Origin of the sequence: Luteococcus sp. Sow4_B9, from assembly GCF_052116585.1 — a bacterium.
Classification (GTDB): Bacteria; Actinomycetota; Actinomycetes; order Propionibacteriales; family Propionibacteriaceae; genus Luteococcus.
Map to the genome: position 1 here is coordinate 56,072 of NZ_JBQKKT010000010.1, position 47,262 is coordinate 103,333.

Below are 47,262 nucleotides of genomic sequence, written 5' to 3' on the forward strand. Positions count from 1 at the left end.
GGCCAGCAGCAGACGAATGGCCGTGACGACGATGAGGACGATGCTGATGGCATACCCGGCAACCAGGAGCCACGGGCTGCCCCAGTTCTCCCGCTGCCACCACCACACCGCGGTCCAGATCGCGGCTCCGATGACGGTCCACAGGATCGACGAGCGCAGTCTGGATCCCAATTGGGCCACCGCATGGGCCATGGGCACGGGATTGAAGCCCACCACATAGCCCGGATCGAAGGGCCTCGACGGGTCAGCGGCCTGCTCACCGCCAAAGGCACCACCCCCGACCCCCTCGGGAACGCGACCTTCGGAACGTTGCCCCGGGGGAAGGGGACCAGGAGCAGGAGGCGGGTTCTGGCTCATGGGCCCATGTTATGACCCACCGGCACCGCCGCGCGGTCAGCGACTGTCGTCGCGTTGAACTCAGCGACTCTCGTCGCGTTGAACTCAGCGACTCTCGTCGCGGGGACGGATGGTGGAGTGGATCCGGTACCGATCGGCCCGGTACCAGCTCATCGAGTACTCCACGACCCCCTGCTCGGCAAAGGTCAATCGCTCCTGCACCAACAGCGGCGCGCGCCGGGCGATCCCCAAGACCCGCGCCCGGTCGGCATCCGCTGCTTCCGCGCTGACGGTCTGCTCCCCCTTGGTGGCGGTCACGCCGTAGTGCTCCACCATCAGGTCGTAGACCGCCTCCAACGGGTGGTCCAGCAGGCCCGGGAAGAGTTCACACGGATACCAGCCGATCTCGTGCGCCATCGGCGTACCGTCGGCCAGCCGCAGCCGCTCCAATCGGATGACGGGGGCACCGGGCAGCACCTCGAGCGCCTCCGCCACGGTGGTGTCCGCCGATTCCTGCTGCGCCGAGAGCACCCTGGTGTGCGGCTCCAGGCCACGCAGACGCATCTCGCGGCTGAAGCTCATCAGGTGCAGACGGGTGTCGATGCGGGGTCCGGTCACGTAGGTACCCTTGCCCTGGGTGCGCTCCAGCAGACCAGCCTCTACCAGGTCTGCGATGGCCTGCCGCACCGTGACCCGACTCACCCCCAGCTGGGCGACGAGTTGCCGCTCCGAGTCGAGGACGTCGCCGGCGTGCAGCTCGTCGCGGATGCGACGTTCCAGGATCTCGCGCACCTGGGCCCGCTTGGTCGTGATCGCCGCGCCACTGGCGTCCATCAGGTCCCCTCTCAAATGCCACATGACAAGGTGGTCTGATTACCATACCAGTCGCCATGGTGGCATGAAGCAAGGGGGGCGCCAGATGTGGCCGATCCCACCCCACGGCCATCGCAAGGCCGCCTCGACCCAGCAGGCGGCGCAGGAAGTCAGGGCAACTGACCGTGCGCGTGCTGCAGGGCCCAGTGATACATGGTGATGGCCGCGGCCGCACCGGCATTGATCGAACGCGTAGAACCGTACTGGGTGATCGCCACCAGCTGAGAGCAGGCGGCCACCATCTCGTCGGTGAGTCCGGGCCCCTCAGAGCCGAAGACCAGACAGCAGCGCTGCGGCAGGCGGGCGGTCTCCAGCGGCACCGAGCCCGGCAGGTTGTCCACGCCAACGGGCACCACCTCGTGCGCGTCGAGCCAGGCCACCAGGGAGTCGACGTCGGGATGGTGGTGCACGTGCAGGTAACGGTCGGTCACCATGGCGCCGCGACGATTCCACCGGCGACGCCCCACGATGTGCACCGCCTCCACATTGAAGGCATTCGCGGTGCGCACCATGGAGCCGATGTTGAAGTCGTGCTCCCAGTTCTGGATCGCGACGTGCAGCGGATGACGGCGGGAGTCGAGATCGGCGACGACGGCCTCCAACCGCCAGTAGCGGAACTCGTCGGCCACGTTGCGACGATCCCCTCTGGCCAGCAGCTCGGGATCGAACCGGTCATCGTCCGGCCATGGCTGCGGGTGTGGGCCGACGCCGACCGTCGGGGCCGTGGGGTCGTCCACCGGCTCGTCGTCCGGGCTGCTCGTCGAGGTCACGACGCCCTACGCTACCGCTCCGCTGGCCGGGGCCCGGGAACGGACTGCTCCCCACCGGCCGGGTCGTTGTCAGACTCGGCCGGTGGGGAGCGGTGAGGTGCTGGCCAACCCCTCGGAGGGTCGACGGGAAGGTCAGGTCAGGCCTGCTGGCCGTCGCGCGGCTGGGTCTGGAAGTCCTGCGACTGGGGGGTCTGGGCCTGCCGCCACTCACCCTGCGGCGCCTGCTGGGCCTGAGGGTTGGGCAGCTCGTTGGTGGCGCTGCCCGAGACCTCGTTCACACCCGGACGATGGGGCTGGGGCGCGTCCCCGCGGTAGCTGATCTCACCGAAGTTCACGTCGGGAGCCTGGCGGACGGCCTGGTCATTCACCTCGAAATAGGTGGCCTTCTCGAAGTTGAACATGTTCGCGACGATATTGCTCGGCACCGACTCCACCTTGGTGTTGTAGGCGCGCACGTTTGCGTTGTAGAAGCGTCGACCAGCGGCGATGCGGTCCTCGGTCTCTGCCAGCTGGCGCTGCAGCTCCAGAAAGTTCTGGTTGCTGCGCAGTTCGGGGTAGGCCTCCACGCTCACCATCATGTTGCGCACGGCACCGGAGAGCTGCTGCTCAACCTGGGCGCGCTGCGGATCGGCCTCGGTGCCGGCCCCCTGCGAGAGCTGCATCGCCTGGCCACGCAGGCGCGTGACCTCCTCGATGGTGTTGCGCTCATGACCGGCGTAGGCCCGCACGGTCTCGACGAGATTGGGCAGCAGCTCATAGCGACGGTTGAGCTCCACGTCCACCTGGCGCCAGGACTCCTGGATCACATTGCGCTGGCGCACGAAGCCGTTGTAGGGGCCGATGAACAGCACCCCGGCCAGCACGAGCACGCCGAGGACGGCGATCAGAATGGTCCAGATCATGGGGCTACTCCAGAGGGTTCGGGAACCGGCGGTTCCAGGACTTCAGGAACTTCCAGTGGTCGAGCAGACCACTGGTGCACAGCGTAGTGCGTGGGACGGTTCGACCCGCTGATGTCGGTAGCCGGTACGCCGAGCGCGTAGGCGGATCACTGCCGCCGCGACGGTCGGCGGCCCACCACCCAGCCCGGGCCTGCGACCACTACTGTTCATGCCATGACCGATCGCGAAGAGCTCATCGAACACGTCAAGCAGCTGGCCGTCGTGCACGGCCGGGTGACACTGGCCAGCGGCAAGGAGGCCGACTACTACGTGGACATGCGTCGCGTGACGCTGGACGGAGCTGCCGCCCCCGTCGTCGGGCGGGTGATGCGTGACCTTGTGGCAGATTGGCAGTTCGACGCCGTGGGTGGCCTGACCCTGGGCGCCGACCCGATCGCTGTGGCGATGCTGCACACCGCCGCCCACGACGGTGGCCGTCTGGACGCCTTCGTGGTGCGCAAGAGCGAGAAGGCCCACGGCATGCAGCGCCGCATCGAGGGAACCGAGGTCCAGGGTCGCAAGGTGCTGGTCGTCGAGGACACTTCCACCACCGGCGGCTCGGCCCTGACCGCCGTCGAGGCTCTCCGCGAAGCCGGTGCCGAGGTGGTGGGCGTCGCCTGCATCGTCGATCGCAATACCGGTGCCAAGGAGGCCATCGAGGCCGCCGGCCTGGAGTACCGCTACGCGCTGGGCCTGGCAGACCTCGGGCTCTGATCCGACGACCTCTTCAACAACGAAGGCGCCGTCCCCGGGTGGGTGACGGCGCCTTTCGGTTCCCCTCGGCAAGCTCGGGGAACGGCGCTACTTCTTGTCCGTCTTGACCAGATGCGCGAAGGCGACGGACCGGTCAGGTGAGTGGAAGAGGTCCTGGCAGGTGGTGAGCGTCAGGATCTCCTTGGTGGGGGTCTCCGTCGGCTTGCCGGGAACGGGATCCAGCACCCAGCCACCGTCCACGTCGGCCACGGTGATCTCCGAGGGCGCATTGTCCAGCTGGTAGGTGAAGATCGCGTCGCGGGTCTCGACCTCCACGACCGAACCCTTCTCCAGCTCGAGGAGCCTGCGGAAGGGCTCTCCGTGGGTGACGCGGTGTCCAGCCACCGCAAAGTTGCCCACCTCGCCCGGCTGGGCGGTGTCCTCGTACCAGCCGATGCCCTTGGCGAGCGTCCCATCATCGGTGCCCACCCGGATCGGCCACTCGTAGTCCGCGCCGAAGGCCGGGATGCGCATCAGGGCGATGGCCTCACCGGGGATCGTGCTGGGCTCCTCGGCCGACGAGCCCTTGCCCGTCGAGCTGTTGGCGCGCCAGTCCTGCTTGAGCTCGGTGGCCGCCTGGTCGGCGGCCTTGCGGGAGGTGAAATTGGTGCCGTAGAACTGCCATCCGGCCCACCCCAGGATGCCCAGCCCCACCAGCAGCAGGACCAGTCCAATCACGCTGACCGGGGACGGGCCCCTGCGGCCCCGCCCCCGGCTGGCGTTCGTGGTGGTGCTCACTTCAGGGTGCCGGCCTTCACATTGAGCACGCAGCGATCAGCCTTGTCCACGACCTTGGCCTTCACGGTCAGGTCCACCTTCTTGCCGGGCGCGGCAGCCTTGGAGGTCACCAGGCCGGAGCCCAGCGGAGTGCCGGAATCGTTCTTGAGCCAGATCACCATCACAGCGTAGTCGCGCGCCTTCTTGGTGGAATTCGTCAGCGCAATCTTGGCGGTCTGCTCACCCTTCTCCGTGGGGCAGTCGACGATCTTCACGTCGGCCACTGCGCCCACCGGATCCCCCTTGAAGGTGGGTTCCTTGGGCAGTGGCGGCGCGGTGACGGTGGGCACGGCAGCCGCCGACTTGTCGGTGGCACCGTCGGCCTTCTCGTCGTCCTTGGTGCAGCCGGCGAAGCTCCCGACCGCCAGGAGGGCACAGGTGAGGATCGAGAGGGCCTTCTTGGGGGAAATGGCGGGGTTGGGGGAAGTGGTCACGAGTTCTCCTTCTTCTTTCGTGCCACCAGCATGATGCCCGACAGAGTCGCGATCAAGCCGACAAGCAGGAGTCCCAGGGAAACCTGCGCACCCGTGCTCGCGATGCCCGGGCGATCCGGGCTCGGGGCGCTGCTGGAGGCGGGGGTGGGGGTCACGGAGGGCGCCGGGACGACGACCTCTGGGCTCTCGGCGGGCGCCGACGTGGGCACCGGCGTAGGCGTCACGACCACGGTGGGCTCATCCGTCGGCGTCGGGGTGGGCGTCGGCGTCGGGGTGGGCTCGGGATCCACGGGCATGGGCTCGACGGGCACGGTGACCGAGTCCGTCGGGTCCTCGGGCTGACCGGGGACACCCTTGACCACCGCGATGTTGACCACGCTCCCGGCCGCCACGTCGGCGTCGGTGATGACGTGCTCACCGGTGCAGGTGCGCACCTCGCCGACACCCAGCGGCTGGTCCTGCGCCGGGGTGCAGGTCATGCTGCCCAGCATCGGGTCCTCAACGCTGACATCGGTGAGGACCACGTCGCCGGTGTTGGTGACGACGATGGTGTAGCGGATCGTCTCGCCGACATTCCCGGCGCCATTGCCATTGGCGTCGTCCAGCACCGCGGTCTTGTCGATCGTCACCGACGGGTTGCCCTTCAGCGGCACCACGGCCGTGGCCGGCGGGATCTGCCCGACGGCCGGACTCGTCGCGGTGGCCGTGTTGACCAGCTGGCCGGAGTGCTCCGGATTGGTCACGTCCGACTCGGTGATCACGTGCTCACCGGTGCAGGTACGCACGTCGCCGGGCGCCAGCGGCTGGTCCTGCGCCGGGGTGCAGGTCATGGCGTCGCCGAGCATGGTGTCCGCGATCACCAGGTCCGTAAGGGTCTGGTCGCCGGTATTGGTGGCGGTGATGGTGTAGTGCACCGTCTCCCCCACACTGCCGAAGCCGTCGGCATTGGTGTCGTCCAGCTTCGCCGATTTCACCAGCGTCAGCGACGCATTCGGCCGGGTGGTCACGATGGCCGTGGCCGGCGGAACCTCGGGCACCTGCGGGCTGGTCACGGTGGCCACATTGGCCAGCGAGCCGGCCTTCGCCTCGGCCTCGGTGATCGTGTGGTTGCCGGTGCAGGTGCGCACCGCGCCGACGGCCAGCGGCACGTCGAGCGACGGGCTGCAGACGAGCTCCGGCAGCATCGGATCGGAGACCGTCACGTCGGTCAGGGCCACGTCGCCGGTATTGGTCATGGTCAGCGTGTAGTCGACCACCTCGCCGACCGATCCGGCACCGTCACCGTTCGCGTCGCGCAGGGCGGCGGTCTTGGTGAAGGTCATGTCCGGGTTGGCCTGCGTGGTGACCACGGCATCGTCGGTGACCGGGCCGGGCAGCTGTCCGCCGGTCAGGGTGACCGTGTTGCGCACCGCACCGGCCAGGGCTTCCGCCTGGGTGATCACGTGGCTACCCGTGCACACGGCCTGCTGGTTGACCCCCAGCCCGTCGAGCGACGGGGTGCAGGTGAGCTCCGGCAGCATCGGGTCGGACAGGCGCAGGGTGGTCAGAGGCACGTCGCCGGTGTTGGTGACGGTCACGGTGTAGTCGATGGTCTCGCCCACCGTGCCGACGCCGTCGCCATTGGCGTCGACCAGCGTGGCCGTCTTGTCGAGCATGGCGGCCGGGTTGCCGGTCACCCGCACCACGGAGGTGGCCGGCGGGATCTCGCCGGTGGTCGGGCTGCTGGCGGTGACAGTGTTGGCCACCAGGCCGGCCTTCGCGTCCTCGCTGGTGATGACGTGCGTGCCCGTGCAGACCCTGGCCTCGCCCGCCGGGAGCGGGACGGCCTGAGCCGGCGTGCAGCTCAGCGAGCCGATCATCGGGTCGGTCACGGTGGCGTCCTCGATGGCGACGTCACCGGTGTTCGTCAGGGTGATGGTCCACGTGATGGTCTCGCCCACGCTGCCCAGACCGTCGCCATTGGTGTCGGCGAGCTCGGCCTTCTTCGCCAGGGTGGCGTTCGGGTTGGTGCGGGTGGTGACCACGGAGCTGGCCGTGGGGTCGTCGGGCAGGCCCGGCGCGGTGACGGTGACCACATTGCTGACCGATCCGGCCGCGGCCTCCGCGGCGGTGATCACGTGGGTGCCGGTGCACTCGCGCACGGCGCCGGCCGCGAGCGGCTCGGTGAGGGCGGGGGTGCAGTCCAGCGTCGGGAACATCGGGTCGCTGACGGTCATGTCGGTCAGCGCCACGTCACCGGTGTTGGTGATCCGGATCAGGTAGCTGATGCTCTCGCCGACGGTGCCGACGCCGTCGCCATTGGTGTCCGCCAGGCTGGCGGTCTTGGTGACGGAGGCACCGGGCTGCGGCCTGGTGGGCACCGTGACCGTGTTGGACGGTGTGCTGGGCACCTGCGGACCGCTGAGGGTGGCGGTATTGGCCACGGACCCGGCCTGCGCGTCGGCCTCGGTGATGACATGGCTGCCGGTGCAGGTACGCACGGCGCCCACCACCAGCGGCTCGTCAGCCGACGGGGTGCAGACGAGCTGCGGCAGCATGGGATCGGAGACCTGCAGACCGACCAGGTCGACGTCGCCGGTATTGGTGACGGTGATCGTGTACCCGATCACCTCGCCCACGTTCCCGACGCCGTCGCCATTCGCGTCGGCCAGCGATGCGGCCTTGCTGATGGTGGCGGCGGGCTGCGGCCTGGTGGGCACCGTGACCGTGTTCGACGGGGTGGTGGGCACCTGCGGCCCGCTCAGCGTGGCGGTATTGGCCACGGATCCGGCAGCCGCGTCGGCCTGCGTGATGACGTGGGTGCCGGTGCAGGTGCGCACCGCGTCCACCGCCAGCGGCTGGTCGGCCGCCGGGGTACAGCTCAGCTCGGGCAGCATCGGGTCGTCGACGACGAGCTGCTGCAGCACCGCGTCCCCGGTGTTGGTGACGGTGATGGTGTAGCGGATGCTCTCCCCCACGGTGCCGAAGCCGTCGCCGTTGGTGTCGGACAGAGCGGCCGCCTTCGTGATGGTGGCGGAGGGCTGCGTCGAGGTCGGCACCAGGGCGGTGGCGGTCTGGGTCTGGAGCTGGGTGCCCGTCAGGGTGACGGTGTTCAGCACGGCACCGGCCGCCGTGTCGTCGGCCGTGATCAGGTGCGATCCGGTGCAGACCACGCTCTGCCCCACGGGCAGGGCCTCGGCCAGCGACGGGGTGCAGGCCAGCGACGGGAGCATCGGGTCGGACAGGGCCAGACCGGTCAGCGGGACGTCGCCGGTGTTGGCGACGGTGATCGAGTAGTCGATCGTCTCACCAATGCTGCCGACGCCGTCGTGGTTGGTGTCCACCAGCGAGGCGGCCTTGCTGAGGGCCGCGGTGCGGGTGGGCGTGACGGTGACGGTGGCCGTGTCCTCCACGGGACTGGGCAGCTGCGGGGAGCTGGCGGTGGCGGTGTTCGCCACCTCGCCGCGCAGCACGTCGTCGGTGGTGATGGTGTACGTGCCGGTGCAGACCCGGCTGGCACCCACCAGCAGCGGCTGGTCCGCGTCGCGGCAGGTGAAGTCCGCCAGGCCCGGCATCGGGTCGGTGACGGTGATCTGGTCGAGCGTCACGTCGCCGGTGTTGCGCACGATGACGGTGTAGCTGATCTGCTCACCCACATTGCCCAGCTGGTCGCCATTGGTGTCCACCAGCGCGGCCGACTTGTCCACGGTCATCGCCGGGTTGGTGGAGGCGTCCACCGTGCTGGTGGCGCTGGTGGGCGTGCCGTCCTCGTTCGTCGGGACCTGGGGTCCGGTGACCGTGGCCACATTGGTGACCTTGCCGTCGCGGGCCTCGGCCTGGGTGACCACGTGGGTGCCGGTGCAGGTGCGCACCGCGCCCGGGGCCAGCGGCTGGTCCTGCGCCGGGGTGCAGCTCAGGCGCGGGAGCATCGGGTCGCTGACCAGGACGTCGCGCAGGGTGACGTCGCCGGTGTTGGTGACGGTCAGCGTGTAGGTGATGCTCTCGCCGGTGGTGGCCTTGCCGTCGGCATTGCTGTCGGTCAGCACGGCGTCCTTGGTGAAGGTGACGTCCGGGCTCGGCGTCACCGGGGTGACGACGGTGCTGTCCGGCACCTCGACGGGCGAGCCGTCGGGATTGGTGACAGTCGGGGCGGCGGTGTTGCTGATGCTGCCGGCCTCGGCGTCGGCGGGCTGCACGACGTAGCTGGCGCGGCAGGTCTCGGTCTGGCCGGGGGCCAGCACGAAGGGCAGACTGCGCTCGGCATCGGCCGGGCCACAGACGATGCGGGACAGGCCCACCATGTCGTCGGTCAGCCGCGAGACCGTCGCGGACAGCGCGCCCTCGTTGGTGATGGTGAAGGTGTAGTCCACCGTCTCGCCGGCCTTCGGGGCGACCGCGGTGGTGGTCTTGGTGAAGGTGACCTTGCTGGCCGGGTCCACGGCGACCGTGACGCTGTCGTCGGTGGGCGGCAGCGGCGCGTCGCCGGGCGTGGCCGGGTCATCCGGGTTCGCCGTGGGCGTGGTGCCGCTCAGGGCGACGGTGTTGGTGATGTCACCGGCGTCGAGCTCGGCCTGGGTGACGACGTGACCGGCGGTGCAGATGGCCTGCTGACCGGGCTGCAGGAGCAGCCCGTCGAGGGCGATGCGGCCATTGGCATGGGTCGCGGCCACAGGGGCGCCGTCCACGGTGCAGGCGACGTCCACCAGACCCGGCATCGGGTCGGCCAGGGCCAGGCCACGGGCCACCACATTGCCACTGTTGGCGATGGTGACGGTGTAGTCGATCCGATCGCCGGCGGCGCGCACCACATTGTCCGTGGTGCCCGCGACGGTGGCGGTCTTGTCGACGGTCACCTTCGGGGACTGCGTGGTGAACAGGCGCCTGGTGTTGCGCATCGGGTCCAGCGGCTTGCCGCCCTGGGTGGCGGTCATCACGACGGAGTTGTCCACGATGCCGCGGTCCATGTCCGCCTGGGTGACGGTGTAGGCGGCGGTGCAGGTCATCTCCTCGCCGGGGGCCAGCGTGACCGGGGTGTTCAGCGCCGGGAGCAGGGCGGTGCCGCCGTCCTGCCGGGTGCAGGTGACATCGGTCAGGCCCTCGTGGTCGTCGGTGAGGACGACGTCGTTCAGCGTCTGGTTGCCCGGGTTGCTGGCGACGAAGGTGTAGGTGACCTTCTGGCCCACCTCGGTGATGGTGGTCACGTCGGCGGTCTTGGTGACGGCCATCCGCGCGTCGGCCGGGACGGTGACGATGGTCTCGTCATCGGTCTTCGGGGGCAGCGGCTTGCCCTGCGGGTCCTCGCCGGTGATGGTCGCCACATTGTTCAGCGATCCGGCGTCGAGGTCCGCCTGCGTGGTGGTGTACCAGGCACGGCAGATCACCGAGTCTCCCGGCGGCAGGTCCGCGGGCAGCTCCGGGTAGCAGGTCAGGCCGTCCTCGGCCGACGGCTGCCCGTCGGCGCCGATCTTCTTCAGCCCGGGCAGCGGATCACTGATCTGCACGACGTGCAGGGACACATTGCCCGTGTTGGTGCCGACGAAGGTGTACAGCACGTTCTCGCCCGCGCTGGTGACCAGCGTGTGGTCGGCGGTCTTGGTGATGCCGAAGTCCGGGTTCTGCTCCACGGCAACGGTGGTCGAGCCCTCACCGGGCTGGGCCGGGGTGCCGAAGGGATCGACGCCGGTGACCTTGGCGGTGTTCGGGATGGTGCCGCGGTCCAGGTCGATCTGCGCCGGGCTGAAGTCCGCGGTGCAGGTCATCGTCTCGCCGGGCGCGAGGGTGGTCTTCTGTCCACCGTCGGCGTCCAGGCACTGGATGGGCGTCATGCCCTGACCGGTCTTGGGATCCGCCACCAGCACGTCGTGCAGGGTGACATTGCCGGTGTTGGTGGCGACGAAGGTGTAGCGGATGACATCGGTCAGGGAGGAGACGGCATCCACGTCGGCGCTCTTGCTGAGCGAGAGCGACGGCCGGGACACGCCGGTGACCAGGCTGTCGGCGCTGGCCGTGACGTCATCCGCCGGCTCGGCGGGATCCCCGCCCGGGGTCTCGCTGGTGACGGTGGCCCTGTTCGGCAGCTTGCCGCGGTCCAGGTCGGCCTGCGTCACCTGGTAGGTGGCGGTGCAGGTCATCTTCTGGCCGGGCTCCAGCGACGAGCCGGATCCCGGGGTGCAGGACAGCGCCGAGAGGCCTTCCAGCGGATCACTGATGGTCACGGAGTCCAGCGTCGTGTTGCCCGTGTTCGCGGCGGTCATGGTGTAGGTGACCGTCTCGCCCAGCGTCGTGAAGGTGGCCTTGTCCGGCACCTTGGTGAGGTCCACCTGGGGGGAGCGGTTGGCCGCGACGGTGCTGGTGGCGTCCTTCGGGGTGATGGCCGCTCCGCTGGGGTCATTGCCCACGACGTGTGCCGTGTTGGTGACCCGGCCTCGGTTCACGTCGTCCTGGGTGGCGACGTACTCGACGTCACAGGTCAGCGTCTGGCCGGGCGCCAGGGTGGCCGGCATGTTCTTGTCACAGCCGGTGATGGTGGCCCCCGGGTCCGTGATCACGACGTCGGACGCCGTCACCTTGCCGGAGTTGGTGGCCGTGACGGTGAAGCGGACCGTCTCGCCGGCGGCGGTGACCGTCGAGGTCTGCGCCTGCTTGGCCAGGGACAGTTCGGCGGGGGCATCGGCGGTGATGGTCACGCTGTCGGTGACCTCGGGGGCGTGGTCGCCCAGGAAGCCGCGGGCCGTGGCGGTCACCGTGTTGGTGATGGAGCCACGGTCCATGTCCGCCTGGGTGACCTCGTAGCGGGCGGTGCAGTGGTTGGTCTCACCGGGCGCCCACGACGTCTTCTCGCACTCGATCTGCGACAGGCCCTTGAGCTGGTCACTGATCTGGGTGCCGTAGAGCGTCTTCCAGCCGTTGTTGTACAGGTCGAAGGAGTAGGTGACGGCCTGGCCGACGTGGTCGTACACGTCGATGCTGGCGGTCTTGTCCACCTGCACCCGGGGCCGCTCGTCGGTCTGGGTCAGCGCGGTGGCGGTCTCCACGGGGAAGGGCTCACCGGTGGTCTCCTTGGCAGACAGCGTGGCGGTGTTGGACAGCAGACCACGGTCCACGTCGGCCTGCTTGATGGTGTAGCTGGCCGTGCAGGTCACGCTCATGCCGGGCTGGAAGGCGAGGTCGTAGTTCATCGGCACCTCGATGCCGTAGCCGTCCAGCACGCACTTCAGGTCCGACAGGTCCGCCATGGTGTCCACGGCATTGATGAAGTGGGCGTCCATGTTGCCGGTGTTCTTCACCGTGAAGGTGTAGATCGCCTTGTCCGGCTGCTTGCCCTCCGCCGGGTTGCCGGCACGCCAGTGGCCCTCGACGGGGCTGCCGTCGTCGGCGTGGGTGCTGGAGCCGTCGAAGGCGACGACCTTGACCGACTTGTCGAAGGTCAGCTCCGGGTTGTACAGCGCCGGGACTGTGGTACCGGCCTCGGCCGTGACGGCCTCACCCTTGGGATTCGTCGCGGTGAAGCTCGCCAGGTTCGTCACCTGCCCGTTCTCCAGGTCCTGGTGGTCCACGACGTGCACCAGGGTGCAGGTCATCGTGGCACCGGGCGCGAGGGAGGAACCGGCGGCCGGGGTGCAGGTGAAGGACTCCGAGACCATCGGGTCCGTGATAGTGGCGTTCGCCAGCGTCGCGTTGCCCGTGTTGGTGGCCGTGATGGTGTAGGTGATCTTCTCCCCCACCTTCTGCACCAGCTTCGTGGACGTGGTCTTGGTGAGACTGACCGAGGGATCCTGGTTGGGCGTGACCGTCACCGACGAGGTGTTCGAGGTGACGGGCTCGCCCAGCGGCGTGGTGCCGGTGGCAGTCGCATTGTTCACCAGGGCGCCAGCGTCGAAGGTCTTCTGGTCGAAGACATAGCTGGCAGAACAGAGCAGCTGTTCGCCGGCGGGAAGGTCCACCGGAAGGGCAACGGGCTCCAGGTCCTCATTGGTGCAGGACAGGGCGCCCAGACCGGGGAGCTGGTCCTTGACCGTGACGAAGCGCACGTCCACATTGCCGTCGTTGAGAACGCTGAAGGTGTAATCCACCGGATCGCCGGCCTGCTGCACCGTGGTGGTGCTGGCGGTCTTGGTGAGCTTCAGCGAGGGCTCCTGGGCAGCGGCGACGGAGGCGGTGGCCGTCACGGTGCGGGAGGTGTAGTCGTTGCCGCCGTCCTGCGGCAGCAGCTGGTAGTCCAGGGTGGCCTCGTTGTCGATCCGACCGCGGTTCAGGTCCGCCTGGGTGACGGTGTAGGTGGCGCGGCACGTCATCGTCTGGCCCGGGTCGAGGGTCCCCTCGCCGTCGTTGTCGCAGGTCAGCTCCGACAGGCCGGGCATGGGGTCCGTGATGTGCGGGAAATACAGGCCGAGCGTGCCCGTGTTGACGGCGGTGAAGGTGTAGGTCACCGTCTGGCCCACCTGGCGCACCGAGGTGGTGGACGGCGTCTTGGTGAACTCCACCTTCTCCTCGCCCTGGATGGTGGGCACCTCGTCGGAGGCCCAGATCGGGTCCGTCTCCGGGTCGCCCAGGAAGGTGCCGTCGGGTGCCCGCCCGGTGACCTGGGCGAAGTTCAGGCTGGAGGCGTAGTCGATGTCGGTCTGGATGACGCGGGTGACGGCCACACAGGACAGCTTCGCGCCCGGCGCCAGGGTGGCATTGTTGCCGGGCGTGCAGTCCAGGCTGACCAGGTTGCCCTCCATGCCGGGCTCGGTGATCTCCACCTCGGTCAGGGTGGTGGTGCCGGTGTTGGTGGCGACGACGTCCCAGGTGACCAGCTCGCCGAGTTCCACCGGGTGGCCGGGGTCGCGGGCGGTCTTGACCAGGTCGAGGCTCGGTTCCTGGACGACGGGCACCTCGTCGGTGGCCACGCCCTGGGTGACGGGGTCGCCGCCAATGGGGTCGACGCCGGTGGTCTCCGCGCGGTTGGTGAGGTTGCCGCGGTCGATGTCGGCCTGGACCACGGTGTAGGTGGCGGTGCAGGTGGTCGACGCCCCGACCGCCAGGGTGGTGTTGGCGCAGGTGGCGGGCGTGGTGAGCATCGGGTCGTCGATGCCGACCTCGGCAACCTCCACATTGCCCACATTGGTGACGGTGAAGGTGAAGACCACCGTGTCGCCCGCGGCGCGCACGGAGGCGACGTCGTGGGTCTTGGTCAGCTCCAGCTTGGGCTGGTGGACGGGGATCACCCGGGCGCTGGAGGTGCTGGTCAGGGTGCCCGACGGGTTGGCGGCCGAGGGCCGGACCTGTGCGGTGAGCGTCGCGGTGTTGTCGATGGTCGCCTGGTTCATCTCGTCGGCGGTGACCGTCTTGTCCGCGTAGCAGTGCAGCTCGGCGCCGGGGGCCAGCGGGGCGGTCAGGTCACCGTCGCAGCGCATGTTGGTCAGGCCGGGCATGGTGTCGCTGAGCGCCAGCCCGGTGAGGGTCTCGGTGCCGTCGTTGACGATGTCCAGGGCATAGGTGACCACGTCACCCGCGGCGGCGACGCGCGTGGGGGAGGCGGTCTTGACCAGCCGCACCGACGGCGTGGTCACCGTCTGGATGACGACGGTGTTGGAGCTGACCGACGGGATGGGTCCGGCCGGCGAGCTGGCGCCCACGGTGCCGGTATTGGTGATGGAGCCACGGTCCAGGTCCGCCTGCGTGGCCAGCCGGGAGACTGTGCACTCCTTGCGCGCGCCGGGGGCCACCGGGTCGCCGCCGGTGGCGACGGTGCGGGTGCCGTCGGTGGCGACGAGCTCGCAGGTCCAGGCCCCCAGGCCGTCGATCGGGTCGTCGATCTGGACATTGGTGAGGGTGACATTGCCGGTATTGGTCATCACGAAGGAGTAGGTGATGGGCTCACCCAGCGTGCTGACCGTCTGCTTGTCCGCCGCCTTGGTGAGGGTCATGGCGGGCTGCTGGTCCGGGGTCACGACGGCGCTGGCCTGCGCGGGCTGGGTCCGCTCGCCCTCGGGGTCCAGCGCGGTGGCGGTGGCCGTGTTGGGGATGCGCAGGGCATCGAGCTGCATCTGGCCCACGGTCTTGGTGGCGGTGCAGGAGAAGGACGCACCGGGTGCGAGCGGCGTGTGGACCGTCGCGACGCCGGGCTCGGTCTGGGTCATGTCGGTGCCGGCGGGGCAGCTCAGCGCCGACAGGTCACGCACCGGGTCACGCAGCTCGAAGTCGTGCAGCGTGACATTGCCGGTGTTCTCCACCGTGAAGGTGTAGGTGATCACGTCGCCCACCGCGTCGACCGTGGTGACGTCGGGCGTCTTGGTCAGCTTGAGAGCGGGCTGGTGGTCCACGCCGACGCTCGCCGTGCCGGTGGAGTCGACGGTCGCCCCCGCAGCATCGGTGCCGCGCACCGTGACGGTGTTGTCGATCAGCAGGGGCGTCGGGTCGGCATCGGTGCCCTCAGGCAGGGCCCCGTCCAGATCCGCCTGCGTGGTCGTGTAGGTGGCCTGGCAGACCAGCGTCTTCGTCGGGGCGATGGTGTACGGCGGCAGCACCGCACCCGCGGCCGGGTCCTCACAGGTGATGGCGGTCATGGCTCCGGTGCCGCCATGGGTGAAGACGTCGGACAGGGTGACATCGTGCAGCGTCGAGTTGCCCATGTTGGTCACGGTGAAGGTGTAGTCCACCTGCTGGCCGGCCTTGGTTACAGTCTGCGGGTTCGGGCTCTTGGAGACGCCGATCCGCGTCGTGAGCACGGCCTTCGCGACGACCTCGTTGGAATCGGCCGTGACCGGGGTCTGGAAGGGGTCGGTGCCCTTGACACTGGCGGTGTTGGTGATGTTGCCGGAGTCGAGGTCAGCCTGGGTCACGGCGTACTGGGCGGTGCAGGACATGGTCTGGCCGCTGGCCAGCGTCGAGCCGGCCGACGGGGTGCAGGACATGTTCGCCACCGGCAGGCGGTCCGCGACGGTCACCCCACTGACGGAGACATTGCCGGTGTTGGTGACCAGGAAGCTGTAGGACATCAGTTCACCGACCGTGCCGTACTGGTCCTTGTCCTGGGACTTGGTGATCGTCAGGGCGGGCGCGGCGGCGATGGTGGTGGTCCAGGTGGCGTCATCGGAGATCGTGCCGGTGGGGCCGTCGGCGGTCACCGTCGCGGTGTTCACCACAGTGCCGGCGTCGACGTCGGCCTGGGTGGCCAGACGACTGGCCGTGCAGGTCTTCACGTCGCCGGGCAGCAGGCCGATCGGGCCATTGCCCGGGCTGGTCGAGCCGTCGGCCTGGTGCGTGATGGTGCAGTCCAGGCTGCCCAGGCCGTCGATGGGGTCACTGACGAAGACATTGGACAGGCTGACGTTGCCGGTGTTGGTGGCGACGAAGGTGTAGTCCATCGCCTCCCCGACGGCACTGACGCTGGCCGGTCCCGTCTTCTCCAGCTGCAGACCCGGGGTGCGGACGGCGGTGACCTCGCTGGTGGCCTGCCCCGTGGCGGTCAGGTCACCGTCCGGGTCGTTGGCCGTCACGTTGACCGTGTTGTCGATGCGTCCGTTGTCCAGCATCGCCTGGGTGACCGTGACCACGCCCGTGCAGGTGAAGCTCTCGCCGGGAGCGACATGCGTGGTGGCGGCCGGGCAGGAGAGCTCGTCGGCCGGGATCATCGGGTCGACCAGCTGGAAGTTGGTCAGGGCCACGTTGCCGATGTTGGTGGCGACGAAGGTGTAGGTGACCTTCTCCCCCAGCGTGCTCACGGTCTGCACGCTGGGCGTCTTGGTGATGCTGACGGCCGGGCTGTGGTCCACCTGGATGGCCACCTGGTCCACGTCCTGCACGGTGGTGCCTGCATTGTCGACGGCGGCGGCCGTGGCCTCGTTCGCGATGCCGACCTGGCTGCCCGGGTCCGCGGTGTCGATGTCGTCCTGGGTGACGGTGTAGCTGGCGGTGCACTTGACCACCGCACCCGGCGCCAGGGTGGTGGTGCCGCCGCAGTCGAGGGCGCTCATCCCCGGCTTCGGGTCCGTGACCGTCAGGTCCTTGAGGGTGGAGCTACCGGTGTTGGTGACGGTGAAGGTGTAGGTGATCACCTGACCGGCCCTGGTGACCGTGGTGGTGTCGGCGGTCTTCACCAGGTCCAGCTGGCTGACCAGGGTGGCCGTGCTGACCACTTCGTCGCTCGGGTCGCTGACCCGTTCACCGGTCGGGGGCTGGCCGCTGCCGGTGGCGATGTTCTTCACACCCAGCGCGTCGAGGTCGGCCTGGGTGACGGTGTGCTGCGCCTGGCAGGTCATACTGGCGCCCTGTGCCAGGGGGCTGCCCTGCGCCGGGGTACAGGTGACGTTCTCGGTGGCCACCGGGTCGGCCATCCGCACGTCGCCCAGGGTGACGTTGCCGGTGTTCTCCAGCACGATCGTGTAACCCAGCACCTCGCCGACGTGCGAGAAGCTGGTCTTGTCGACGACCTTGGTGGTCTGCAGGGACGGGCTCTGCGTCGTGGTGACGACGGCCGTCGCCTGGGCCGGAGGCAGCGCGCCGGCGGTCGAGTCGGCGGTGACCTCCGCGACGTTGACGATGGTGCCGGCGTCGAAGTCCGCCGCGGTGGCCGGGTAGGTGGCGGTGCAGCGCTTGGTCTCGCCCGGGGCCATGGCCGTCGGGCCGTATCCGTTGCGCTCGGTGCCGTCGACGGCGACGATCACGCACGTCGGGGCCGCGACGAACTGGGCCTCGTGCGGATCGGTGATGTTGACGTGGCTGAGGGTCAGGTTGCCGTCGTTGACCACCTCGAAGGTGTAGGTGACCAGGTCACCGATCTTCTCGACGGACGCCACGTCCGTGGTCTTGGTGAAGCTCAGGTGCGGCTTGGCCTCGGCTGTGGCGATCGCCGTGTCCTGCACGGCGGTCAGCGAGCCGTCGGGTGCTGCACCGGTCAGCGTCGCGGTGTTGGAGACGCTGCCGTGGTCAACCTCGTCCTGGGTGACGGTGTGGGTGTAGGTGCAGGTGGAGGTCCTTCCCGGGGCCAGCGACATCGTGCAGTCACCGCCGAGCATGGCGGCCTTGGCCTCGGGCGGCAGCAGGGCGTCGTCGAGCTGGCGGACCGTCAGGGTGACGTTGCCGGTGTTCCTGGTCACCAGCGTGTACGTGAGCACGTCACCTGCCTTGGCAAAGGTGCTGGGCGAGACCGTCTTGTCCAGGGTGGCCGACGAGTCGGGCACCACGGGGAGGGTGTGCTCGTCGGTGGCCGTGGCCTCGGTGCCCGCCGGGTCCTTGACGGTGGCGGTGGCCGTGTTGGCCAGCAACTTGCCCGGGTCGTCCATGTCGGTCTGGGTGACCGTGTAGCTGGCCGTGCAGGTGGCCGATGCGCCGGGCGCGATGCTTCCCGCGGGGCAGGCGACCGGAAGGGTCGCCTTGCCGGCACCAGCGGTGAAGGTGTCGACGACGGCAGGGCTGTCCACCGACACATTGCCGGTATTGGTGATGGTGAAGGTGTAGTCGATGACCTGGCCCGCCGCGGTGACCTCGGCCGTCTTCGCGGCCTTGTCCACGGTGATCTGGGGCCGCAGGGAGGCAGTCGAGACGACGGGGTCGGAGTCATCGGCCAGGAGCCCCGACGCGGAGTCAGCGGCGACGTGGGCGGTGTTGCTGACCTGCTTCGCGTCGAGGTCTGCCTGGGTCACGGTGTAGGTGGCCAGGCAGCTCATCTGGGCACCACCGGCCAGCGTGGTGGTGGCGGTCAGCGCCGGGGTGCAGTCCAGGTCCGACAGGCCCGCGAGGTCGTCGACGACCGTGATGTTGCTGGCGGTGACGTTGCCGGTGTTGGTGACCAGGATCTCGTAGTGCAGCGCGTCGCCGACCGCGGCATAGGTGGGCTTGTCGACGGTCTTGGTGACCTCGATGCCGCCCGTGCGCTCCGCCGTGACGGTGGCGGTGGACTCGCCGGACGGGCCCGCGGTGTTGTCGGCCAGGACCGTGCTGATCTTTGCGGTGTTCACGATGCTGCCGGCATCCAGGTCCGCCTGGGTGACCACGAGGCGGGCCGTGCAGGTGCGGGTGACGCCGGGTGCCAGGGTGGTGGCGCTGGGCGTGCAGCTGATCTCGGTGAGGCGGCTGCGCATCGGCTCGTCGACGGTGAGGCCGTAGAGCGTGACATTGCCGGTGTTGGTCTCGGTGAAGGTGTAGTCCACCACGTCGCCGACCTTCGTGACCGTCGTCGGGTTGGCCTGCTTGGTGAAGACCAGCCCCGGGGTCTGGGCGGTCTTGATGCTGGCGCTGGCGGTGTCGGTGGAGACGACGCCGGTCAGGTCGGTGCCGGTGACGGTGGCGGTGTTGTCCAGGGACTTCAGGTCCAGCTGGCCCTGGTCGACGGTCAGCGTCGCGCGGCAGGTGGTCTGCTCGCCGGGCTGCAGCACGGTGGCCTCGCAGGTGACGGCGGACAGGTTCTTCATCGGGTCCGTAACGGTGACGTCGTTCTGCGCGACGTTGCCGGTGTTGGTGACGGTGAAGGTGTAGTCCACCAGGTCGCCGACGGCGTCCACGGCACCGTCGCGCGCGACGGCCGTCTTGGTCAGGTCGATCGACGGCTGGTGCGGCGCCTCGACGCTGGCCGACGCCTTGTCGGTCAGGGCCACGGTGTTGCCGCCGTTGACGGTGTTGCCGGTGACGACGGCGGTGTTGGTGAAGCTGCCGGCGTCGACGTCGGCCTGGGTGACCGTGTACGTGGCGGTGCAGGTCATCTGCGACGGGCTCTCCGGGTCCGGGGTGCCGTCGCCATTGGCGTCGGGCGTGCCGACCAGCGACGTCGACGGGCAGGTGACCGCCGACAGGCCGGGCATCGGGTCGGCGATGGCAAGGTCGGTGATCGTCGACAGGCCCATGTTGGTGAGCAGGAAGGAGTAGGTGACCACGTCGCCGGCCTTGCCGACGGTGCGCGGGCTCGCCTGCTTTTCCAGGGCGATGCCGACGGCTCCGAAGTAGCGCACCGTGAGGACCGCGGAACTGGTGGCGTCGTGGCTCGTGCCCTGGTTGTCGACGCCGCGACCGGTGGCCTCGTTGACGATGCTGCCTGCCGTGATGTCGGCCTGCGTGACCGCATAGGCGCCCGAACAGGTCATGGTGGCACCGGGGGCAAGCGTCGAACCCATCGCCGGTGTGCACTCGAACGTGGCGGCCGGCAACTTCTTGTCGATGATCTGGACGTCGTTCAGGTCCACGTTGCCGGTGTTCCTGGCATTGATCGTGTACGTGATCACCTGGCCGACGCGGTTGTAGGTCTGCGCGCTGGCGCGCTTGGTCATCTCGAAGTCGGGCTTCGGGATCAAGTAGACCGTCTCCTGGGCCGAAGCCCGCGGCAGCGCGGTGCCGTCGGGCGTGGTGGCGTCGACGTAGGCGGTGTTCGGCCAGTCGATGCCCGTGGTGGAGGTGTCGGGGTCCGGCACCTCGAAGTCGGCCTGGAGGAAGGTGCGCTTGCCGTGGCAGACCTTCTGCTGGCCCGGCAGCAGGTCCACCGCTCCGGGGGCGTCCAGCGCGCGACTGCCGTCGGCGTTGAGCACGTAGCAGTCGTACAGGCGCTTGTCCGTGGACTCCTGGGAGATCTGCGGGTCATTCATGAAGACGTTCTTCAGCGTGACATTGCCGGTATTGGTGACCACCAGCTTGTACACGACGGCCTGGCCGATCCGGTCGACGGTGGTGTCGTCGGCGGTCTTGGTGAAGGTCCAGGACGGCTTCGCCTCGGAGGTGACGGTGTCACTGCCCTGCGCCGGGGGCACGGCTGCGCCGGTCTGGGTGGTGCCGGTGGCTGTGGCGGTGTTGGTGAAGCTGCCGGCGTCGACCTGTCCCTGGGTGGCGACCCAGTCCCTGGTGCAGGTCATCTCTGCGCCGGGCGCCAGGCTGGTTCGCGGGCAGCTGATGGCGGTCGGGGTGAACATCGGGTCTGACACGACGATCTCGTTGATCGTGGTGTTGCCGGTGTTGCGCACCACGAAGGTGTAGGTGACCGGGTCCCCCACGGCGGCGACGCTGTCCACCGAGGCGGTCTTGACGACCTCCAGGGAGGGGGCCTGGCTGAAGCGCAGGACCGCCGTGCCCTCGGCACCGACCTCGGTGCCCGCGACGTCGGTGGCGGTGGCCTTCGCGGTGTTGCGCAGGGTCCCGGCATCGGCCATGGCCTGGGTGGTGGTCAGCGTGGCGGTGCAGGTGGTCTTGTCGCCGGGGGCCAGCGTCGTCACCGGGCAGCTCACGGCCGACAGGCCGGGCAGCGGGTCGGCGACAGCCAGGTTCTTGACCGTGACATTGCCGGAATTGGTGATGGCGAAGGAGTAGGTGACCACGTCGCCCGCCTTGGCGACGGGATTCGGGGAGGCGGTCTTGGTCATCGTGATCGCCGGGTTCAGCGTCGCGGTGACGGTACGCGTGGCGGTCAGGTCGATGGCCGCTCCGGTGGGCGGCTGGCCGGTGGCGGACGCGCTGTTGATGAACTTCTGCGCGTCGAGGTCGGCCTGGGTGATGGTGTGGCTGGTGGTGCAGCGCATCGACTTGCCGGGGGCGATGGTGGCGCCCGCCGCCGGGGTGCAGGCCAGGGCGCCGATGCCGGCGCTCGGGTCCGTGATGGACACATTGGTCAGGTCCACATTGCCGGTGTTGGCGTAGACGAGGGTGTAGTTGACCACCTGGCCGACGCGGTTGTAGGTGCTCAGGTCACTGGTCTTGGTGAAGGTGGCGCTGGGTTTCTGGTCCGCGGTCACCATCTGCGAGGAGCTGAGCGGAGGCATGGCCGTCCCGTTCGGCTGCTTGGCGTTGACGGTGGCGGTGTTGGGGATCGTGCCCTGGTTGAGGTCGTTCTGGGTGACCGAGTAGACGGCGGTGCACTGCTTGTACTCGCCGGGGAAGAGGGTGACGGCACCGGTGCCGGCGCGCAGGTCGGTGCCGGCGCTGGAGTGGATGCGGCAGGACAGCGTGCTCAGACCGGTGGAGGTCATCGGGTCGGTGACCAGCACGCCGCCCAGCGTGACATTGCCGGTGTTGGTGACTCGGAAAGTGTAGGTGAGCTGCTCGCCGACGGTGGTGACGGTCGTCTTGTCGACGGTCTTGGCGAAGGTCCAGGCCGGGTTCTGCGGGGCGGTCAGGGTCAGCGTGTCGGTGCCGGTCGTCTTGACGCCCGTCGGAGAGGTGGCCGTGGCTGTGGCGGTGTTGGTCAGCTTGCCGGCGTCGACGTCGGCCTGCCGGACGGTGTAGCTCGCCGTGCAGTCGGTGGCCGCGCCGGGAGCCAGGGCAGTCACCGGGCAGCTGATCGGTCCCAGGCCCGGCAGCGGGTCGGTGACGACGATCTGGTTGAGCTGGACATTGCCCTCGTTGACCAGGTGGAAGGTGTAGTTGATGGTCTGGCCGACGGCGGGGACCTGGGCCTGGTCAGCGGTCTTGTCGACGGTCAGCTTCGGGCTCTGGGTGACCTGGACGGTGGTGCCGCCCGACGCCTCGACGGGTGTCCCGGCCGGGTCGGTGCCCTTGACCTGGACCGTGTTGGGGATGTTGCCCCGGTCCAGGTCCGCCTGGGTGACCTTGCGGGTGGCGGTGCACGTGGTGTCCTTGCCCGGCGCCAGTGCGTAGGCATCGCAGGTGATGGCGGACAGTCCGTCGATGGGGTCGACGATCTGGCCATTGGTGATGGTCACGTTGCCGGTGTTGCGCACCACGAAGGTGTAGGTGACGGTCTGGCCCAGGGTGGTGACGGTCGTCGGGTTGGCGGACTTCGCCACGGTCAGGCTGGGCTTGGGCAGGGCGACGAGTTCACGGCTGGCCGTCTCGGTGAGGGCCGCTCCCCCGGGTGGCGTGGCCCTGCCGGTGGCGGTGTTTCGGATCTTCAGCGCGTCCAGGTCCGCCTGGGTAACGGAGTAGGTGGCGGTGCAGCGCATGGCTTCGCGCGGCGCCAGGGAGGAGCCGGCGGCCGGGGTGCAGGACAGGGCCGACAGGCCGGGGTGCGGGTCGGTAATGGTGGCATTGGCGAGCGTCACGTTGCCGCTGTTGGTGAGGACCATCGTGTAGGTGACCTGCTGGCCCACGGCCGAGTAGTTCTGCGTGTCGGCGGTCTTGGACAGGGTGACGGCGGGATTCAGGGTCGCCGTCGACGTCTCGCTGTCGGACATCGGCGGCAGTGCCGTGCCGGCCGCGTCGTTGGCCGTCACCGTCGCCGTGTTGACGATGGTCCCGGCGTCGATGTCCGCCTGCTTGACCGAGTATGTGGCCGTGCACAGCTTGGTCTCCCCCGGTGCCAGGGCGATCGGGCCATTGCCGGTGCGCAGCGGGTTGTTCGCCGCATCGACCACCTGGCAATTGAAGGAGCTCAGGCCGCGGGCGGTCATCTCGTCGGTGACGGAGACACCGGTCAGGGTGACATTGCCGGTGTTGGTGGTGCGCACCGTGTAGGTCAGCAGGTCGCCGGGCGCGGCATAGGCCAGCTTGTCGACGGACTTGTCGACGGTGAAGGCCGGGCGCTGCGTCACGCCGATGGTGACGGTGTCGCTGGCCGGGGTGATTGCGACATTGGTGGGCGAGACGCCCTTGACGGTGGCGGTGTTGGACAGCGTCGGCCTGTCCAGGTCCGACTGGCGGGTGGTGTAGCCGGCGGTGCAGGTCATCGACTCCCCCACGGCCAGGGTGGTGGCGGGGCAGGAGATGGCGGACAGGCCCTGCATCGGGTCCGTGACGGTGATGGCATTCGCGGTCACGTTGCCGGTGTTGGTCACCACGAAGCTGTAGCCGATGGTCTGGCCGACGGCGTCGATCGTGGTGCGCGAGGCCTGCTTGTCGACGGACAGGGCCGGGCTCTGGCTGACATTGGTCGTCGACGACGAGGTGCGTGGGGTGATCGGGTTGCCCTGCGGGTCATTGGCGGTGAGCGTCGCGGTGTTCGGGATGTTGCCGCGGTCGATGTCCGCCTGGGTGACGGTGTAGCTGGCCGTGCAGGTGGTCTGGGAGCCCGGGGCGAGGGTGCTCGTGGGGCAGGTGACAGGGCTGAGTCCCACCATCTTGTCCGTCACCTGGACCGTGCCAAGGGTGACATTGCCGGTGTTGTTGACCAGGAAGGAGTAGGTGATGACGTCGCCGGCCTTGCTGACGGTGCTCGGCGAGGACGTCTTGACGAGGGTGGCGTTCGGACTGGGCACCGAGGTCATGGTGTTGGTGGCCGTGGTGGTGACGGTCTTGCCCTTGGGATCGACGCCGCTGATGGTGGCCGTGTTGGTCAGGGAGCCGGCGTCGAGGTCCGCCTGGGTGATCGCGTAGGTGGCGGTGCAACTGATGCGTCCACCCGGCACCAGCGTGCTGCCCTGGGCGGGGGTGCAGGTCAGGGCGGACAGGCCCTTCATCGGATCGCTGACCCGGACATTGGTCAGGTCGACATTGCCGGAGTTGGTGCCCTCGAAGGTGTAGGTGATGACGCGGCCCAGTGTGCGGTAGTCGGTCTGGCTCGCCATCTTGCTCAGCGACAGTGCCGGCGCCTGGGTGGCGGTCACCAGCGCGGAGGCCGATGCGGTCACGTCGTCGGCGGTGTCCGCGGTGTTGCCGCCGGGGCGTTCGGCCCGCACCTGGGCGGTGTCCGGGATGCTGCCGGCGTTCAGGTCGTTCTGGGTCACCGAGTAGGTGGCGGTGCAGGTCAGCGAAGCGCCGGGCGCCAGGTTCTGCTGGGCGGGGCAGGCGATGCCGGACAGGCCGGGGTGCGCGTCGAGCACCTTGCCGGAGCTCAGGGTGACGTTGCCGGTGTTGGTCACCAGGTAGCTGTAGGTGATGACCTGGCCGACGGTGGCGACGGTGGTGGTGCTGGGGGTCTTGGTGAGCGACATGCTGGCGGTCTGCGTCGAGGTGACGGTGGCCTGCGCGGTGACCGGTGTGATGGCGCTGCCCGCGGGAGTCTGGGCGTTCACGGTGGCGGTGTTGACCACCTTGCCGGCGTCCAGGTCCGCCTGCGTCGAGGCGCGGGTACCGGTGCAGGTCATCGTGGCGCCCGGCGCCAGGGTCGAACCGGCGGTGGGGGTGCAGCTCAGCGCGGTGCTGGCGATCAGGTTGTCCGTGATCCGCACATTGCCGGCGTCCACATTGCCGGTGTTGGTGGCGACGATGGTGTAGGTCACGGGCACGCCGACCGCCGAGACGGTGGTCGGGTTGGCCGTCTTGGCCAGGCTGAGCGTGGTGTTCTGCGTGATGTTGACCGTCGCCGACGAGGTCAACGGGTCCAGGGTGGTGCCCTTGGGGTCCTTGGCCGTCAGGGTGGCGGTGTTGACCAGCTTGCCCGCCGGGGTGTTCAGGTCCTGCTGCGTGGTGGTGCGGGTGGCGGTGCAGGTGGTGCTCGCGCCGGGCGCCAGGGTGGTGGCGGGGCAGGTGATGGCGGACAGCCCGGGCATCGGGTCCGTGACGGCGACGGAGTTCACCGTGACATTGCCGGTATTGGTGACCACGAAGGAGTAGGTGACTGCGTCGCCCACCTTGGAGACGCGCGTCGGGGTGGCCGTCTTGGTGAAGGTCATCGACGTGGCCTGCGTGGCGCTGACCACCGCGCTGGCGGTCCGAGGCGCCAGCGCGGTGCCGGCCGGCTCCGTGGCGCCGCCGGTGGCGGTGTTGAGGATGCTGCCGGCGTCCAGGTCTGCCTGGGTCGTGGTGTAGGTGCCGGAGCAGGTCATGGTGGCGCCGGGCGCGAGGCGGCTGCCCTGCGCCGGGGTGCAGGAGGTCCAGCTGGTGACCTTCGGGTCCGTGATGGTGGCGTTGCCCAGCGTCACGTTGCCGGTGTTGGTGAGCACGACGGTGTAGGTGATCGGCTTGTTGACGGCCGTCACGGTGCCCGGGCTGGCGCTCTTGGCCAGCGTGAAGGCCGGGGTCTGGGTGCCGGTGGCGGTGACGCTCGCGGTGCTGGTGACGGCCTGGCCGGTGGGGGTGGTGCCCTTGGCGGTGGCTGTGTTGGTCAGCGTCCTGGCGTCCATCTCGGCCTGGGTGATGGTGTGCGAGCCGGTGCAGGTGATCCTGGCGCCCGGGTCCAGGGTGACGGCGCCCGACGGGGTGCAGGTCAGCGGCGACCCGCCGGTGAACATCGGGTCCGTGACGGTGGTGTTGGTCAGGCTCACATTGCCGGTGTTGGTGGCGGTGATCGTGTAGCTGATCACGTCGCCGGCCTTGGTGAAGGTCGTGGTGCTGGCGGTCTTGGTGGTGCTCAGCGACGGCGTCGAGGCGGCCGTGACCACGGCGCTGGACGTGCGGACCAGGTCCGCGCCGGCGGGCGGGGTGAGGGTGACGGTCGCGGTGTTGTTGATGGTGCCGGCGTTCACGTCGGCCTGGGTGGCGGTGTAGCTGCCCGTGCAGGTGGTGCTCTGGTTCGGCTGGAGCGCCGCACCGGCCGCGATGGGGGCGCAGGTCAGCGGCAGCTTGGGGTCCGCGACGCGCAGGTTGGTCAGCGTGGTGTTGCCGGTGTTGGTGACCACGACGGAGTAGGTGACCTTGTCACCGGCCTTGGTGACCTGCAACGGGGTGACGCTCTTGACGGCGGTGAAGCCCGGGTTCTGGCTGGCCGTCACCTTGGCGGTGGTGGTGGAGGTGACCGTCCCGCCGTTCGGGGTCTTGCCGGTGGCGGTGGCCGTGTTGTTGATGGCACCCGCGTTGATGTCGGCCTGGGTGGTGGTGCGGGTGGCCGTGCAGGTGGTCTGGGCATTGGGGGCCAGGCTGCCGCCCAGCGCGGTGGGGGTGCAGGACAGCGCGGACAGACCGGCCATCGGGTCCGTGATGGCCAGCGAGGACAGCGTCACATTGCCCGTGTTCTTGGCGACGAAGGTGTAGGTGACCACCTGGCCGGCGGCCGTCGCCTGCGACGGGTCGGCGGACTTGGTCAGGCTCAGCGCCGGAGCGGCGGTGGCCGTGATGACCTTGGTGGCGGTGGTGTTCACCGCGGTGCCGTGGCTGTCGGTCGCGGTGGCGGTGGCGGTGTTGGTGATGGTGCCGCGGTCGACGTCGGCCTGGGTGCTGGTGTAGCTGCCGGTGCACGTCATCTTGGTGCCCGGGGCCAGCTGCGATCCCTGCGCCGGGGTGCAGGTGCCCATCACCAGGCCGGTCATCGGGTCCGTGATCCGGGCATTGTTCAGGGTGGTGTTGCCGGAATTGGTGGCCACCAGGGTGTAGGTGATGGCCTGGCCGGCGGCGGTGACGCTGTCGCGGCTGGCCGTCTTGGCCAGGGCGATGGCCGGGCCGGCGGCCGGGCTGATCACCCAGGAGGCCTGGCCGGTGATCGCGGTGCCGCTCGGCGGCTGGGCGTTGGCGGTCATGGTGTTGTTGATGGAACCGCCGTCGATGTCGGCCTGGTTCACGGTCAGCGTCGCGGTACAGGTGAGCACCTCGCCCGGCTTGAGGGTGGCGGGCATCGTCGGGGTGCAGGTGCGGTTGGCCAGACGTGTCATCGGGTCGGTCATCTGGACACCGGAGAGCGTGGTGTTGCCGGTGTTGGTGGTGCTGAAGGTGTAGGTGACCACCTGGCCGACGGTGGCGAAGGTGGTGGCGTCGGCCTTCTTGGAGACCGCGATGGTGGACTTCTGGGTGGCGGTGACGGTGGCCGTGTCCGTCGCACTCACCGCAGTGCCCTTGGGGCTGGTGGCGGTGACGGTGGCGGTGTTCGCGACGGAGCCCTTGTCGATGTCCGCCTGGGTGGTGGCGCGGGTGGCGGTGCAGGTGAGCACGGCCTTGGGGGCCAGGGTGGTGGGGATGGACACCACGGCGCCGGAGGCATTGCGGCAGGTGAGCACCGACAGGCCCGTCATGGGGTCCTTCGGGGTCACGCCGGACAGCGACGTGTTGCCGGTGTTGGTGATGGCGAAGGTGTAGGTGACCAGCTGCCCGACGGTGGTGACGGTGGCCGGGGAGGCGGTCTTGTCGATGCCGATGGCGGGCTGCTGCGCGGGGGTCAGGGTGACCGTGGCGGTACCGGTGGTGGTCGACCCGTCACCGGCCGTGCCGGAGGCCGTCGCGGTGTTCTTCAGGGTGCCGGCGTCGACATTCGCCTGGGTCACCGTGTAGCTGCGGTTGGGTGTGCAGGTGGTGGTCTCCCCCGCCGCCAGGCTCGTCGCGAAGCAGGTGATGGTGGACCCGCTCAACAGCGGGTCGGCCACCGAGATGCCGGTCAGCAGGCCGGAGCCCGTGTTGGTGACGGTGAAGGAGTAGTCCACGGTGTCCCCGGCATCCAGCACGCCGTTTCCATTGAGGTCATTGGTCTTGGCGGTCTTGTTCACCTGCAGGGACTTGTTGTCCACGTCCACCTGGCTGCTGGCGGTCACGGTCTGCCCCGACGGGGGTGTGGCGACGACGGTGGCGTGGTTGGTCAGCTTGCCGGCGCTGGCCGTGGTGAAGGGGGTGACGGTGCAGGTGACGGTCTTGGTGGCCCCGGGGGCGAGCGGGCCGACATTGGCCTGGTTGCACGCCGCGAATTCCGGGTCGGTCAGGGAGATGGTGTTCAGCGTCGAGCTGCCGGTATTGGTGACGGCGAAGCTGAAGGTGACCTGCTCCCCCACATTCACGATCGCCTTGTCGACGGTCTTGGTGAGCTTGACCGCCGAGGCCTCCACCGTGGGAGCATTCGGGTCGGTGGGGGTGATGCCGGCGGTCAGCGGGACGGTGATCGTCGACGAGCTGGTGGCCTTGGCCGTACCGGTGGCGGTGAAGCCATTGGTCGTCGTGGTGGTGATGGCCGAGGGCCCCAGGCACTCGTAGGTGTACTTGGTGCCCGCCTGGACCAGCGGGATGGTCTTGGTGCAGGCCGGGGCATTGGGGTCGTTGACCTGGATGTTGAAGATGTCGGCGCTGCCGGTGTTGTTGACGGTGAAGACCCAGGTGGGGACGGTGCCGCTGGGCACGTCGGGATACTTGGCGGCCTTGGTGACCTCCCACTTGCCGATCAGCACCTTGGAGTCATTGGACGAGCTCACCGGGATGCCGGTACCGGTCTGGCCGATGACCTTGGCATTGTTCGTGTACGGCTCCGTGGTGATGGACGCCACGCAGGTGTACTCCACCGAACCACCCGCGGGCATGACACCGGTGGTGACCTTGAAGGTGGAGTTGATCAGCGCGGTCATCTGCGCCTCGGTGCGAGCACAGCCGGCCACCAGCGCGTCGGTCACCGAGATCTTCTGCAGGGCAACGGAGCCGGAGTTGAAGACGGTGATGCGGAAGCTCGGCGCCGAACCCGGTGCGTAGGCCGCATCCTGTTCACCATTGGCGGCGGTCTTGGTGATCTTGATGTCGGCCACCGGCACCGAGACGATGGTGTTGCTGAGCAGGAAGGAGTCACCGACGGTCTTCACGTACAGGGTCAGCGTCGAGTCGCCCGCCACCAGGTTGGGAATGAGCGCAGTGGTGGTGTTCACGCTGGCGTTGTAGAAGGTGGAGGTGCTGGCGGGGGCATAGGCCACCGAGCCGTCGGCCTCTCCGACGAAGTAGTTGCCGGTGCGATTGGTCGTCGGGTTGACGATCTCGGCCTTGGTCGGGTTCGTGGTGTCGGTGTAGGAGACGGTGTCGCCCGTGATGCCGGCGTCGCCCTCGAAGGCCACCGTGCCCATCTTGGCGCCCGCCCCCTGCGGCTGCAGGTTGGTCATCTGCATCGTGGTCTCGGCATCGCCCTCGAACTTGCGCTCGTAGCCGTCGAAGACGTAGACCATGCGCCGCTGGGAGGCGTTGGGCTGGGTGCTGTCATAACTGCCGAAGTCGTAGACCAGCTCCAGGGCCCAGCCGCCGTAGCAGCCATAGCCCTGGGGGGTCCACACATTGCCCACCGTGACGGTCTTGGAGGTTCCGTCACCCACCACGCCGGCGAACTGGGCCAGCACGTCCGCCTCGGCGGAGTAGTAGTAGGACTGGCCGCTGATCAACGCGGTGTTGCCCACGTCGGTGGTGTAGTTCGTCGGCGCATAGGCCGAGGTCTTGCCGTTCAGGCTGACCTGGATGGACTGGGTGCTCGGGCTCGAGGTGGCGGGCGAGGGCGGCAGAGTGGCGGGCCGGTCGCTGGCCGCGGTGCAGGTGGTGCCCCCCGTCCAGCCCCTGGCCCCGCCGGTGTTGCCGGACCAGATCACCTTCGCGGCCACGACGGAGGCCCCCTTGGGAATGGTGTAGGTCGCGCGGCTGGAGTTGAAGGTGGCCGAGGAGCCGTCCACGTCGACCATGGTCATTCGGTAGAAGTCGTTGACGACGTTCGGGTCCGTGTTGCCGCCGAAGAGGTAGTCCGGCGAGTAGCCGTAGTAGTAGTTGTAGGAGGTGGTGGTCATCACGCCGTTGCCGACGAGGACGAAGTCGCCGTGCACGTCATAGGTGCCGGTTCGGGTCATCGGGTCGACGGTGAGCGCCTCCGCCCTCGGATCTGGGGTGACCAGGCCGAGGGGCACCACCAGCACGAAGGCAAGCAGCAGCATCAGCCGGCGACGCGCGGGGCCGAATGACACAACTCACTCCATTGCTCCCCCGAGCCGATTCCGTATGCCACCCGACATGGGCAGCTCTCGGCAATCTTGACAGCTGGAGGGGTTCACCACAAGCGAACGAACAACATCCTTGAGGGTGGAGGCCAACAGCCCGCACGACAGTGGGCGCAATCCATCGCCTGTTTGCGGCGAGAAATGTCACTCGAAGAAGTGCCGCCCCGCGGGCGGCCCGGGCGAATCCTCCCCCACTCCATGGAAGGGCTGTGCCCCGCCCACCAGCCGGTCCAGGTGCGCCCCATGCACCAGGCGATAGGGGAAGACGGCGCCGGCGGCGGTTCGCTCCAGGCGGTCCAGGGGCAGGGACACCGGGCTGGCGGCAATCACCACGTTCCCGAAGCGTCGCCCCTTGAGAGTGGCGCTCTCGGCACCCAGCAGGCGGTACGGGAAGTAGGTCTGCAGCCCCGCAAGCACCCGCCGGGTCCAGCCGAAGGGGTGGGTGTCGGTCACGTTGAGCAGGAGCAGTCCGTCGGCGTGCAACACCCGCCGGCACTGGGCCAGGAAGTCCAGCCCGACCAGCTCGCCAGGCACCCGTGCCCCGGCGAAGGCGTCCACGATGATGACGTCGGCGAAGTCATCACGCATCGCACTGACCCCGGTGGCGCCGTCCAGCGGTCGCACCTTGATGCCGCTGTTGCGCGGCAGGGGCGCCTTCGTGCGAACCTCCTCGGTGAGCGCCGCGTCGGGCTCCAGCACGATCTGCGGACTGGTCGGCCGAGTGTGCGCCACATAGCGGGCGAGCGTCATGGCCGCCCCACCGACGTGGATCACCCGAAGCCGCTCACCGACGGCCGCGTGATTGTCCACCAGGTCAGCCAGGCGCTGCATGTAGTCGAACTCCAGCCGCGTGGGATCTGCGGGATCGACCCAGGACTGGTCTGCCCCGCCCACCCGGACCACCCAGGCCCCGGGGCTGTGCGGATCGGGCAGGACGCGCTCGCTCATCGGGCCAGCCTATGCCCCCGGCGACAGGCTCAGCTGACCGTGCAGGGATCCACCCGGCCGACACCCTCGTGGGTGACGCCGATCAGCTGGTCGTTCTCGTACCAGAAGCGCGAACCGTCCCGGTCCCGCGGCTCGGCCGACGGGTGGAGCTCCCGGATCTGGTCGTCGGTCACCTTGCAGTAGAAGCCAGGGGTCGGAGTGGGCGTCGCACTCGGCGTGGGCGTCGGAAGCTCCAGAACGCTCTCTTCCGCACCCGGAGACGAGGAACCCACGGTGGGCAGGACGCGAGACGGCGCGCTGGTGGCTGCCGGAGCCACAGGGTCAGCGGCATCCGCGGCGAGGAACTGGCTCGCGGCCACGCCGCCGCCCAGCAGGGCGACGGCGAGGCCGGAAGCGATCAGGGTGCGGCGACGCGGCGCACTTCCCAAAGTCTGCATGCAGTCATAGTAACTGCGATCAGACGATGTGCAGCCCCTCACCCGAGGGGTCGACGTCGAAGGTGACCTCGGCACCGTCGGTGATCTCGCCGGCCAGCAGCCGGCGGGCCATCTGGTCCTCGACGGTGGACTGGACCAGCCGACGCAGCGGACGGGCCCCGTAGACCGGGTCGAAACCAGTGCGGGCAAGCCATGCCTTGCCCTCGTCGGTGACCTTGATCATGATCCGACGCTCGGCGAGCCGGTTGTTGATCTTGGCCAGGTTGGTCTCGACGATGTGCGTCAGGTCCTCCTGGGTCAGCGGGTCGAACATCACGATCTCGTCCAACCGGTTCAGGAATTCCGGGCGGAAGGCGCCGCGGACCACGCCCATCACGGCCTCCCGCTTCGCCTCCTTCTCCAGGTTCTGGTCGGCCAGGAACTGGCTGCCCAGGTTGGAGGTGAGGATCAGGATGGTGTTGCGGAAGTCCACCGTGCGGCCCTGGCCGTCGGTCAGGCGACCGTCGTCCAGCACCTGCAGCAGGATGTTGAACAGGTCCGGATGGGCCTTCTCCACCTCGTCGAGCAGCACGACGCTGTAGGGGCGGCGCCGCACGGCCTCGGTGAGCTGGCCGCCCTCCTCGTAGCCGACGTAGCCGGGAGGGGCACCCACCAGGCGACTGACCGAGTGCTTCTCCGAGTACTCGCTCATGTCGATGCGGATCATCGCCGTCTCGTCGTCGAACAGGAAGTCCGCCAGGGACTTGGCCAACTCGGTCTTGCCGACACCCGTCGGGCCCAGGAAGAGGAAGCTGCCGGTGGGGCGGTTGGGATCGCTGATCCCGGCCCGGCTCCGGCGCACCGCGTCGGCCACGGCCTTGACGGCCTGCTTCTGGCCGATCAGCCGTTCACCGATGTGGTCCTCCATGTTGAGCAGCTTCTCGCTCTCCCCCTGCAGCATCTTGCCGACGGGGATGCCGGTCCAGGCGCTGACCACCTCTGCAATGTCGGAGCTGGCCACCTCCTCGGAGACCATCGACGTCTTCTGCTGCTCGGCCTCGGCCTGGCTGGCCAGCTCCAGTTCCTTCTCCAGGGCAGGGATCTGCCCGTACTGGATCTCGGCAGCCTTGGCCAGGTCACCCTCACGCTGGAAACGCTCGGCCTCGCCACGCAGCTTGTCGATCTCGGTCTTCAGATCGCCGACCCGGTTCAGCCCTGCCTTCTCCGATTCCCATCGCGCCTCCAGGGCACGCAGCTCCTCCTCGGCATCGGCCAGTTCCTGCTCCAGACGCTCCAGACGAGCCTTCGAGGCCGCATCGGATTCCTTCTCGACGGCGAACTGCTCCATCTTCATCCGGTCCACCTGCCGACGCAGCACGTCGATCTCCTCCGGACTGGAGTCGATCTCCATCCGCAGGCGGCTGGCGGCCTCGTCGATCAGGTCGATGGCCTTGTCCGGCAGCTGACGGTTGGTGATGTAGCGATTGGACAGGCTGGCTGCGGCCACCAGGGCACCGTCGGTGATCCGCACCTTGTGGTGGGCCTCGTAGCGTTCGCGCAGGCCGCGGAGGATCGCGATGGTGTCCTCCACCGTGGGCTCCCCGACGTAGACCTGCTGGAAGCGGCGCTCCAGGGCGGGATCCTTCTCGATGTGCTCGCGGTACTCGTCGAGCGTGGTGGCACCGATCATGCGCAGCTCGCCGCGGGCCAGCATGGGCTTGAGCATGTTGCCCGCGTCCATCGCGCCCTCACCACCGGCGCCGGCACCGACGACGGTGTGCAGCTCGTCGATGAAGGTCACGATCTGACCCTCGGCCTCCTTGATCTCCTTCAGGACGGCCTTGAGTCGCTCCTCGAACTCGCCGCGGTACTTGGCGCCCGCGACCATGCTCGACAGGTCCAGGCTGACCACCCGACGGCCCTTCAGGGAGTCGGGCACGTCGCCGGCGACGACGCGCTGGGCCAGACCTTCGACGACGGCGGTCTTGCCGACGCCGGGCTCGCCGATCAGGACCGGGTTGTTCTTGGTGCGTCGGGCCAGCACCTGGACGACCCGGCGGATCTCCTGGTCACGGCCAATCACCGGATCGAGCTTGCCGTCGCGGGCACTCTCGGTGAGGTCGACGGAGTACTTGGCCAGGGCAGACTCGCCGCCCTCGGCCTCCGGGCTGGTGACGCGACGGTCACCGCGGCTGGCTGCAAAGGCCTCCGCGATGGCCTCGGCGGAGGCGCCTTGACCGGTGAGGATCTGCTGCGCGTCGGAGGTCACCGACGCTAGCCCGAGCAGCAGATGCTCGGTGGAGACATAGGAGTCCCCCAGTTCGTCGGCGCGCAGTTCGGCCTCGGCCAGTACCCGGGCGATGGCACCCGAGAGCTGCGGCTGGGCCACGGAGCTGCCCTGGGTGCTGGGCAGCTTGCCGATGGCCTGCTGCGCGGCAGCATCCACCTGCTGGGGGTCGGCACCGATGGCCTGCAGCAGGGGGGCGACGGTGTTCTCCGGCACCATCAGCAGTGCATGTAGGAGGTGCACCGGCTCCACATTGGGGTTGCCCTTGGCAATTGCGTGTCGAATGGCAGCCGAGACCGCGTCCCGGCTCATGGTGGTGAGCTTCTCGGTGTTCATGCGTCCTTCTCCATGGGTTCGGGCGTGATCCGTCTCGGGTTGAGCGCCTTTGGCTCAAGTATGACCCGATCCTGCGATCAGTTCAATCAAAGTTGAGTACACCTGACTCAACCCCGAGAGAAGAGCATCTATTCCGGACGGAATGACGAACGCCCCGCCAGCCTCAGCTGACGGGGAGTTCCAGGACATCGCCAGAACGGACGCAGTACGCCCGGTCAGCTCGGCCGCGCGGTGAGCGTCACCTGCACCTTCTGCTCCTTGCCCTCCCGGGCCACGGTGAGCTCCACCTTCTCTCCAACCGGGCGTTCGCGGATCTGGGCGATCAGCGCCAGGGCGGAGTCGACGGGCTCCCCGTCGATGGCCAGCACACCGTCCCTGGCCCGCAGCTGCGCCGTGGCGGCCGCGCTGCCCGGCTCGACGCGCACGATGCCAGCGGCCCAGCGCCGTTCCTCGCCCACCTTCACGATGGCGTCAGTGACCCCGGCACCCAGATACGAGTGCTTGGCCGATCCGGTCTGGACGATCTGGTCCACCACGGAACGCATCTGCTTCACCGTGATGGCAAAGCTGATGCCGATGTTGCCCGAGCCCTGTCCCAGGGTGGCGATCGAAGAGTTGATGCCCACCAAGCGTCCCTCGCCGTCCACCAGCGCACCTCCCGAGTTGCCCGGATTCACCGGCGCACTGGTCTGGATCGCATTGGTGACCACCGGCTCCTGTCCGCCCAGCTGCCCCGACTGGTCACCTGCGGTCACCGGCCGGTTGAGGGCACTGACGATGCCGGTGGTGACCGTGCCGGCCAGCCCCAACGGATTGCCGATGGCCATCACCGGGTCCCCCACCACCAGGTCATCAGAGCTGCCCATCGTGATCGGCTGCAGACCCGACGGGGGCCTGGCCATGCGCAGGACCGCCAGATCACTGGCCGAGTCGGAGCCAACCACCGTGGCATCAACCACACGCTCGTCGGCCAGGGTGACCAGGATCTGGCCCCCGCGGGCAGCCGAAGCGATGACGTGGTGGTTGGTGACCACCAATCCCTGGGAGTCCAACACCACACCCGAGCCCGAGGAGGCTCCCCCGCCACCCTGTACGGAGATGGCCACCACGCTGGGCGAGACCTTGGCCGCGACGTCGGCCCAGTGCGGCTGGCCGGCCTGCCCCGACCTCGTCTGGCCGGCACCGGACTGGTCCTGCCCTTGCGCGGCGGCAGATCCGGACGGCGCGGCGGCAGATCCGCTCTGCAGACCGGCGGGCGAGTTCGGCTCGGGATCGCTCGGAGCGCTGCATCCCCCCAGCACCAGGGCCAGCGCGATCGCCCCTGCAGCCAGCCGAGGCGCACCAATCTCCATGCTCCGACCCATCATCGCCACCAGGTGTCTGCGATGGTCACCGGAGTGGTGCGCTTGTGACGGCTGCGCAGCCACTTCTGCTCGATCCGCCCTGCCACCTCGTCGGGAACCTCCCCGCCCTGCAGGTAGGTGTCGATGTCCTCATAGCTGATGCCCAGCTCGTCCTCGTCGCTGCGAAGGGGCTTGCCGTCCAACAGGTCGGCGGTGGGCACCTTGGCCCAGAGCTGCTCGGGAGCGCCCAGGTACTGCAGCAGCTGACGGTTCTGTCCCTTGTCCAGTGTGAACAGGGGCAGGATGTCGGCGCCACCGTCGCCGAACTTCGTGAAGAAACCCACCACCGATTCGGCGCCGTGGTCGGTTCCGATCACCAGCAGGTTGCGCTCACCGGCAATGGCGTACTGGGCCACCATGCGCATCCGGGCCTTGACATTGCCCTTGTTGAAATCACCTATCTGCAGGCCGGTGCCCGCCTCGAAGGCCTCCTCCATGCCATCGGTGGCGGCCTTGATGTTGATGGTCACCTCGGTGCTGGCATTCACCCAGCGCATCGCCTCGGCGGCGTCAGCCTCGTCGGCCTGCACACCATGGGGCAGACGGACGGCGACGAAATCGGCCTCGACGCCCTCGGAGCGCAGGCGGTCCACAGACAGCTGCGCCAGACGACCGGCCAATGTCGAGTCGAGACCACCCGAGATGCCCAGGACGAAGCCCTTGGTGTGCGTCGCCTTGACGTAGTCACAGAGGAACTGGACGCGTCGCTCCACTTCCTCGGCGGGATCGATCGTGGACTTGACGCCCATCTCCTGGATGATCACCTTCTGCAGTTCACGCATGCCCCAAGACTACGGTGGCCCCCTGACACATTCACGGCGCGTTCGCCGGGGGCGTCACCTGTACTGGGGACTGGCGCGCGCCGTCACAAAGCTGCAGGATTGCGGATCGTGCGTCCCATCGCCGGCCGGCGACGAGCACGATCGTCGCCAAGTTGGCAGACTGGACTGGCCACCCGTGAACCCGGGGCGGCAGGCCCCGCCCCCATGGCTGTCCGCCGTCCCCCGACGGCACATCAAGACCGCAGCACACCACCACGTCCTGGCAGGAGAGCCGATGAAGAACCCGCTGGAGCAGCTGCTCGGAGATCGTGAGTCCCGGGCGGCGGTGGATCCCGAGCTGCGCCGGGGGCTTCGCGGCCCGCTCTGGCCGGCCGCGGCCAGCGACTTGCTGGCACGCGTCGCCTCCCAGGACACCAGCGGGCGGGTCGAGCCCGGAGTGCGCCACCAGCTGGCCCGGATCGAGGGGCCGGGCGGCCCGCTGGAGATCCACCTGTACCGCCCCCAGCACCACACGGGTCGCGGGGCGCTGCTCTGGCTGCACGGCGGCGGACGGACTGGCGGATCGGCCAGCGGTGACCACCAGGTGTGCAGCGAGCTGGCCGCACGGTCAGGGTCCCTGGTGGCCAGTGTGGACTACCGGTTGGCGCCGCAGCACCCCTACCCCGCCGCCCTCGACGACGCCTGGGCGGCCCTCAACTGGCTCCACGAGCATGCCGAGGACCTCGACCTGGAGGGCGACCGGATCGCCGTCGGCGGCGCCAGCGCGGGCGGCGGACTGGCAGCCGAACTGGCCCAGCGCGCACGCGACGGACTGGTCCCCGTGGTCTTCCAGCTGCTGGTCTACCCGATGCTGGACGACCACACCACAACGAGTCGCCACCCCCACCGGGGCCGTTTCGGATGGACACCGGAGCAGAATGTGCAGGCCTGGGAGGCCTACCTGGGCCATCCCGTCGGGCAGGAGGAGACCCGGCCATGGGCCGTCGCCGCTCGCTGCCACGATGTGCGCGGACTGCCACCTGCCTGGATCGGCGTGGGTGACCTGGACCTCTTCCTCGACGAGGACCTGGCCTACGCCTCACGGCTGAAGGCCGCCGGGGTGACCTGCGACGTGTTGGTGGTGCCGGGCATGTACCACGGCGCCGACACGCTGCCGGGCAAGCGCGGGCCGCTGATGACGGAGTTCCGACGACGGATGGCGGAGGCCCTCCAGCGGCACGTGGGCTGAGGCTGCCCGCAAGGGGGGACAATGGCTGCGTTGCCCACCCTCGGAGTTCCATGTTCGACTTCCTCGCCAGCCATCCCCTCCTGACCCTGATGGTCGTGCTCTCGGCCGGTGCCCTGCTGGGGCAGATCCGGTTTGGCCCCCTGCGCTTTGGAGCCGCCGGGGCCCTCTTCATGGGGCTGGTCTTCGGCGCCCTCGACCCCCGGCTGGGGCTCGAGCTGGGTCTGGTGAAGAGCTTGGGAGTGGTGCTCTTCTGCTACACGGTGGGCCTGGCCGCGGGGTCCACCTTCTTGTCCGACCTGCGCCGCCAGTGGAGCCTGATGCTCACCGGTGTCGTCGGGCTGGTGGTGATGGCCCTCGCCGGAATCGGCTTGGGTCCGCTGCTGGGGCTCTCTCCCGCGCATGTCTCCGGCGCCTATGCCGGAGTGCTCACCTCCCCGGCCATCGATGCCGCCATCACCGCCACCGATGGCTCCGGAGACACCCTCGTCGGCTACGCCATGGCCTATCCGACGGGTGTGGTCGTCGGCATGCTCGTCGTCGCACTCGTCGTGGGACGCAGTTGGCCCGGCCCACGGGACAACCGATCCCTGGCGGAGGCCGGGATCGTGGCCCACACCGTGCACGTCAAGCGGGACGCGGATCTGGCCTCGGTCCCCGGCCACTCCCACCAGGCGGTCAAGTTCAGCTATCTGGAGCGCGACGGCGACATCCGGATCGCCCGGCCCGGTGGACGTCTGCTGGCCGATGACCGCGTCCTCGTGATCGGCATGCCGGACGACGTGGAGCGCGCCACGCACTATCTGGGGCACCGCAGCGAACTGGGAGACCTCACCCATCAACGGCGCGACGTGGACTTCCGACGCTTCCTGGTCAGCTCACCGCACGTGGTGGGACGCACCGTGGGCGAACTCAGTGTCCAGGCGCACCTGCACGGCGTCATCACGCGGGTGCGCCGCGGGGACCTGGACATGTTGGCCCGCGACGACTTGGTGTTGCAGCCCGGCGACCGGGTGCTGGCGGTGGTTCCCACCAACCAGATCGCCGAGGCCGTGGACTTCTTCGGCGACTCCGAACGACGGGTGAGCCAGGTGGACGCCCTGACCATGGGGCTGGGCATCAGCATCGGCCTGCTGGCCGGGGTGGTCTCGGTGCCGCTTCCCGGCGGGGTGACCTTCGCCCTCGGCGCCGCGGCCGGCCCCTTGGTGGTGGGCATGGCCCTGGGCGCCCTGCACCGCACCGGCCCCTTTCGCTGGGACCTCCCCGGGCCGGTCAATGCGACGCTGCGCCAACTGGGCCTGATGATCTTCCTGGCTGCCGTCGGGCTGGCCTCGGGCCCGGCCTTCCTGTCCCAGGCCTTCACCTGGACGGGACTGGCGCTGGTCCTGCTCTCGGGCACGAGCCTGGTGGTGGGCGCAGCCATCATGCTGGCCGGCGGTCGACTGCTGGGTCTGTCGGCCCAGCGCACGGCAGGGGCCTTCGCTGGTTTCGTCGGGCAGCCGGCAATCCTGGAGTTCGCGAACTCCCGCGTGAACGACGAGCGGATCGAGAGCGCCTACGGGGCGCTGTTCGCCCTGGGGACGATCGTCAAGATCCTCCTGGTCCAGGTGATCGCCCGCTGAGGGCTCGCAGGGAGCTCACTGGCCCGGCGCATAACCCTCGCCGCGACGGGAGACGTAGGCCGCCAGGTCTCCCGTCGCCAAGGCCTGGCCCAGCTCCTTCGTGCGAGTCTCGTCGACGATGTTCACCGAGGCCCCACCCACCGTGTCAAAGCGGGCGATGGGCACCATCAGGGAGTGCACCTTCCCCAGGTCGAGCATCCCTAGGGGCGTTGCCAGCGCAGCGACCTTCCCGGCGTCGAATCCGGTGATCTTGAGACCCTTGGCCACCTTGCCGATCATGGTGGCGAAGGCATCGGGCTTGCTCGCGGCCAGCGGCTGCAGCACCTTCAGGATGCCGACCACCAGGGCCCGGTGCCGCTCGGCTCGGTCAAGATCACCCAGCGGCAGGGTCTTGCGCTCACGGGCATAGATCAGCGCGTCGGTGTTCTCCAGTTCCAGCTGGCCGGTGTGGAAGTCCAGCACCCGGCCGGTGGAGTTCACCCGCGGCTTCGACGCGTGCCTGTTCTGCACCGTGATGCCGCCCAGCCACCGGGTCAGGGCAATGAAGCCGGTGAAGTTCGACTGGACACACGCATGGATCGGGATGCCCAGCAGGTTGGCGATCGTGCTCTGCAGCAGCGGTGTGCCACCCATGGCGAAGGCAGAGTTGATCTTGCCCTTGCCACCCTTGATCGGCACGTACGAGTCGCGGGCGATCGAGACGAGAGCCAGCCGTTGACGATCAGCCGAGAGCTGGGCCACCACGATCGCGTCGGCATTGCCCTGCAGGGAGTTCTTGTCGCGCGAATCGGTGCCGAACAGGATGACGTTGAAGGGTCCCTGGGGCAGCGGGTCCGCCGGCTCACTGGGCGACGCGCTACCCCCCGAGGCAGCCGATGGCGTGCCGGGAGCTGTTCCCGTCGACGGGCCCGTCGCGGCCGGGGAGGGGCTGGACGCACCATCCTTCCCGCACCCGACGAGGGGCAGCAGGGAGGAGAGAGCAGACCCGAGCAGGAGACGTCGTCTGGTGATCACAGGGACATGCAATCACCATGAGGCACGACAGACATGAATCTGGGGAGCGTGTCTGGCAGGTCAGCCGGCCAAGCCGGGATCCGCGGCCATCACCGTCTGCACCTCGTCCCGGGTGGGGGCGTGGGCTCCGGCCCGGCTCACGGTCAGACCCGACGTGGTCACGGCGCGGTGCAGGGCAGGCTGCACCTGGCCCCACCCGGCGCCGGCCAGTCGCTCGGCAGCCTCACGCGAGCCAAGCAGACCCGCATCGAGCAGGCCGGACAGCAGGCCGCCCATGAAGGAATCCCCTGCCCCCACGGTGTCGACGAGTTCGACGGTCAGCGGGGCAACCTGCAGGACGTCGCGATTGCCGGCCAACCGGGCCCAGGCGCCCTGCGGACCGCGGGTGACCACCACCAGCGCCGGGCCGAGCGTCGACCAGCGCAGCAGGATGTCCTCCACAGCCGTGCCGGGGTAGAGCCAGGCCAGGTCCTCGTCGGAAGCCTTGACCACATCGGACAGGGCGACCAGCTCCTCGATCCGCCGCACCACCGTGGCGGGCTCCCCCATCAGCGCGGGCCGGATGTTGGGGTCATAGCTGACCGTTCCCTGGCCACGCACGGCTCGGACGGCCGCCACGACCTGACTGCCGCCTGGCTCGAGGGTGGCAGCAATGGACCCGGTGTGCAGGTGTGAGTAGCTGGCCACGTCGGACATGTCCGGCAGCGCCCATTCCAGGTCGAACTCGTAGTCGGCTCGCCCCTGCGCATCCAGGTGGGCGTAGGCCACCGACGTCTTGTCCGCCCGATTGCTTCCCGGTTGCACGGCGACGTGGTGTGCCGCGGCGTGGGCCTCGATGGCGGCACCCCGCTCGTCATCGCCCCACCATGCGCCGATCGTGGCGTCGTGCCCGAGCTGGGCCATCACGCAGGCGACATTGAGCGGACTCCCGCCCACGTGCTCACCGGTTGTCACGCCGTCGCGCATCACGACGTCGACGAGGGCCTCCCCCACACAGAGGGTGCGCGGGCTGGGATTCTGGGTGCTCTCCATGGCTCGATCCTGCCATCAGGCCAGCACCGGTCAATCAGCGGGCCAACTGTGAACGATCAGCGAGCCGGCAGCGCCAGTTGGCGTCGCGGGACGTGACGGCCCAGGTGCACCGCGCCGGAGGCATTGGCGGTGAAGACCCGCGCGCCGTGCTGCTCCGCAGCGCGTGCCACCCGCAGCTCGTCGAGGCTCGCCTCCAGCTGCCCGACGTGTTCTCGCAGCCGCTCCAGTTCCGCCTCCATCTCCAGGATCCGCTGGATCCCGGAGAGGTTGATTCCCTCGCCCTGGCTCAGGTGCTGGACCAGACGCAGGCGGGCCACATCGCGCGGCGTGTACCGGCGCCCGCGGCCACGGGTACGGTGCGGCACCACCAGGCCCAGCCGGTCGTACTGTCGCAGGGTCTGCGGGTGCATGCCCGCCAGGTTGGCCGCGACGCTGATCGTGAAGATCGGCGCATCGCGGTCAACCACCTGCGGGTAGTTCTTGGTCATGACGCATCCCGGAAGAGCTCAGCCCGCGGGTCCGCTGCACCCTGCGCCGCCCGGAAGGCTTCCAGCGCAGAACGCGTCGCGTCGTCGAGCGTCGCCGGCACCTGGACCTCCACGGTCACCAGCTGGTCACCGGTGGTGCCGTCCTTGCGGTGCACGCCCTTGCCCCGCACCCGGAAGGTGCGGCCATTCGGGGTCCCGGCCGGGATGCGCAGCTTCACCCGGCCGCCCTTCAATGTCGGCACCTCGATCTCGCCACCGAGCGCAGCCTCGTCGAAGGAGACCGGAACGGTGACGGTCACATGGTCATCCTTGCGGCCGAAGACCTTGTGGGGCCGCACGTGCACCAGGACGTAGAGGTCACCGGCCGGACCTCCATTCTCGCCCGGGGAACCCTTGCCCTTGATCCGGATTCGCTGGCCATCGGTGACACCGGCGGGAATGCGGACCTGCATGGTGCGCTGTGACTTGGCGCGGCCGGACCCATTGCAGACCTCGCACGGGTCCTTGACCACCAGGCCACGCCCCTTGCAGTCGTGACAGGTCTCGCTGACGCCGAAGACGCCGCCGCTGGTGGAGGTCTGGACGCCGGAGCCCTGGCAGGTCAGGCAGACCTCGGGCACCGTGCCGGCCTTCGCGCCGGTGCCGCGGCAGGCGGCGCAGGCGGCGTCGGAGACCATCTGCACGCCCACCGTGGTGCCGTCGACGGCGTCATTGAAGCTGATCGTGACCTCGCCCTCCACGTCGGCTCCCCGACGGGCGCCGCGCGCCGAGCTGCGACGGGGTCCTGCGCCGGAGGCCTGCGTGAACAGGTCCCCGAAGAGGTCTCCGAAGCCGCCACCGGCCTGCGCATTGCGGAACAGGTCCTCGACGTTGACACCGCCCTGGGTTGCGCCGGGCTGGCCGCCACCGCGCGGGAAGCGGAAACCACCGCCACCGAAGAGGCTGCGTGCCTCGTCGTACTCCTTGCGCTTCTTGGGGTCGGACAGGACCGAGTTGGCCTCGCTGACCTCCTTGAAGCGCTTCTCGGCGGCCGCGTCCCCGGGGTGCTGGTCAGGGTGGTTCTCCCGGGCCAGCTTGCGGAAGGCCTTCTTGATCTCTTCTGGCTTGGCGTCCTTGGAGACGCCCAGCGTCTTGTAGTAGTCCTTGTCCGCCCAGTCCTTCATGCTCATGGCGTCTCCTCCTCTCGTTCTGTCAGGCCTGGCCCGCTGCGGGGTCCGGATCACTCACGGCCACACGTGCAGGGCGAAGAACCCGCTCATTCATCATGTATCCACGCTGCATCACCTGTGAGATGCAGGTGGTGGTGGCACCGGGCAGCTGCACCTGCATCAGGGCCTCGTGCAGGTTGGGGTCGAAGTCCTCCCCCACCGCGCCGAAGGCCACCAGACCGTGACGCTCGGCCAGCTTGGCGAGCTCGTCGGAGACCATCTTGAATCCACCGGTGAGCTCACCGTGCTCGTCGGCCATGTGGATGCTGTCCAGCACCGGCATCAGCTCGCGCACGATGCTCTCCACTCCGGCCTGCTTCGACACCTGGCGATCGCGGTCCACGCGGCGCTTGTAGTTGACGTACTCGGCCTGGAGGCGCTGCAGGTCCAGAGTGCGCTCGGCGAGCAGCTCCTCCAGCTCCGCCTCCCGGCCCTGCACCTCGCCGTCCAGCGACTCGGCGGCACCCTCGGCGCCGCCAGCCCCGGCGAGCGCCTCGTCGATCTCCTGGCGGGTCTGCTCACTGAGCTCCTCCGAGACCGGCGGCTGCTCCTCGGGGTTGTTGGGGTCCTGCGGCTGGTTCTCGCTCATGATCTCCTCGTGTCTGCTAGCCGGATTTGTGCCATCTGCTGCGGATCCTGGTCAGGACCCGGTTGTGATCGTGGTGCTTCGGAAGGGCCCGGGATGGTTCACACCCCGGGCCCACCGGAGCGTCAGGATCGCTTCCCGGTCAAGCCGGGAGGCCTGCCTGCGCTCAGTTGTCCTTCTTCTCCTCGTCGACGATCTCGGCGTCCACGACGTCGTCATCACCCGACTCCTGAGCAGTCTCGCCCTCAGCGGCACCCTCGGCAGGAGCCTCCTGGGCCTGCTGCGCCTGGGCCTGGGCGTACATGGCCTGACCCATGGCCGAGGCCTTGGTGTTCAGGTCCTCCATGGCGGCCTTCACCTCGTCGTCGTTGTCGGTGCCCTTGAGGGTCTCCTTCAACTTGTCGAGGGCCTCCTGCACGGGAGCCTTCACGTCGTCGCCGATGTTCTCGGCATTGTCGGCCAGCAGCTTCTCGGTGCGGAAGGCCAGCGCGTCGGCCTCGTTGCGCATCTCGACGGCCTCGCGACGCTTCTTGTCCTCCTCGGCGTGCGCCTCGGCGTCCTTCATCATGCGCTCGATGTCCTCCTTGCCCAGGGCGGAGCCGCCGGTGACGGTCATGCTCTGCTCCTTGCCGGTGGCCATGTCCTTGGCGTGCACGTGGACGATGCCGTTGGCGTCGATGTCGAAGGCCACCTCAACCTGCGGCACGCCACGCGGGGCGGGCATCAGGCCGGTCAGCTCGAAGTTGCCGAGCGACTTGTTGTCGCGGGCGAACTCGCGCTCACCCTGGTAGACCTGGATCATCACCGACGGCTGGTTGTCCTCTGCGGTGGTGAAGACCTCGGAGCGCTTGGTGGGGATGGTGGTGTTGCGCTCGATGATCTTGGTCATCACGCCACCCTTGGTCTCGATGCCGAGGCTCAGCGGGGTGACGTCGAGCAGCAGCACGTCCTTCACCTCGCCCTTCAGCACACCGGCCTGCAGGGAGGCGCCCAAGGCCACGACCTCGTCGGGGTTCACGCCCTTGTTGGGCTCCTTGCTGGCCAGCTCCTTGACGAGCTCGGCGACGGCGGGCATGCGGGTGGAGCCGCCGACCAGGATGACCTGGTCGATCTTGTCGACCGAGGTGTTGGCGTCCTTGATCACGGCGTTGAAGGGCACCTTGCAGCGGTCCAGCAGGTCCTGGGTCATGCGCTGGAACTCGGAGCGGGTGAGCTTCTCGTCCAGGTGCAGCGGGCCCTCGGCACCGGCCGTGATGTACGGCAGGTTGATGCTGGTCTCCTGCGAGGAGGACAGCTCGATCTTGGCGCGCTCAGCCGCCTCCTGCAGGCGCTGCTTGGCCATCTTGTCCTGGCTCAGGTCAATGCCGTTCTTGTTCTTGAACTGCGTGACCAGCCAGTCGACGACGCGCTGGTCCCAGTCGTCGCCACCCAGACGGTTGTCACCCTTGGTGGCCTTCACCTCGAAGACGCCGTCGGCGATCTCCAACAGCGAGACGTCGAAGGTGCCGCCACCCAGGTCGAAGACCAGGACGGTCTGCTCGTCCTTGTCCATGCCGTAGGCAAGGGCCGCGGCAGTGGGCTCGTTGATGATGCGGTCGACGGTCAGGCCCGCGATCTCGCCGGCCTCCTTGGTGGCCTGGCGCTCCGCGTCGGAGAAGTAGGCCGGGACGGTGATGACCGCGTTGGTGACGGGCTCACCGAGGTAGGCCTCGGCGTCGCGCTTCAGCTTCTGCAGCACGAAGGCGCTGATCTGCTGGGGCTTGTAGTCCTTGTCGTCGATCTTGATGCTCCAGTCGGTGCCCATGTGGCGCTTGACGGAGCGGATGGTGCGGTCGACGTTGGTGACGGCCTGGCGCTTGGCGACCTCGCCAACCAGGACCTCACCGGTCTTCGAGAAGGCCACCACCGACGGGGTGGTGCGGGCGCCTTCCGCGTTCGGGATGACCGTGGGGTCGCCACCCTCGAGGACGGCGACGACGGAGTTGGTGGTGCCGAGGTCGATACCGACTGCACGTGCCATGGTGATTCCTCCAAAAGTTGCTGACAGATGTGATGCGGACGAGCTGCTGGGCAGCTGCCCGGGAAGCTCTTCGTTGTTCCGGCTCCGAGGAGTACCCCCTTGAGCCTTGCGAACTCAACCCTAGGACCTGAGCGCCTTGGACTCAAGGGGCAAGTTGAGTTCACTCGACTCAACCATGGATTCTTCAGGGTTGTTCCCGAGGTGGGCGACCATTTTCGAGACTTGTGGGTGTAGGTTCCGGCAGAACTTGTCACTTTCCAGTTTTCTTGTCACAAGCACCGCGCCCGAGAGCCTCGATCCGATGCACCGGGGTTGACACCACAGGCGTGCCCCGATCCACTCAGGGCCGTGACGTCTGCACTCCCCCAGGAGTCCTCACTGCTGCTGGTCGTTCCCGAGGCCGAACCCGCGGTGCACGAGCACCGGGCACGGTTCGACCTTGCCGCGCGCGTCGGCGTCCCCGCCCACATCACGGTGGCGTACCCCTTCAAGCCCTTCGACGTCATGTCACCGGACGATCTCGCCCGTCTACGCGACCTGTTCCGTGCAGCCGCACCATTCCAGGTGGACCTGCGGTCGACGGGCTGGTTCGGTGAGGATGTGCTCTTCCTCGAGCCGCAGGACCCGGCGCCGATCATCGAACTGACCAGGCGCGTGGAGGCCGCCTTCCCCGAGCACCCAATCTACGGAGGCGTGTTCGACGGGATTCGGCCACACCTGACGGTCGGTCACGACTGCGGGGTGGAGACCCTGCGGCAGATCGAGGACTCCGTGGCACCCTTGTTGCCCATCACGCACCAGGCAACGGCCATCCAACTGTGGTCGGGCCCCGCGCTCTCGACACGGCAAACGGGATGGCAGCTCGTCGACACCTTCCCGCTGGGCACGTAGCGGGCGCGGCTCTGGACACGTCAGTGATAGGTCCAGCCGGCACCTCGACAACGGCCCGCCTAGTCAGCGGCGATGCTCAGTGCCAAGATCCGCCGGAACCTACAGAAATTCCCAACACGGTCGGAAGACCGCCCCGTACCCTGACTGGCATGTCACCAACGAAGCTGTCTGTCTGGACCCCGGTGAGTGAACTGGACGTCCAAGCGATCATCGACCTCTACGGCTCCGTGGGATGGACTGCCTACACGGACCACCCCGAAGACTTGTTGAACGGAATCCGAGGCTCCCTGCACGTAGTCCTGGCGCACGATGCGGGGCACTTGGTGGGTCTGGCGAGGGTCATCGGAGATGGCGCGACCATCTGCTACCTGCAGGACGTCCTGGTCCACCCTGATGCACGCAGGCAAGGGCTTGGTCAGCGACTGGTGAACGAAGCCTTCGCCCCCTTCGCCGGTGTGCGACAACACGTCCTGATCACCGACGAGGAGCCGGGTCAGAAGGCCTTCTACGAGTCGCTCGGCTTCACCCACCTCGGGACCGCGATCCCGGGGCGAGCCTTTGTGCGCTTCAACGGATAGCAGTTCCGACCCGCGGCTACTAGTTCCATTGACCTCAGGTCGGGCCTTGGCCGAGGCTCGGTTCAGGTGGTCTGGGGCGGTCGCTCCGTTTGCGGCTGTCCACCGTTGGGTGTGACTTTCATTT

23 protein-coding genes (1 of these 23 running past the window's edge) are annotated in these 47,262 nt (G+C 68.6%); 5 read left to right on the forward strand and 18 right to left on the reverse strand.

Translation table 11 applies throughout. The features are described from left to right. From ACTQ49_RS08255 to ACTQ49_RS08270, 4 genes are all read right to left on the reverse strand, one after another. Positions 1 to 357 carry the 5' portion of a hypothetical protein gene (locus ACTQ49_RS08255; protein WP_441827368.1) on the reverse strand. The gene continues 303 nt to the left of window position 1, outside the view, so only the first 357 of its 660 coding nucleotides appear in the window; its start codon is at positions 355 to 357; its stop codon lies off the left edge, out of view. Positions 358 to 441: 84 nt separating this feature from the next. After that, positions 442 to 1,170: a GntR family transcriptional regulator gene (locus ACTQ49_RS08260; protein WP_441827369.1), complete on the reverse strand. Its 729-nt coding sequence runs from the start codon at positions 1,168 to 1,170 to the stop codon at positions 442 to 444. Between the two features lie 149 nt (positions 1,171 to 1,319). Beyond that, positions 1,320 to 1,946, reverse strand: a complete 627-nt coding sequence (locus ACTQ49_RS08265) for a TrmH family RNA methyltransferase (protein WP_441827392.1) — start codon at positions 1,944 to 1,946, stop codon at positions 1,320 to 1,322. 170 nt (positions 1,947 to 2,116) lie between these two features. Further along, positions 2,117 to 2,881: a LemA family protein gene (locus ACTQ49_RS08270; protein ID WP_441827370.1), complete on the reverse strand. Its 765-nt coding sequence runs from the start codon at positions 2,879 to 2,881 to the stop codon at positions 2,117 to 2,119. A gap of 213 nt (positions 2,882 to 3,094) precedes the next feature. Between ACTQ49_RS08270 and pyrE the strand changes: the two genes are divergently transcribed. Beyond that, on the forward strand, positions 3,095 to 3,634 hold the full coding sequence (gene pyrE / locus ACTQ49_RS08275) for an orotate phosphoribosyltransferase (RefSeq protein ID WP_441827371.1): 540 nt from the start codon (positions 3,095 to 3,097) through the stop codon (positions 3,632 to 3,634). An 87-nt stretch (positions 3,635 to 3,721) separates the two neighbouring features. On the opposite strand, the gene ACTQ49_RS08280 is transcribed toward pyrE, so the two are convergent. From ACTQ49_RS08280 to nadE, 8 genes are all read right to left on the reverse strand, one after another. Then, a complete protein-coding gene (locus ACTQ49_RS08280; protein ID WP_441827372.1) occupies positions 3,722 to 4,411 on the reverse strand; it encodes a class E sortase in 690 nt (229 codons plus the stop codon). Continuing rightward, positions 4,408 to 4,884, reverse strand: coding sequence for a hypothetical protein (locus ACTQ49_RS08285; RefSeq protein WP_441827373.1), 477 nt, complete (start codon positions 4,882 to 4,884; stop codon positions 4,408 to 4,410). The genes ACTQ49_RS08280 and ACTQ49_RS08285 overlap by 4 nt, the downstream gene beginning before the upstream one ends. Further along, positions 4,881 to 30,269 (reverse strand): DUF7507 domain-containing protein, encoded by a 25,389-nt coding sequence (locus ACTQ49_RS08290; protein WP_441827374.1) that lies wholly within the window; start codon positions 30,267 to 30,269, stop codon positions 4,881 to 4,883. Before ACTQ49_RS08290 ends, ACTQ49_RS08285 begins: the two co-directional genes overlap by 4 nt. A 177-nt stretch (positions 30,270 to 30,446) precedes the next feature. Beyond that, positions 30,447 to 31,250 (reverse strand): spermidine synthase, encoded by an 804-nt coding sequence (locus tag ACTQ49_RS08295; RefSeq protein WP_441827375.1) that lies wholly within the window; start codon positions 31,248 to 31,250, stop codon positions 30,447 to 30,449. Positions 31,251 to 31,279: 29 nt separating this feature from the next. Then, positions 31,280 to 31,687, reverse strand: a complete 408-nt coding sequence (locus ACTQ49_RS08300) for a hypothetical protein (protein WP_441827376.1) — start codon at positions 31,685 to 31,687, stop codon at positions 31,280 to 31,282. Positions 31,688 to 31,706: 19 nt separating this feature from the next. Further along, complete coding sequence (clpB, locus tag ACTQ49_RS08305; RefSeq protein WP_441827377.1) at positions 31,707 to 34,289, reverse strand: ATP-dependent chaperone ClpB; 2,583 nt, start codon at positions 34,287 to 34,289, stop codon at positions 31,707 to 31,709. Between the two features lie 215 nt (positions 34,290 to 34,504). Beyond that, positions 34,505 to 35,641 (reverse strand): S1C family serine protease, encoded by a 1,137-nt coding sequence (locus ACTQ49_RS08310; RefSeq protein WP_441827378.1) that lies wholly within the window; start codon positions 35,639 to 35,641, stop codon positions 34,505 to 34,507. A gap of 11 nt (positions 35,642 to 35,652) precedes the next feature. Next, complete coding sequence (gene nadE, locus ACTQ49_RS08315) at positions 35,653 to 36,474, reverse strand: ammonia-dependent NAD(+) synthetase (protein WP_441827379.1); 822 nt, start codon at positions 36,472 to 36,474, stop codon at positions 35,653 to 35,655. Between the two features lie 274 nt (positions 36,475 to 36,748). On the opposite strand from nadE, the gene ACTQ49_RS08320 reads away from it, so the two are divergent. Beyond that, positions 36,749 to 37,702 carry an alpha/beta hydrolase fold domain-containing protein gene (locus ACTQ49_RS08320; RefSeq protein ID WP_441827380.1) on the forward strand — a complete coding sequence of 318 codons (954 nt, stop codon included), beginning with the start codon at positions 36,749 to 36,751 and terminating at the stop codon, positions 37,700 to 37,702. A 50-nt stretch (positions 37,703 to 37,752) separates the two neighbouring features. Further along, the gene (locus ACTQ49_RS08325) at positions 37,753 to 39,321 is read left to right on the forward strand and encodes an aspartate:alanine exchanger family transporter (protein WP_441827381.1); all 1,569 of its coding nucleotides are present in this window, start codon (positions 37,753 to 37,755) and stop codon (positions 39,319 to 39,321) included. 15 nt (positions 39,322 to 39,336) lie between these two features. On the opposite strand, the gene ACTQ49_RS08330 is transcribed toward ACTQ49_RS08325, so the two are convergent. The 6 genes from ACTQ49_RS08330 to dnaK all read right to left on the reverse strand — a co-directional run bounded on the left by ACTQ49_RS08330 (position 39,337) and on the right by dnaK (position 45,669). Further along, complete coding sequence (locus ACTQ49_RS08330) at positions 39,337 to 40,335, reverse strand: LCP family protein (RefSeq protein WP_441827382.1); 999 nt, start codon at positions 40,333 to 40,335, stop codon at positions 39,337 to 39,339. 60 nt (positions 40,336 to 40,395) lie between these two features. Further along, on the reverse strand, positions 40,396 to 41,367 hold the full coding sequence (locus ACTQ49_RS08335; RefSeq protein WP_441827383.1) for a carbohydrate kinase family protein: 972 nt from the start codon (positions 41,365 to 41,367) through the stop codon (positions 40,396 to 40,398). A 56-nt stretch (positions 41,368 to 41,423) separates the two neighbouring features. After that, positions 41,424 to 41,855, reverse strand: coding sequence for a heat shock protein transcriptional repressor HspR (locus tag ACTQ49_RS08340; RefSeq protein ID WP_441827384.1), 432 nt, complete (start codon positions 41,853 to 41,855; stop codon positions 41,424 to 41,426). Further along, the gene (dnaJ, locus tag ACTQ49_RS08345) at positions 41,852 to 43,024 is read right to left on the reverse strand and encodes a molecular chaperone DnaJ (RefSeq protein WP_441827385.1); all 1,173 of its coding nucleotides are present in this window, start codon (positions 43,022 to 43,024) and stop codon (positions 41,852 to 41,854) included. The genes ACTQ49_RS08340 and dnaJ overlap by 4 nt, the downstream gene beginning before the upstream one ends. Positions 43,025 to 43,046: 22 nt before the next feature. Further along, positions 43,047 to 43,652: a nucleotide exchange factor GrpE gene (gene grpE, locus ACTQ49_RS08350; RefSeq protein ID WP_441827386.1), complete on the reverse strand. Its 606-nt coding sequence runs from the start codon at positions 43,650 to 43,652 to the stop codon at positions 43,047 to 43,049. A 163-nt stretch (positions 43,653 to 43,815) separates the two neighbouring features. Beyond that, on the reverse strand, positions 43,816 to 45,669 hold the full coding sequence (gene dnaK, locus ACTQ49_RS08355; RefSeq protein ID WP_441827387.1) for a molecular chaperone DnaK: 1,854 nt from the start codon (positions 45,667 to 45,669) through the stop codon (positions 43,816 to 43,818). A gap of 348 nt (positions 45,670 to 46,017) precedes the next feature. Between dnaK and ACTQ49_RS08360 the strand changes: the two genes are divergently transcribed. Continuing rightward, positions 46,018 to 46,560 (forward strand): 2'-5' RNA ligase family protein, encoded by a 543-nt coding sequence (locus tag ACTQ49_RS08360; RefSeq protein WP_441827388.1) that lies wholly within the window; start codon positions 46,018 to 46,020, stop codon positions 46,558 to 46,560. A gap of 149 nt (positions 46,561 to 46,709) precedes the next feature. Then, positions 46,710 to 47,138 (forward strand): GNAT family N-acetyltransferase, encoded by a 429-nt coding sequence (locus ACTQ49_RS08365; RefSeq protein ID WP_441827389.1) that lies wholly within the window; start codon positions 46,710 to 46,712, stop codon positions 47,136 to 47,138. Positions 47,139 to 47,262 lie beyond the last annotated feature (124 nt).

What these genes read in the sequence shown, in the direction of transcription:
- ACTQ49_RS08295 (WP_441827375.1), bottom strand. Translation starts at nt 31,250, where the DNA reads ATGAGCGAGCGCGTCCTGCCCGATCCGCACAGCCCCGGGGCCTGGGTG.
- nadE (WP_441827379.1), bottom strand. Translation starts at nt 36,474, where the DNA reads ATGCGTGAACTGCAGAAGGTGATCATCCAGGAGATGGGCGTCAAGTCC.
- clpB (WP_441827377.1), bottom strand. Translation starts at nt 34,289, where the DNA reads ATGAACACCGAGAAGCTCACCACCATGAGCCGGGACGCGGTCTCGGCT.
- grpE (WP_441827386.1), bottom strand. Translation starts at nt 43,652, where the DNA reads ATGAGCGAGAACCAGCCGCAGGACCCCAACAACCCCGAGGAGCAGCCG.
- ACTQ49_RS08270 (WP_441827370.1), bottom strand. Translation starts at nt 2,881, where the DNA reads ATGATCTGGACCATTCTGATCGCCGTCCTCGGCGTGCTCGTGCTGGCC.
- ACTQ49_RS08340 (WP_441827384.1), bottom strand. Translation starts at nt 41,855, where the DNA reads ATGACCAAGAACTACCCGCAGGTGGTTGACCGCGATGCGCCGATCTTC.
- dnaK (WP_441827387.1), bottom strand. Translation starts at nt 45,669, where the DNA reads ATGGCACGTGCAGTCGGTATCGACCTCGGCACCACCAACTCCGTCGTC.
- dnaJ (WP_441827385.1), bottom strand. Translation starts at nt 43,024, where the DNA reads ATGAGCATGAAGGACTGGGCGGACAAGGACTACTACAAGACGCTGGGC.
- ACTQ49_RS08320 (WP_441827380.1), top strand. Translation starts at nt 36,749, where the DNA reads ATGAAGAACCCGCTGGAGCAGCTGCTCGGAGATCGTGAGTCCCGGGCG.
- ACTQ49_RS08335 (WP_441827383.1), bottom strand. Translation starts at nt 41,367, where the DNA reads ATGGAGAGCACCCAGAATCCCAGCCCGCGCACCCTCTGTGTGGGGGAG.
- ACTQ49_RS08325 (WP_441827381.1), top strand. Translation starts at nt 37,753, where the DNA reads ATGTTCGACTTCCTCGCCAGCCATCCCCTCCTGACCCTGATGGTCGTG.
- ACTQ49_RS08365 (WP_441827389.1), top strand. Translation starts at nt 46,710, where the DNA reads ATGTCACCAACGAAGCTGTCTGTCTGGACCCCGGTGAGTGAACTGGAC.
- ACTQ49_RS08300 (WP_441827376.1), bottom strand. Translation starts at nt 31,687, where the DNA reads ATGCAGACTTTGGGAAGTGCGCCGCGTCGCCGCACCCTGATCGCTTCC.
- ACTQ49_RS08260 (WP_441827369.1), bottom strand. Translation starts at nt 1,170, where the DNA reads ATGGACGCCAGTGGCGCGGCGATCACGACCAAGCGGGCCCAGGTGCGC.
- pyrE (WP_441827371.1), top strand. Translation starts at nt 3,095, where the DNA reads ATGACCGATCGCGAAGAGCTCATCGAACACGTCAAGCAGCTGGCCGTC.
- ACTQ49_RS08310 (WP_441827378.1), bottom strand. Translation starts at nt 35,641, where the DNA reads ATGGAGATTGGTGCGCCTCGGCTGGCTGCAGGGGCGATCGCGCTGGCC.